Origin of the sequence: Bradyrhizobium sp. JYMT SZCCT0180, assembly GCF_018130165.1 — a bacterium.
In the GTDB taxonomy this organism is placed as follows: Bacteria; Pseudomonadota; Alphaproteobacteria; order Rhizobiales; family Xanthobacteraceae; genus Bradyrhizobium.
Genome location: NZ_JAFCLZ010000011.1, coordinates 222,097 through 271,455, shown reverse-complemented (window position 1 = coordinate 271,455; position 49,359 = coordinate 222,097). Strand labels below are relative to the sequence as shown.

Sequence of the window (49,359 nt, the reverse complement as noted above, 5' to 3'; positions counted from 1 at the left end):
TAGTCCACGCCGTCGTCGAGGCGTAAACCAGCGTCCACCGCAACCCGTCCAACGTCCGTGACGACGGCCGACGCCCTTCTGAGTAGGACGGGATGGCGATAGATGCGCACTGATTTGGGTCGGCCGACAACAGAAATATTTTTGATTTGCAGAAATTTTCTGCTTGACACGATTTCCGTAAATCCGAACTGATTTGCCCGTCGGGTCGTTTTGACGCACTTAACCGTCATTGCGAGCGCAGCGAAGCAATCCATAGCGCGGCTTGGGGCAATGTGGATTGCTTCGCTCCGCTCGCAATGACGCGGAGAGGACGACATCCAAATCAAGCTGTCACTCCCCGATCAACGCCAGCCACTCGTCTTCTGTCAGCACAGCCACCCCAAGCTCGCGCGCCTTAGTGAGCTTCGACCCCGCATCCTCGCCAGCGACGACATAGTCCGTCTTCTTCGACACCGAGCCCGCGACCTTGGCGCCGAGGCGTTCCGCCACGGCCTTGGCCTCGTCGCGGGTGAATTTGGTCAGCGAGCCCGTGAACACCACGGTCTTGTCCGAGACCGGCGAGCTCTTGCGCGGCCGTTCGGCCGCCTTCACCTCGATCTCGCGCAGGAGTTCGCCGAGCGCCTTCACATTGCGCGGTTCGGCGAAGAACTCGACGACGGCGTCGGCGACGATCTCGCCGATGCCGCCGATATTGTTGAGGTCCTGATAGGCCTCGGTGGTATTCTCTTCGTCCTGGCTGCCCTTGGCGGCGGCCAGCATCGTCTCGCGAAAATTATCGATGGTGGCGTAGTGCCGCGCCAGCAGTTTTGCATTGCCTTCACCGACATGGCGAATGCCAAGCCCGTAGATCAGGCGATGCAATTCGATGCTGCGGCGGGCGTCGATCGCGTTGAACAGGTTGCGCACCGAGGTCTCGCCATAGCCCTCGCGTTGCATCAGCTTGCTGGTCGAGCGGGCATCGCGCTTCTGCAGCGTGAAGATGTCGACCGGCGACATCACCAGACCATCCTCGTAGAACTCCTGGATCTGCTTGTCACCGAGCCCATCGATATCGAACGCGAGCCGTGAGACAAAATGCTTCAACCGTTCTGTCGCCTGCGCCGGGCAGATCAAGGCGCCGGTGCAGCGCCGCACCGCCTCGTCTTCCTCGCGCACCGCATGGCTGCCGCACACCGGGCAGGTGTCCGGAAATTTGTACGGCTTTGCGTTCTTCGGCCGCTTGTCCATGACGACGCTGACGACCTGCGGGATCACGTCGCCGGCGCGCTGAACGACGACGGTGTCGCCAATGCGCAGGTCGACGCCGTCGCGGATCGGATTGCCGTCGTTGCCTATGCCCTTGATGTAATCTTCATTGTGCAGCGTCGCGTTGGAAACCACGACGCCGCCGACCGTGACCGGCTCGAGCCGCGCCACCGGCGTCAGCGCCCCGGTGCGGCCGACCTGGATGTCGATGCCGTTGAGGATCGTGGTCGCCTGCTCGGCCGCGAACTTGTGCGCGATCGCCCAGCGCGGGCTGCGCGACACGAAGCCGAGGCGCTCCTGCCAGTCGAGCCGGTCGACCTTGTAGACCACGCCGTCGATGTCATATCCAAGCGCGGCGCGCTCCTCACCGATCTTGCTGTAGAATTTGAGAACGTCATCGACGTTCTTGCAAAGCTCGGTCCGCGGGTTGACGACAAAGCCGGCTTTGTCCATCCACTCCAGCATGCCGTGCTGCGTATCGGCCGGCCGCTCACTCATCTCACCCCAGGTATAGGCAAAGAATTTCAGCGGCCGCGACGCGGTGATCGAAACATCTTTCTGGCGCAGCGAGCCCGCCGCCGAATTGCGCGGATTGGCAAACACCGTATCGTCAGCTTCCGCCTGCTTCTTGTTCAGCTCGAGAAAATCCTTCTTGAGCATGTAGACTTCGCCGCGCATTTCGCAGGCCGCCGGAATGCTGCGGCCCTTCAACGTGTGCGGAATATCCTTGATGGTGCGAACATTGGCGGTGACGTCCTCGCCGGTGAAGCCGTCGCCGCGGGTAGCCGCGCGGACCAGTTCGCCGTCTTCGTAGCGCAGCGACAGCGACAGGCCGTCGATCTTCGGCTCGGCAACCAGCGCCGGAATGTGGTCGACATCGAGCTTGAGAAAGCGCCTGACGCGATCGACGAACTCGGTGACGTCCTCGTCGCTGAAGGCGTTGCCGAGCGACAGCATGGGGACGGCGTGCTGCACTTTTGCGAACCCGCGCGCCGGTGCGGCGCCGACTTTCTGCGACGGCGAATCCGTCGTGACCAGATCGGGATACTTCGCCTCGATCGCCTCCAGCCGCTGACGCAATGCGTCATAGGCGGCATCCGAGACGGTCGGTGCATCCTTCTGATAGTAGCGCTCGTTATGCGCCTCGATTTCCAGTGCCAGCCGCATCAGTTCGACCTTGGCCTGGGCCTTGGTGAGCTTGGCAACGTCGGTGAGGGTTTTTGTCTTTGCTGTCTTGGACATGACCGATCAATACGATGAAGAAGATTTGGAGAAAAGACGGGAAGGAACTCAGGCGTTCCCCGGATGCTGCGCAGCGCGCCGCCCTTGCGGCGTGGTGCGCTGCTGATCCGGGGTCCACAACAACGGTCTCTTGTGGGTCCCCCGATGTGCAATTGCACATCTGAGCTCTGCGGAGCAGCGCGAAGAGCGCTGCACCGCGTCCGGGACACGAGAAAGGTTACGCCGTCGCCGCGCGCAGCAGCCGGTCCGCCGCGGCCCTCGCTTCCGCGGTGATTTCCGCGCCGGCCAGCATGCGGGCGATTTCCTCGCGGCGGTGGTCGGCGGCGAGCGCGTTGACGCGGGTGGCGACGCGTTTGCCCTTGTCCATCGCGTCCTTGGAAATCAGGAGATGATGGTTGGCGCGGGCGGCGACCTGCGGCGCGTGCGTCACCGCCATGACCTGGACCTTGCCGGCAAGCCGCGCCAGCCGGGCGCCGATGGCGTCCGCCACCGCGCCGCCGACGCCGGTATCGATTTCGTCGAACACCAGCGTGGGCGCCGAGCCGCGGTCGGACAGCACCACCTTGAGCGCCAGCAAGAAGCGCGACAGCTCGCCGCCGGAGGCGACCTTCATCATTGGCCCAGGCTTGGTGCCGGGATTGGTCTGGACCCAGAACTCGATGCGATCGATGCCCTGCGGGCCCGGCGATGCGGCGTCGGTTTCGACCTGCGCCGTGAATTTGGCGCGCTCCAGTTTCAGCGGCGCCAGTTCGGCGTTGACGGCCTTGTTGAGCTTTTCCGACGATTTGGTGCGGGCGGCGGAGAGTTTGGTTGCTGCCGCGGCATAGCGCTTGTCGGCTTCATCAGCGGCAGCTTCCAGCTTCTTCAATTGATCCGCGCCGGCATCGATCAGCGCGACGTCGGAGGCATATTTCGCGGCCAGCGCCGCCAGCCCCTCGACCGGCGTCGAATATTTGCGCGAGGCGGCGCGGAGCGCGAACAGGCGCTCCTCGATCCGCTCCAGCTCGGCCGGATCGAAATCGGCGGCAATCAGCGCGGCGCTGAGATGCTGATCGGCCTCCTCCAGCGCGTTGATCGCGATATCGATCGCCTTCACCGCGGGCTCGACCAGCGCAGGCGAATTGGCGGCGCGGCGCTCCAGCCGCCGCACCGCGGCCGCCAGCGCCGGCACCGGCGAATGGTTGCCGCCGACGGCCTCCTGCGCCTCGCGCAGATCGCTGGCGATCTTTTCGCCCTGCATCATGGTGGTGCGGCGTTCGGCGAGCTCGGTTTCCTCGCCTTCCCTGGGCCGCAGCGCTTTCAATTCGTCGGAGGCGTGGCGGAGGTAGTCGGCTTCGCGGGCGGCGCGCTCCATGCCGGCGCGGTGGGCGTCGAGCGCCGTGTTGGCGGTGCGCCTGACATCCCACAGCACCTCCAGCGCGGTCACGTCTTTTTCCAGCCCGGCGAAGGCGTCGAGCAGTTGCCGGTGGGTCGAGGCATCGACCAGCGCGCGTTCGTCGTGCTGGCCGTGGATCTCGACCAGCGCAGCACCAACGGCTTTGAGCGTCTGCACGCTGATCGACTGGTCGTTGATGAAGGCGCGGGTACGCCCGTCGGCGAGCTGCACGCGGCGCAGGATCATTTCCCCGGTATCGTCGAGGCCGTTTTCGGAAAGGATCTTTGCGGCCGGATGGCCCTTGGGCACATCGAAGGTGGCGGTGACCTGTCCCTGCTCCACGCCATGGCGGACCAGCCCGGCGTAGCCGCGGCCGCCGAGCGCCAGCGCGAAAGCATCGAGCAGGATGGATTTGCCCGCGCCGGTCTCCCCGGTCAGCACCGCGAGGCCACGGGAAAACTCGATATCGAGCCGATCGATCAGGACGATGTCACGGATCGACAGACGCGCCAGCATGCCAGGTAAATTCCTAACCGAGACCCATCTTCTTGAAGGCCCTGGAAATATAGGAACCCTGATTCTCGCTCGGCTCGAGACCGCCGGACTTTACTAGATTATAGGCGTCCTTGTACCAGCGGCTGTCAGGAAAATTGTGCCCTAGGACGGCGGCGGCGGTCTGCGCTTCGCCGACGATGCCGATCGCTATGTAGCCCTCGGTGAGGCGAAACAGCGCTTCCTCGACATGGCGGGTGGTCTGATAGCGGGTGACCACGGTCTTGAAGCGGTTGATCGCCGCGGTGTAGTCGCGCTTTTTCATGTAATAGCGGCCGACATCCATTTCCTTGCCGGCAAGCTGGTCACGCCCGCCTTCGAGCTTGGCCTTGGCGCTGGTGGCGTATTCCGAGGTCGGATATTTGCGAATCACCTCTTCGAGCGCGGCGATCGCCTTTTCGGTGCGGCCCTGATCGCGCGAAATATCCGGGATCTGGTCATAGTGCGAGGCGGCGATCAGATATTGCGCATAGGCGGCGTCGGGGCTGCCCGGATGCAGCGTGACGTAACGGGTCGCCGCGCCAATGCAGCCGTCATAGTCGCCGGCTGAGTAGAACGAGTAGGCCGACATCAGCAGCGATTTGCGCGCGTAGTCGGAATAGGGATGCTGGCGGTCGACTTCCTCGAATTTCTTCGTCGCCGCCTTCGCATCCTTGCGCTGGTTCATCAGGTACAAGCCCTCATTATAGAGCTTGTCCGCGGGCTCCTCGACGAAGGTGTCGTCCTTGGCGGTGAACTTGTCCCACAGCGAACCAGTGCCGCATCCGCTCAAGGGGACGGCCAGCGCGATCAGGCCCGCCGCCAGCCGGAGCGACCGGGCAGCCCGATGAAGGCGAGAAATACCCGCTGATTTGCATGGTTCGAGCGTCATACGCTGTGCCGACATGAAATGTGAGACCTGACGCCTTTTACGCAGTTGTAGCTACGCAGTTGATAGCGGTGCGGTTGGTGGTTGAGCCCGTCCATCCATGAACCGCAGTCATGAACGCAATATTCCCCAAGCCCAATATTCCCTGGCCCCATATTCCCAAGCGCACAATATTTGTGGCGTCCTGTATTCGTGGCGCCCTGTCGTGCAACCGCGAGCCTATCTAGCCGAAAAATGGTCCTTAACCAACCGAATACGCAGGCATTTCGCCCGGATTAAGGCGGCAAGACACCATCGTTACTAATTGTGGTTACTACGGAAATTGGAACGGGCGGCCGGAAAGGCGAGCTTCAGGACAACTCAAAACGAAAGTCCGGACAGTTCAAAATCGAAAGTCAGGACATTTCGAAAACGAAAGTCAGGAAACGTCCGGGCCATAGGCCGGGGCGACCATACCGCCGACCATTCCGGCGCCGGCTTCGACGCGGGGGCGGCGTGCCGGTTCGGCTTCGACCACCCGCCAGGCGCTGCGATCGGCCATCAGGGCCGTCAGCACCGCGTGGTTGAGCTTGTGGCCGCCACGGGACGACCGGTAGGCGCCGAGCAGCGGTAGGCCGGCCAGCGCGAGATCGCCAATCACGTCCAGCACCTTGTGGCGGGCGCATTCGTCGCTGTAGCGCAGGCCTTCAGTGTTGAGCAGACGGGTCTCGTCGAACACCACCGAATTCTCAAAGGACGCGCCGAGCGCGAAACCGGCGCTCCAGAGCCGCGCCACGTCATTCATGCAGCCGAAGGTCCGGGCGCGGGAAATCTCGCGGCGGAAGCTTTCGGGGCTCAGATCGAGCGAATAGTTCTGGCGGCCGATCACCGGATTGGCGAAGTCGATCTCGACCTCGGCGCGGAAACCGTTGGCATGGGGGCGCAGTTCGCCGAAGGAATCACCGAGCGAGACCTGCACCGGCTTCAGCACCTGGATGAAGCGGCGCGCGGCGGACTGGGTCACGATGCCTGCCTGATCGATGGCGGCGACGAAGGCAGCCGCGCTGCCGTCCATAATCGGAACTTCCGGGCCGTCGACTTCGATGGTGGCGTTATCGACACCCATGCCCCGCAGCGCAGCAAGCACATGCTCGGCGGTGGAAACGAGCGGGCCCTGGCGGTCGCCGAGTACGGTCGCAAAGTCGGTGGCAATCACGGATTCCGCGATCGCGGGAACTTCACGGTCGGCATCGTCAAGACCGGTGCGGACAAAAATAAAACCTGCGTCGACAGGCGCAGGTCCGATGGTCAGATTAACCGGTATACCAGAATGAACGCCGACACCTGTCACGGTGGCTTGCGACCGAAGCGTTGTCTGACGGCTGAACTTCATTCGATAATCGCCCACTACCCGACTTTACCAAAAGGCAGGAACAGTCCGCTTTCGCGCCGAATCTGCTTCCGGTATCCCCAAGTCACGGCAGACCATAGTCACTGCCCTCAAGCGCACAACTCACGGTTTTTTACCGATTGTTACCCTATCTCTGCCGCATTCACGCCAAGGCTTAACCAAATTCCGGCGCGGCCCGGCCTCGTCCCGGCGGCCGCATCAGATCACGTAATTCATAATTAATCATTTAATATCAGTGACTTGATTACGAAGCTGTGATGCCTCGCACTGCCCAAGAAAAAGGCCCCGGCTGATACCGCCGGGGCCTTTTGGGTTGCCTGAATTGTAACAAAACCTCAGTTGGACTGCCGCCGAAGGAAGGCGGGGATATCAAGATGGTCGTCGCCCTGTGGCGCCGCGGCAACAGGTGCGGGGCGGCCGTGGACATCCAGACCCTGCGGCGCCGGACGGCGGGCATACTCAGATACCGGCTCGTTACCCATCTGCTGGGCGACGGAACGCTGCGGTTTGCGCTCGGGGAGCGGCGGCAGCGGCGCCATCGCCGGACCGGAGGCGCGGGCCGCGATCGGCGGCTCGCTCTCTTCGTCGCGGCGGCCGAGGCCGACATTGGCCAGGCGCTGCAGCAGCGACAGCCGGGTCTTCTGCGGATGCTCTTCCTCCTGCTCGCCGCGGGCCTGCCGGATTTCGGCCTGGGCCGGCATCGGAAGGTCCTCGAACTTCGGCATCCGCGGTCCGCGGGCCGGCGCACGTTCGGCCGCCTGCGGGATGAAGGTCTCCGGCAGCGCAGCCTGCGCTTCCGGCTCGGCGCGGGCCGCCTCGTTATGGTCCGGGAACAGCGTCGGCTTCTGGGCAATCGGGCGAACCGTGACGTCGCCATAGGAGCCGGCCTGCAACGGCGCCTGGGCCTGCGGCACTTCCGGTGCGACGGCGGCGGCAATGGCGGCGAGCGCGGCACGCTCGACGCTGTTGGACGCGCGCTGCTGCGGGGCGGCGGCGGGAACCGGGGGTGGCGAGGCCTGCTGCACGGGCGCGGGAGCCTCGAGCTTCTGGGCGCGGTCGGCAAGGCGCTGGTTGTCAGCACGCAGCCGTGCGGTGAGATCGGCCAGACGGGTGTCCGGCGTCGAGGCGGGCGCGTTGGTCACGACAGCGGGGGGCGCTGCCGCGTTGCGGGCGATCAGCGCCTGTTCGATGCCGGTGGCCACGACGGAGACGCGGATCACGCCGTCGAGGTTTTCGTCGAAGGTCGCGCCGACGATGATGTTGGCGTCCTGGTCGACTTCCTCGCGGATGCGGGTTGCGGCTTCGTCGACTTCGAACAGGGTCAGGTCCTTGCCGCCGGTGATCGAGATCAACAGGCCGCGCGCACCCTTCATCGATGAGTCGTCGATTAGCGGATTGGCGATCGCAGCTTCGGCCGCGGTCAGCGCGCGCTTCTCGCCGGTGGCTTCGCCGGTGCCCATCATCGCCTTGCCCATCTCACGCATCACGGCGCGGACGTCGGCGAAGTCGAGGTTGATCAGGCCTTCCTTGACCATCAGGTCGGTGATGCAGGCGACGCCCGAATAGAGCACCTGGTCAGCCATCGCGAAGGCGTCGGCGAAGGTGGTCTTTTCGTTGGCGACCCGGAACAGGTTCTGGTTCGGGATGATCAGGAGCGTGTCGACCACCTTGTGCAGCTCGGAAATGCCCGATTCGGCGGTGCGCATGCGGCGCTGGCCCTCGAAGTGGAACGGCTTTGTCACCACGCCGACGGTGAGGATGCCCATCTCGCGCGCGGTCTTGGCGATCACGGGGGCTGCACCGGTGCCGGTGCCGCCGCCCATGCCGGCGGTGACGAACACCATGTTGGCGCCGGTGAGATGATCGCGAAGCTCGTCGATGACCTCTTGCGCCGCGGCCGCACCGACATCGGGCTGCGATCCGGCGCCGAGGCCCTGGGTCACTTGCGTGCCCATCTGCACGATGCGCTGGGCCTTGGACATGGTGAGCGCCTGCGCGTCGGTATTGGCGACGACGAAATCGACGCCCTGCAACCCGGCAGTGATCATGTTGTTGACGGCATTGCCGCCTGCTCCACCGACGCCGAAGACGGTGATCCGCGGTTTCAGCTCGCTGATGTCAGGGGGTGTCAGATTGAGTGCCATGGTTGCCTCTCGATTATTACGCGCGCGTTGGTTCGCCCCGGCCGACGGCCGCAGGAGTGGGTGCAGAAGTTGGTGAATGTGAATGTCGTTTGGTATGAAAACCGGTCATCAGAAGCCCTCTCGCAGCCATCGTCCGACCCTTCCGAAATAGCCGTCAGTCCCTGTCCTGAGCTGCCGCGTATGCCGCGGTTCGACGTGTTCGAGGTGTGCGTATTGCGGATAGACCAAGAGGCCCGCGGGCACCGCGAACGAAGCGCTCTTGGCCTCATTGGGCAGCCGGCCGAAGCCGAGCGGGCGACCGATGCGGACCGGCCGGTTGAGAATGCGGGTGGCGAGTTCGACGGTACCGGTGAGCTGGGACGCGCCGCCGCTCAGGACAACCCGCGCCCGCGGCTCTGCCGCAAAGGGGGAATCCGCGAGCCGGTCCCGGACCATTTCAAAGATCTCCTCGGCGCGATGCCGGACGATGTTCGCGATCGTGGCGCGCGAGACGATCTGCGGCGCATCGCGCTCGTCATCGCCTGCGGTCGGTACGGACATCAGCTCGCGCGCGTCTGACCCGCCGGTCAGCACGGTGCCGTATAAGGTCTTGATTCGCTCGGCATCCGCAATGCATGCGCCGACGCCGCGTGCAAGATCCATCGTCATGTGTTGCCCGCCGACCGCAAACCCCGAGGCGTGCACAAAGCGTCCGGCCGAATAGGTCGCGATCGTGGTCGACCCGGCGCCCATCTCGACCACGGCGGCGCCGATGTCGGCTTCGTCGTCGGTGAGGACCGAAAGGCCCGCCACATAAGGACTTGCCGCCATGGCCTCGACGTTGAGATGACAACGCTCGACCACCAGCATCAAATTCTTGGCCACCGTCGCATCGGCCGTCACGACGTTCATGTCGACGCCGAACTGCCGCGCCACCATGCCGCGGGGATCGCGGATGCCCTTGACGCCATCCAGCGTGTAGCTGACCGGCAGCGCGTGCAGCACGGTGCGGCCTTCGCCGGTGGCGTGGCGCATGCCGGTGGACGTCACGCGGGTGACATCATCAGAGGTGACCGAGCCGCCTCTGATATCGGCGGCGGCTTCGACCAGCTGGCCTTGCAGCCGGCCGCCGGAGACCGACAGCAGAACGGATTCGACGCGGACCTTGGCCATGCGTTCGGCCAGCGCCACCGCCTGGCGCACGGCCTGTTCGCATTCGGCAAGATCGACCACCGCGCCTGCCTTGACGCCGCGCGACTGGATCTGGCTGTAACCGATCAGCTCAACCGCGTGGCTGCGGCCGCGCAGTGCTTCGTTCGGCGGCGACGGCTTCAGCCGCGCGATCATGCAGGCGATCTTGCTGGTGCCGATGTCGAGCGAGGCCACCAGCGCGGTGCGCTTCTGCGCCATCGGCCGCGTCTTCGGGGTCTGGTTGCGATCGAGGCCGGTCATGCTGCGTCACCGGCTTTTTTCTTGGTCTTCTTGTCCTTGAACAGTTCCTCGCGGGCCTTCGCCGCATCTTCGGACAACAGCACCGTCAGCCGGTCCGGAAGGCGCATGTCGACCACGACGATGTCGCGGGAGAACAGCCTGTCCTCCTTGTCGAGCTTGCTCAGCAGCGCCAGCGCATTGCCGACGTCGTGTTCCGGCAGGCGGATATCGAGACCGTCCTTGAGGCGCAGGTTCCAGCGCCGCTCGCCGACATAGATCGCAGCCTTGGTCACGCTGCGGACCTGCGGATAGCGATCCAGCAGCGCCAGGAAGTCGCGCGCCTTGTCGGCGGCGCCCTTGCCCACCACCAGCGGCAACGAGATGAAACGCCGCGACATATAGGGTTCGAGCACCGCGCCGTCCTCGGCGATGACGGACAGCCGGCCGTCCTGCTGCCACAGCGCGAACGCGGTACGTTCGACGATGTCGATCTGCAGCCGGCCGGGATAAAGCTTCAGGATCGCGGCGTCCGATATCCAGGGATTGGTCTTGAGCTTGTCGCGCACCGTGGCGGCATCGAGGAACAGCAGCGAGGAGCGGCCGTTGACGCCGCCGATCGCGAGCACTTCATCCTGGCTCAGCTGCTTGCGGCCGTTGATGGCCACCTCGGTGATGCGGAAGCCGGCCGAATTCGCCAGCGCGTTGCGGGTGTCGCTGAGGGCTGCGACGAACTCGTCGACATGGCCGCCCTTGACGACACCAAGCGACACGCTGCCGAGCAGCATCAGCACGGTCAGGGCGACGCCGGCACGGTTCGGCAGGTAACGTTCGAGCAGAAGGATCAGGCGGTTCGGCGGTTCGCGGTCGATCACCCGCTTCGCCCGCACGCGGGCGCGAAGGCCCAGCCGCTCGCGCAACAGCACGACCGCTCCGATAGCGGCGGCTTTCAGGTCAGCTTGGGGCCCCAGCGATCGCAGCGATCGAGCGAGGCGTCCTGCACCATCCATTGCACGAGCTCGTCAAAAAGTTGTTCCCGCAAAAAGGCTTGCGGGCTCTGGCGCACGTGATGTCTCGGTGATGCCGGGATGGGTTAAGACCTCGGTTGTGAGGAGGCCATTTTTCCCTCGATGCGATCGTCGAAGCGGAAATCCGCAACAGCTTACGCCCCGGCAGCCAAGCGCCACATGCGCCGCCAGCGTTAACCTTCGGACTTCCTGGTAAACAAAGGGTAAATCTGGCCGGTCAGAGGCGTGTTTTGAGCAGCCTTGTGAGTAGTTTGCCGGGCATTGGTTAGGATTTTAGTAATATTTCATCCGGGCGGGGCGGGTTCCCTCACCTGACGCATTAACTTGGCGAATCACCCCCGCCTGTCGACGCGCTTTTCGGCCAGCACGACCTGGTCGCGCAGGAAATCGGAAAAATCGATTCCCTGGGCCTTCAGCGCCTTCGGATACAGCGAGGCCGCGGTCAGTCCCGGCAAGGTGTTGGTCTCCAGATAAACCAGCCCCTTGGCCGAGACGATGAAATCGCTCCGGGAATAGCCGCTGCACGAGAGTGCCCGGTGCGCCCGGTGCGCCTGGTCCATCAAATCAGCGGTGATCTCGGGCGAAAACCGGCCCGGACAGATCTCCTGGGTCGATTTGAGCAGATACTTTGCCGTGTAGTCGAACGCACCCTCGCCCGGGATGATCTCGACCGGCGGCAGCGCCATGATGGTGCCGTCGGATCGCTCCAGCACGCCACAGGTGGCCTCGACGCCGGAAACGAACGCCTCGATCAGATATTCCTCCGATTTGGCGGCATTCCGAACCGCGACGAGGTCCTGCTTGGCGTTGACGAAGATCAGGCCGTAGCTCGATCCGTCCCGCGCCGGTTTCGCAATCAGCTTGCCGTATTCGGCAAACGCGGCATCGATATCATCGAGCGCGATGCCTACCGGCGTCTCCACGCCCGCAATCGCCGCAAAGCGCTTGGCCGCGGTCTTGTCGAAGGCCAGATTTGAGGACGCCGAGCCGGAGCCCGTGAACGGAATGCCGCGCATTTCACACATCGCCTGCAGTTCACCGTTCTCCGCCCTGCCCCCGTGCAGGCCGAGCACCAGCACGCGATCTTCGGCTTTCGCTTTATCGAGCGCCGCTTCCAGCGCGACGCCGCGATTGCCGGGCTCAAATACGTCCTCGAACGGCCGCTGGTGATTGAGCAGGGCTTCCGACTTCACGTCGTGCACGGTGTCGGCGACATGCCAGAACCACAGGTCCGCCTCCGGCAAGGCGCGATGCAGCGCCTGCGCGCTCGCCACCGAAACCAGCCGCTCCTTGTTGGTGCCGCCGAAGAGAATGGTAATCCGCATCAGCTTTGTCCGATTCCGATCCGCTTGATTTCCCAGTGTAACTCTATTCCGGAATTTTCCTTAACCCGCGCGCGCACGGTTTCGCCCAGCGTTTCAATGTCATGCCCGGTCGCGTTGCCAGTATTGATCAGGAAGTTGCAGTGCATTTCCGACACCTGTGCGCCGCCGACGCGCAAGCCGCGGCAGCCGGCGGCATCGATCAGCTTCCAGGCGCTGTTGCCGGGCGGGTTCTTGAAGGTCGAACCGCCCGTCTTTTCGCGGATCGGCTGCGCGGTCTCGCGATGGGTCTGCACCTCCTCCATCCGCGCCCGGATGGTTTCGGGCGCGGCAATGGCGCCGCGGAAACGCGCGGAGGTGAAGATGATGGAAGGATCAACGCCGCTGTTGCGATAGACGAACTTCATGTCGGCATTGGTGAAGGTGTGCTTCGTGCCGTCGCGGCCGATGCCGGTGGCCTCGATCAGGACGTCCTTGGTCTCGCTGCCATTGGCGCCGGCATTCATGCGCAGCGCGCCGCCGATCGTGCCGGGAATGCCGAACAGGAATTCCATGCCGCCGATAGCGGCCGATGCCGCGGTTTCCGCCACGCGCTTGTCGAGCGCGGCGGTGCCTGCGCTGACTACATCGCCTTCCGCGCGGGTCTCGCCGAACGCGCGCGGCGACAACCGGATCACGACGCCGAGAATGCCGCCATCGCGCACGATCAAATTGGAGCCGACGCCGACGACATAGACCGGCAATTCGTTCGGCAGGTTCTTCAGGAAGTACGCGAGATCGTCTTCATCCGACGGCGTGAACAGCACCTGCGCCGGACCGCCGACGCGAAACCATGTCAGTTCCGCGAGTGATTGATTCGCCAGCAGCCGCCCGCGCAGGTCGGGCATTGCGGCCTTGAGATCGGGGGCGATGTCGGGGAAGGTCACGAAAGCTCTCTCAACTCGTCATGGCCGGGCTTGTCCCGGCCATCCACGTCTTGCAGACTACCCGCATGGCAGGCGGCTATGTCTACATTCTGACCAATCGTCCGAATGGTATCCTCTATGTCGGCGTGACGAGCGATCTCGTCCGCCGAGTATTCGAGCATCGCTCGGGGTTCGTCGACGGCTTTACCAAGCGATACGGCTTGAAGCGGCTGGTCCATTTCGAACAATTTGACGACATCCGTGACGCCATCCAGCGCGAGCATAATATCAAACACTGGTCGCGTGCCTGGAAGGTTCGGACGATTGTCGCTGCAAATCCAGATTGGGACGATCTCTATCCGACGATCACGCAGTAAAGACGTGGATGGCCGGGACAAGCCCGGCCATGACGGAGTTGGAGGTGATAGGCCCCTCACCCCAACGCCTTCAGTTCGCCGGGCAGCGCGTAGGCCCATTGGGTGATGTTGCCGGCACCGAGGCAAACCACGTAATCGCCATTATCAGCGATGCCGCTGATCACCTCGGCCAGTTCGGAAGAATTTTGCAGCGGAATGACCTCGCGATGGCCGTGCGCGCGCAGGCCGAGCACGAAATGGTCGCGGTCGATGCCTTCGATCGGCGCCTCGCCGGCCGGATAGACTTCGGCGACGACGACCGCATCGGCGTCGTTGAAGCAGGTACAAAATTCCTCGAACAGCGATTGCAGCCGGGTGAAGCGATGCGGCTGCACCACGGCGACGATCTTGCCGTTGGTGGATTCGCGCGCTGCCTTCAGCACCGCTGCGATCTCGACCGGATGATGGCCGTAATCGTCGATGATGGTGACGCCGTTCCATTCGCCGGTCTTGGTAAAGCGCCGCTTGACGCCGCCAAAGCCCGCCATCGCCTTGCGGATCACCTCGCCGGAAATGCCGAGTTCATGCGCCACCGCGATCGCCGCCGTCGCATTCGAGGCGTTGTGGCGTCCCGGCATCGGCAGCATGATGTCGGATATCTCATGCGTAGCGCCGGTCTTGCGGTTGCGGAACACGACCTTGAACTTCGAGCCGCCGCCCATCGGCGTGAGATCGACCAGCCGCACATCGGCCTGCGGGTTCTCGCCATAGGTGATGATGCGGCGATCCTCGATCTTGCCGACGAGGGTCTGCACCACTGGATGATCGGTGCACATCACGGCAAAGCCGTAGAACGGCACGTTCTCGACGAAATTGCGGAATGCATCCTGGATCGCCTCGAAAGTGTTGAAGTGATCGAGATGCTCGGGATCGATGTTGGTGACGATCACGACATCGGACGGCAGCTTCAGGAACGTGCCGTCACTCTCGTCGGCTTCCACCACCATCCAGTCGCCCGCGCCCAATCGCGCATTGGAGCCATAGGCATTGATGATGCCGCCATTGATCACGGTCGGATCGAGGTCGCCGGCGTCGAGCAGCGTCGCGACCATCGTCGTCGTCGTGGTCTTGCCATGGGTGCCGGCGATCGCGACACAGCTTTTCAGCCGCATCAGTTCGGCCAGCATTTCGGCGCGGCGCACCACGGGAATGCGCTGGGCGCGCGCCGCCATCAGTTCGGGATTGTCGCGCTTGATCGCGGTCGAGACCACGACCACGTCGGCGCCGTCGACATTCTCGGCCTTGTGTCCGACCGAGACCGATATGCCCTTGTCGCGCAGCCGCGTGACGTTACCGCTTTCAGAGGCGTCCGAACCCTGCACGGTATAGCCGAGATTGCTCAGGACTTCGGCGATGCCGCTCATGCCAATGCCGCCGATCCCGACGAAGTGGATGGGTCCGATCTCGCGCGGCAGTCTCATGCGTCAATCCTTAGCTGTCATCGCCCGCGAAGGCGGGCGATCCAGTACTCCGCGCCGCCGTTCAGTCCAATCAGCGGCGCAGCGTACTGGATGCCCCGCTTTCGCGGGGCATGACAAGAGCTTTTTCCGCCTAGATTCCGGCAACTTTCTGCACCAGATCGGCCAGCCGCTCGGCAGCGTCCAGCCTGCCCACGGTGCGGGAGGCGGCGGCCATCTCGGTAAGCTTGGCCGGCTCGGCGGCGAATGCGGAGATTTCAGCAGCCAGGCGGTCCGGCGTGAACTCCGCCTGCGCGATGCGCAGCGCGCCGCCGACCTTGGCCAGCACGCCGGCATTGGCGAACTGGTCCTGATCGATCGCGCCGGGCAGCGGCACCAGAATCGAGGGCCGGCCGATCGCGGCGAGTTCGGCCACGGTGCCGGCGCCGGAGCGCGAGACCACCAGATGGCTGGAAGCCAGCCGCGCCGGCAAGTCCGTGAAGAACGGCGCCAGCTCTGCGCTGATCTTGAGCCGGTCATAGACCGCGCGCACCCGCGCCATATCCTCTTCGCGCACCTGTTGCGTCAGGATCAGCCGGCTCCACAGCACCGGCTCCAGCCGTTCGATCGCCGGCGGCACGATGTCGCTCATCACGCGCGCGCCCTGGCTGCCGCCGACCACCAGCAACCGAAGTGGTCCGTTCGCCTCGGGCGAGGCAAAGGGTATCGCGGCGGCGGCCAGGATCGCCGGACGCATCGGCGTGCCCACCGTCGTTGCCTTGCTTGCCAGCGCCGGATCGCGATCGAGCACGCCCGGCAGCGAGGTCGCGATCGCGTTGACTCGGCTTGAGAGAAACCGGTTGGCGCGGCCGAGCACCGCGTTGGCGTCGTGGATGAGGCTGGGCACGCCGAGCAATCGGGCCGCCATCAGCGGCGGCAGCGTCGGATAGCCGCCGAAGCCGATCACGGCCGATGGCTTCAGCCGCCGCACCAGATTGAGCGCTATGAGGCCGCCATAGCCGAGCATGACAGCGGTACGGGCCAGCGAGATCGGATTGCGGCCGCGCACGGTCTCGCTCGGCACCACGTCGATATTGTCATTGGCTTTGGAGAACAGGCCGCTGTAGCGCAGCGCGCGGGCGTCGGTCGCAAGCCGCACGCGAAAACCGCGTTTGATTAGTTCGACGCCGAGCGCCTCGGCCGGAAATAAATGGCCGCCGGTACCGCCGGCCGCGAGCAGGATAAGGGGTGCGTTTTTTTCCATGGGAGGTCTTTTACAGACAACAAACCGTCATTGCGAGCGCAGCGACGAATGCGGTTCTCTTGCCCCGGGCGCAGCGTAGCGCGCCGCCCTTCGCGGCGTGGTGCGCTGCTGAACCGGGGCCCATTGCCGCGACGTTCTGGGTCCCGGATCTTCGCTTCGCTTGTCCGGGACACGAGAGCCTACGCGTAACTCCGCACCGCGTTGGCATTGTTCTGCGACTCGATCTCGGTGCGCGGGCGCTGCCGCGTCAGCGCCAGCATCATGCCGACGCCGTAGGCCAGCGAGATGATGGAAGAGCCGCCATAGGAGATGAACGGCAGCGTCATGCCCTTGGCGGGGATCAGCTGCAGATTGACCGCCATGTTGATCGCGGCCTGCACGCCGAACAGGATGGCGAGGCCGGAAGCGGCAAACCGGGAGAACATGTCCTCGCTGGCATAGGCGCGCAGCAATGTGCGGATCACGACAAAGGCGAACAATGCCACCAGCGCCAGGCACAGGATGATGCCGAACTCTTCCGCCGCCACCGCGAACACGAAATCGGTGTGGCTGTCCGGCAGGCTGCGCTTGGCGATGCCTTCGCCGGGTCCGAGCCCGAACCAGCCGCCGTTCCAGAACGCATCCATCGCCATGTCGAGCTGGAACGTATCGCCCGAGCCGGGATTCATGAATCGTTTGATGCGGTGCGCGACGTGCGGCACCAGGAGATACGCGCCGAACAATCCGGCTGCGGCGGCGCCGGCAAGACCGGCCACCCAGATCATCCGCATGCCCGCGATGAAGAACAGCGCCCCCCACACCATCAGGATCAGCATGGTCTGGCCGAAATCCGGCTCCATCACCAACAGCGACACCAGCAGCAACAGCAGCACCATCGCCATCGAGGTCGCCGGCATCTCCGGACGCTTGGTCGATTCCGCAAACAGCCACGCCGCGATCACGACGAAAGCCGGCTTGGCGGATTCCGAGGCCTGGATGTTGACGCCGAGCAACGTGATCCAGCGCCGCGACCCCTTGACCTCGGGGCCGAACATCAGCGTCGCCACGATCAGCACGATCGAGACCGCAAATACCAGCAGCGCCCCACGGCGGATGTTCTTCGGGGACATGAAGGATACCCCGACCAGCACGATGAAGGACGGCAGCAGGAACAACACGTGCCGGTTGAAGAAGTGGAAGGGATCGAGCCCGATCCGGGTCGCCACCGGCGGGCTCGCCGCCAGCGACAGGATGAGGCCGCCCACGACCAGCGCGATGATCGCCGCGAGCAGCAGTCTATCCACGGTCCACCACCATTCCGAGAACGGGGTGCGTTGGTCACGGGCGAGCATGGGCGTCCCCAAATGGCAGAGGTCTCCCATTGGTGGCGGAGGATGGTTTCCAAGGGGTTAACGAATTGGTTGGCTTTGAAATTTGGGCACAGCCGCGCACCACAAAAGGTCGTCATACCTGCCGCGGCCAGAATGCCGGCTCACCCAACTTCGCGGATGATGGCAACTGAGAGCGGGCGTCTTCGCGGAATCAGACGGGGGTACAGTTCCAATCCGCTGGGCAGCTTCGTGATTACCTCACCGCCGTTCCGCTGGGTCAACGTGAGGATGGTATAGAGGAGGACATGTGCCGGCGCGTCGAGATACGCGACGGAGACGATCATATGATCCGGCAGACGACGGCGTTGAAAGAGAACACCGATCCGGAATGGATTCTGCCAATTCGTGACAGGACCATGAAGCTGCAGGTCGACGGAAAGACCAACAGGTTTAGCGGATCTAACCGATGTCCACAGCACCGACAGGCCGGAGCGACGATCGCGCAAACCGTCGGCGGTGATCTCGAGGACGGGATCGCCACGCGCAGCGTCCCAGAAGCAGGCAAGTGCGGCGCCCATCGCCGCCCCCCCGAAGTACAGCCCGCATGTAAAAGTAAAGAGCAGGATCAGGGATGCGAAGGCTCCTTTCGGAGTTAGGAAATCATCCCACATCCCGTGAACGACAAGCACGGGAAGCATTGCGGCCACCGGAAGAAAAATCACGGCGTTCACAAGGAAGAGAATGCCGAGCCAGGCGTTCTTGACTCCGTGCGGCCACGCTACGATCGGCAGCGGCACAGTCATCGGCGGAGGGACCGGGTTGCTCAATGTAAGCGCGCCGGGTATCTCGACCGTCTCGGTCGTGGTTTCACTCTCGCTCAAGGCCACCCTCGACTTTTCGAAGAGTCCAAAGCCCCTCGTCGGTCTACATGTGGTGCGAACCATGGGTGAATCGAGAACGATATCCATCAATTCCGGTTGAGAGATGATGGATTTCGTGAAGGGTTAATGAGATGGAGACGGGAAGGACACGGCGGCCCCTCGTCATCACTTTTCCCCGAACGGGAGTTGGCGTCAGGCAGCCGGAAATTCTAGGATAATGCCGACTAAGACAAAATTGGGGGAGAAACGCCATGCGCCCGCTGGTCCACTTCATTATCGCGTCGGTGCTCGCCGCATTGCCGCAGGCTGCATCCGCCCGGGATGCCGACAACTGGGTGGTGTCGTGGACGGGTTCGGTCCAGGGCCCCTATCCCGTCGGCAACCCGTCCGCCCAGCCCGACCAGAAATTTGCGTTCCCCGATCCTGCGGCCGGCGCGCGGGATCAGACCTTTCGCCTGATCGTGCGGCCCGATCTGTGGGGAAAACAGGCCCGCATCAGGCTCAGCAACGCATTCGGCACCAAGCCCGTGACGTTCGACGGCGTTTGTGCCGGCCTGCAATTGGGCAGTGCGGCGCTGCTCCGCGGCTCCAACCGCCTGGTGACGTTTGGCGGCAAGATGTCCGTCACCGTCCCACCCGGCGATTCGGTCTGGAGCGATCCTGTCACGCTGCCGTTCGCAGGGCAGCCTGATCAGCTCGCCGGCCGCCGCCTCGCGGTCAGCTTTCACATCGTGGGCGAAAGCGGCCCGATGACCTGGCACGCCAAGGCGCTGACGACGTCTTACGTCACCGCACCCGGTGCGGGATCCAAGGGCACGTTGGAGGACGAGGCGGCATTTCCGTATACGACCGCGTCGTGGTTCTTCCTCGATGCGATCGAGATGACGGCACCGACCGACGCCTTCGCCATCATGGCGTTCGGCGATTCCATCACCGACGGCACGGCGTCCACCATGAATGGCGACGACCGCTGGCCCAACGTGCTCTCGCGCCGCCTCAAGGCAATCCATGGCAACAAGGTCGCGGTGGTGAACGGCGGCATCGGCGGCAACCAGATCGCCGGGCCTGCCGAGTACGGCCCAGGCAAACCGTTCCCCGGCGGTCCTGCTTCGGGCCAGCGGCTCGAGCGCGACGTGCTCTCGCTCTCCGGCATCTCCAGCCTGATCTGGCTGGAAGGCATCAACGACTTCAGCAAGAACGGCAACGCCGAAAGCGACAAGGTCATCGCAGCCATGAAAGACGGCGTCGCCCGGCTGCGCGCGAAATGGCCGCATGTCCGCGTATTCGGCGCGACCGTGACGACAGCGCTCGGCAGTTCGAGCGCCGCCCATGGCTTCCCCGAACAGGACGCCAAACGGAAAGCGCTGAACGACTTCATCCGCACCTCGGGCACATTCGACGGCGTGATCGATTTCGACAAGGCGACCCTCGATCCGCAATCGGGCGGCCTCAAGGTAGAATTCGTCCCCGACAGCACCACCGGCGGCGCCGGCGACAAGCTGCATCCCAATCGCACGGGTTATCTGGCGATGGGTCAGGCGATCGACCTGGACTTGTTCAAACCGGTGCGCGCCGGCCGGAGTGCGAAGAAGCAATAGCCGCTCAAACCACCGGCTTCATACCCGACGTTGACCGCGCCGAGGTCTGGAGCCCCGTTCCGATTGAATCGGAACAGGGCTCCAGATTCCTGATTTGACGCGTTTTCTTGACGCGAACCGGTGTCCACTACGCTGGAAAACGCCCTAAAGGCGAGGGATCCAACCTGGACGGCTCAACAAATATTCGACCATTCGCGGCGGAATGCTCAGGGCTTTGGCTATCTCGCGTTCATCCTTCGGCAATCCCGCGATGATTGATGCTTCATTCCTGCTTCGGACTTTGGAAAGCCACTCCGGATCAACCACCACGGCGCGTCCTACCGCAACCAGATCAGCTCCCATTGCGATCGCCCCTTCAGCATCCTTGCACGTTTTAATCCCACCGCTGGCCATGACTGCGCTGCGGCCCGCTATAACGCGGGCAAATTCCGTGATTGGATTCTCTGCAGGGGCGTAATTCTCCTCGACCGGACCATTATAAACACGGGTCTCTCGCTGAGGTCGGCTCTTCCGATAGTCATCAAGCGAAATGGAGATGTAGTCGAGATCCAGCCTTGCAAGTTCATTACAAAGCAGTTTGGCGTCCTCTAGCGTATAACCGTCCGGCTCGGCCTCGAACGGCGTAACGCGAAACCCTGCAATCAGCTTTGGACCGAGGGCGTCGCGAACGGCCTGCGCGACGGCGAGAGGAAAGTTCATGCGTTTTGAAAGCGTTCCTCCCCAATGATCAACGCGATGATTGGCCCGAGGTGAGAAAAACTGATGAATCGCGTAATGGTTGGCTCCGTGAATCTCGACGCCGTCGAAACCGGCCTTTCGCGCGAGGCAAGCAGCCTCTCGAAAGCTCGCGATCAGGCTTCCAACCTCATCTGATGTCATCGCCCTTGGCGTCTTTGCTCCGGGCCGCAACGATGCAACCGCAGACGGCGCACGCAGACATTGCTCGCCTATCAACTCGGGCTTTGCGATGCGGCCACCGTCATATATCTGGAGGATCGCAAGACCTCCTGCGGCATGCATTGCTTCAGCGAGCCGACGGAGGCCAGGCAGGTGTCCCTCATGTGTCGCGCCTGTTCCCTGCCACGAGCGCCCGTTTTGTTCGACGTAAGTGGCGGAAGAAATGGTCGCGCCGAATCCGCTGGCGGCTCGCCGACGGATAAATTCGAGTTCGTGTTCGGTAGCCGTCCCCTCTTCATGGGAAGAATCGGTCGTCAGCGGAGCAATCGCAAACCGATTTGCCATCGCTTGTCCGCTGTTGAACCTGAAAGGAGACCAAACGATCATCGATCGAACCTCGGTTAATCTTCAAACTGGGCGGCATCGAATGGAAGCCCGTCTAGTGGAAGACGCGTCCGGAGTCGATGACGACAGTTTGGCCGGTCATGGTCTCGGTGCGGCACATGGCGACAACCATGTCGGCGCAGTCGTCCTTGTCGGCCGGCTTCTTCAGGAGCGAGGCCGATGCGGAGCGTTCGACCTGCTCGGGCCGGAGGTTCGCTGTCGCGCGGGTGCCGTCCAACAGACCCGGCGCCACGCAGTTGACAAGCGTCTCGGGCGCCAGCGCCACCGCCATGCAACGCGTCAAGTGAATCAGTCCCGCCTTCGACACGGCATAGGCGATCGAAGAACCGGTTGGGCTGAGCCCCGCCACCGAAGCGATGTTGATGATGCGGCCCTGTCCCTGGGCCTTCATGACAGGAGCTACCGCCTTGATCAGCTGCATCGGCCCCGTCAGATTGGTGGCCATGATCCTGTTCCACACTTCCATCGACAGACTGTCGAGATCGCCGAAGGGGATCGCGAGGTTGTAGGCGGCGTCATTGATCAGGATATCAAGGCGGCCGAAGGCCTGCGTTACCTCGCCGACCAGCCGATCCACGGCCGCGGCGTCGGTGATGTCGCAGGCGAAAGTTCGAGCGTTGATCTGATAACGCGACGTCAGTTCGGCGGCGACGGTTTCCGCCTGTTCGCGGCTGCGCGCGTACATGACAGCCACATGTGCGCCCTCCTGCGCGAGCGCGTGGCAGATGCGCTGCCCCAGTCCGCCATTGCCACCCGTCACCAGTGCAACCATGCCCTTCAGATCCATCGCTTCTCTCCTTCAAATGCGCATGCGCCGGTCCGCGCGGGATTCCAGGGCCCGCGATAGATACATGAGGTCGGCGGCGTGTTGATATCAGGCTCGGCTTTCGCTGGGTACCGCCTCAGCGCTTCACCAACGGGCAAGCGGTCTCGCTCAACGGCCGCGCCGCTTGCTCAGCCGGCACCGTGGCAAGGAGCTTGAGATAATCGAACTGGTATTTGGATTCCGAAGGCTTCTTCACTTGCAGCAGATAATAAGGCCGCATCACACGTCCATCCTCGCGCACCGTGCCCTTGGTGTAGAAGTCGTCGATCGGCAGTTCCTTCATCTTGGCGACGACCTGGGTCGCATCGGTCGTCCCGGCTGCCGCCACCGCCTTGAGGTAATGCAGCGTGGCCCCGTAGGTCCCGGCATGGATCATGCTCGGCGGCTTCCCGGCGTTCCGGGCGATCAGGCGTTTGGTCCAGGCACGGGTCGCGTCGTCGAGGTCCCAGAAGAAAGTCTCGCTCGCGGTCAGGCCCTGCGCCGCTTCGAGGCCAAGGGCGTGGGTGTCCGGAAACTGCAGCAGGAGTGCCGCCACGCGCTGGTCACCTTTGCGGCCGAGGCCGAATTCCCCGGCCTGTTTGATCGCGTTGATGGTGTCGCCGCCGGCGTTCGAGAGCGCGACGATCTTGGCCTTGGAGGCTTGCGCCTGCAGCAGGAAGGACGAGAAGTCGGCGGTATTGAGCGGATGGCGCACGGCCCCCAGCACCTTGCCGCCTGCGGCCGTGACGAACGTCGAGGTGTCTTTTTCGAGGGCATGCCCGAATGCGTAATCAGCGGTGATGAAAAACCAGCTATCGCCGCCTTGCTTCACCAACGCCTGGCCGATCGTCGCCGCAAGACCGTAGGTGTCGAAGCTCCAGTGCACGCCGTGCGCCGAACAGGCTTTTCCGGACAGATCCGACGTCGCGGCGCCGGTGTTGATATCAACGGCGTCGCGCGTGCGCGTTATCTCTCGCACGGCGAGCCCCACGGCCGAATTGGGAACGTCGAGGATGAGTTTGACGCCCTCATTCTCGATCCACTGCCGCGCGATGTTGGCGCCGATGTCGGGCTTGTTCTGGTGGTCGGCGAAGATGACTTCGATTGGCCGGCCCAGCACCTTGCCGCCGAAATCCTCGACCGCCATGCGCGCGGCATGGACCGAGCCCATGCCGGACAGATCCGCGTACAGTCCCGTCTGATCGTTGAGAACACCGAGCTTGACCGGTTGCTGCGCGACCGCGGAGCCGGTCAGCCCCGCTCCCGACAACAGGAGCACGAACGCGGCGATCATATTGCGACGCATGAAGAGCCTCCCCTTTTTCGTGACGACCGCTTGATGCCGGTCGTCTTGACATGATGGTACAGGGGAAGCGCATCGCTGGAAAGCGAAGCGCCGGCTTTTGTTTCCGTGCTGCGCATCGTGTTGCAGGGCAGCGAGGCGCGGTTGAAGATGATGACCGGCGCATCGCCACTCGGCGGCGATAATTTCACACCACCGGCTTGACGCCCGGCATCGCCGTGACGAGATCGCGGAATTTGGCGCCGCGGATTTCGAAGTTGCGGTACTGGTCGAACGAGGCGCAAGCCGGCGACAGCAAGACCACGGGATCAGTGAGGCCCGAGGCTTCGGCGTCGCGCGCGGCGCTGGCGACGGCGACATCGAGCGTCTGCGAAATCTCGTGCGGCACGCGGGTGCCGAGCGTGCCGGCAAATTCCTGCGCAGCTTCGCCGATCAGATAGGCTTTGCGGATGCGCGGGAAATATTCGGTGAGGCTGGTAATGCCGCCGAGTTTCGGCTTGCCGCCGGCGATCCAGAAGATGTCGCCAAAGGACGACAGCGCATGCGCCGCCGCGTCCGCATTGGTCCCCTTGGAATCGTTGACGAACAGCACATTGCCGCGGCGACCGACCTGCTCCATGCGGTGCGCGAGACCGGGAAAACTGCGCAGGCCGTTCTGCAGGATGTCGGGCGCGATGCCCATCGCCAGCGCGCAGGCCGAAGCGCACGCCGCATTCTGCGCGTTGTGCAGGCCGCGCAGTGAGCCGATGCCGCCGAGTTTTGCGATCTCGCTCCGCGCGCCGCCGGAGGCGCGAACAATGGTTTCGCGCTCGACATAGACGCCGTCGGGCAGCGGGTTTTTCACGGAGATGCGCACCACGCGCTTGCCGGCCTGATCAAGCCGGTCGGCAATGTTGCGGCACCAGCCGTCGTCGACGCCGACGATGGAGGTGCCCTGCGGCTGCACGCCGGCAACGAGCCGCGCCTTCACCGCCGCGTAATGCTCCAGCGTGCCGTGGCGATCGATATGGTCTTCGCTGACATTGAGCAAAATGCCGACGGACGGATCGAGCGAGGGCGCCAGATCGATCTGATAGGACGACATCTCGATCACATGCACCCGCCCCATCCGCGGCGGCTCCAGCGACAGGATCGCGGTGCCGATGTTGCCGCCCATCTGGGTATCGTAACCGGCAACCTTCATCAGATGGGCGATCAGCGCCGTGGTGGTGGATTTGCCGTTGGTGCCGGTGATGGCGACGAACGGCGCATCGGGTGCGTGACGCCTTCGTTCCCTGCAGAACAATTCGATATCGCCGATCACCTCGACGCCGGCCTGCCGCGCCATCAGCACCGACCAATGCGGTGCCGGATGGGTCAGCGGCGCGCCGGGCGTCAATATCAGCGCGGCGAAATTATCCCAAGACACGGTACGCAGGTCGGCGGTGATGAAACCTTCCTGCGCCGCCTTGGCGACGTTATCGGCGCTATCGTCGCCGGCAATCACCTCCGCGCCGCCCGCCTTCAGCGCGTGGCAGCTCGCGAGTCCGGAGCCGCCGAGGCCGAACACGGCAACTGTCTTGCCTGCGAAGGAAGTAACCGGAATCAAGTTATCACCGCAGCTTCAGCGTGGAGAGGCCGGCAAGCGCCAGCATCACCGAGATGATCCAGAACCGGATCACGATCTGCGGTTCGGTCCAGCCCTTCTGCTCGAAATGATGATGCAGCGGCGCCATCCGGAACACGCGTTTGCCGGTCAGCTTGAACGACACCACCTGCACGATCACGGAAACCGCTTCCAGCACGAACAGGCCGCCGATCACGGCCAGCACGATCTCGTGTTTGACCGCAACCGCGGTCGCGCCCAGCATGCCGCCGAGCGCGAGCGAGCCGGTGTCGCCCATGAAGATCGAGGCCGGCGGCGCGTTGAACCACAGGAATCCCAATCCGGCGCCGAGCACCGCGCCGCACAGCACCGCAAGTTCGCCGGTGCCGGCGACGTATCTGATCTGCAGATAGTCGGAGAAGACAGCGTTGCCGGTCAGATAGGCGATCATGCCGAAACTGGCGGCGGCGATCATCACGGGGACGATCGCAAGACCGTCGAGACCGTCGGTCAGGTTGACCGCGTTGCCGGCGCCGACGATGACGAAGGCGCCGAAGATCACGAAGAACCAGCCGAAATTGAACACCATGTCCTTCAGGAAGGGAATCGCCAGCGAGGTCGAGGTCACGTCGCGCCCGAGCCGCACCAGCGCGTAACAGGCGATCAGCGCGATCACGCCTTCGATGGCGAGACGAAACTTGCCGGCAAAACCGCTATGGGTCTGTTTCGTCACCTTCAGATAATCGTCGTAAAAGCCGACGAAGCCGAAGCCGAGCGTCACCGCGAGCACGATCCAGACATAGGGATTGAGCGGGTTGGCCCACAGCAGCGTCGAGACGACGAGACCCGACAGGATCATCAGCCCGCCCATCGTCGGCGTGCCCTTCTTGGCGATGATATGCGACGCCGGACCATCGGTGCGGATCGGCTGGCCCTTGCCCTGCCGAAGCCTTAAGTGATCGATGATCCAGGGGCCGAACAGGAACACAAATAGCGCGCCCGTCACCATCGCCCCGCCGGTGCGGAAGGTGATGTAGCGGAAGACGTTGAGGAGGCCGCGCAAAAAGGAGAAAGCGGGGACGGTGTTGGAAAGCTCGATCAGCCAGTAAAACATTCAATATGCCCTATTGCGCGGCACGGAAACCGCTTGCAGCACGAACAACCCGACGATGACAGCGAGCAGCATCTCGTGTTTGACCGCGACTGCGGTGGCGCCCAGCATGCCGCCGAGCGCGAGTGAACCGGTATCGCCCATGAAGGTTGACGCCGGTGGCGCGTTGAACCACAGGAATCCCAATCCGGCGCCGATCACCGCACCGCACAGCACCGCGAGTTCACTGGTGCCGGCGACGTATCTCATCTGCAGATAGTCGGAGAAAACGGCGTTGCCGGTGAGATATGCGATCATGCCAAGGATTACCGCCGCGGTCATCACGAGGACGATCGCAAGGCCGTCGAGACCGTCGGTCAGGTTGACCACGTTGCCGGCGCCGACAATGACAAAGGCGCCGAAGATCACGAAGAACCAGCCGAAATTGACCACCACGTCCTTCAGGAAGGGGACCCCGAGCGAGGTGTACGTCACGTCGCGGCCGAACCGCACCAGCGCGTAACAGGCGATCAGCGCGACCACGCCTTGGATAGCGAGACCAATCCTGCCTGCAAAACCGCTGCGGGTCTGTTTCGTTATCGTCAGATAATCGTTGTAAAAGCCGACAAAGCCGAAGCCGAGCGTCACCGCGAGCACGATCCAGACATAGGGATTGAGCGGGTTGGCCCAGAGCAGCGTCGAGACGACGAGGCCGGACAGGATCATCAGCCCGCTTATCGTCGGCGTGCCTTTCCTGGCGATGATGTGCGACGCCGGACCGCCGGTGCGGATCGGCTGGCCCTTGCCCTGCCGCCGCCTTAAGTGATCGATGATCCAGGGGCCGAACAGGAACACGAACAGCGCGCCCGTCACCATCGCCCCGCCGCTGCGGAAGGTGATGAAACGGGCAAAAGCAGGGACGGTGTTGAAATGCTCGATCAGCCAGTAAAACATTCAGTATGCCCTGTTGCGGCCTGGTTGCGCCGTCTTGCCGGGTAAGCGCATTGGAAGCGCGTTGACAATCGTTTTCATCCTAGAAACCAAGCAAATCTTGGTCACGATCGCGGCGGCGGTTGCGCGAATCACCACGGAAATCACGGGTGGGTCAGCCCGGCCAGTTTACGCTTTTGCCTGCAAGGCAGCCAGCAGCTTGGGCACAAACTTGTTGACCCAGAACATCTTTTTGCTGCCCTTGACCACCACGACGTCACCGCTTTGCAACAATGCGGCGATTTTCTGCGGCTCGAGCGTGGCGGGGTCGTCGTGCCAGCCGAGGGCGCTGTTGGCCGGCAGCAGCTCGTAGAGATGGCGCATCAGCGGGCCGACACAATAGACGCCGTCGATGCCGGGCAGATCCCTGGCCAGCTTGACATGATAGGCTGGCGCGTCGGGGCCGAGCTCCAGCATGTCGCCCATGATGGCGATGCGCCGGCCTGACTTGACCGGCCGCGCCTTCAGGCTGTCGAGCGCCGCGACCATGCTGGCCGGATTGCCGTTAAAGCTGTCGTCGATCACGGTGACGCCGGCGGCGGTCTGCTCCACCCCGCGCCCGGTCATGATGCCGACCTTGCCGAGCTCTTTGGCCAGCGCCGCTTCATCGAGGCCGGCGGCATGGATCGATGCCAGCGCGGCCAGCGCGTTCTGCAGACGATGCGGCGCGCCCGGCGTCAGGTCGAATGCGACCTGTTTGCCGCCGACCTGCGCTGACACGTCCCAGCTTTCGCCATTCGGACTGTGTTTCAACTCATGCACTTCCGAGCCATTGCCGAAGCGGACAAGCTTGCCGTTCCATTCCGGCGCTTCGACGTCGGTCGGCAGCACCAGCACGCCATCTTTTGGCAAGCCTTGCGCGATGCTCACCTTTTCGCGCCGGATCGCCTCCAGGCTGCCGAGCTTTTCCAGATGCACGGGCTGGACGTTCACCACCAGCGCCACGGTCGGCCGCGTCAGCTCGCTGAGCCGCGCGATTTCGCCGGTCTGGTTCATGCCCATTTCCACCACCCACAGCGATGCGCTCGGGCTGGCATTGCACAGCGTCAGAGGCACGCCCCAGAAATTATTGAAACTGCTCGGGCTGGCATAGGCGGCAGGATAGGCGGCGAGATATTCCTTGGTGCTGGTCTTGCCGGCGCTGCCGGTGAGGCCGATCACCGGGCCCTTGAACCGCGCCCGCGCCGCGCGCGCCAATCCCCAGAGACCGTCGATCAGCGTATCCTTGACGATCAGCTGCGGAACGCTGACGCCTTCGATCCTGTGCGGCACGATCATCGCCACCGCGCCGGCGGCTTCCGCCTTGTCGGCGAACTCCCAGCCGTCACGCGCGCTGGCGAAACTGGAAATGAAGCCGCCGCTCGGTGTGCCGCTGAGCGCCACGAACAGGCATCCGGGTTTCACCAATCGGCTGTCCTGCGTGACGAAATCGATCGCGGTGTCCGGAAATGTTCCGGAGAGCCCCAACGCCTTCGCAATCCCGGCAATCGTCCACAATGGCGCAGCGCTCATGCATTCCTCTCCGCGAGTACGGCCGCCACCGCGTCGTGATCACTGAACGGTAGCGTCTTGTCGCCGACGATTTGGCCGGTCTCGTGACCCTTGCCGGCGATCAACAGCGCGTCGCCTGGCTGCAACGCCACAATTCCGGCCTTGATGGCTTCCGCCCGGTCGCCGATATCAGCGGCGCCCTTGGCAGCGTCCAGAATGGCGGCGCGGATTGTTGCCGGATTCTCGCTGCGCGGATTGTCGTCGGTGACGATGACGCCGTCGGCGTTCTCGGCCGCGATCGCGCCCATCAACGGACGCTTGCCGGCGTCGCGGTCGCCGCCGCAGCCGAACACCACGACCAGCTTGCGCTTCGCATAAGGCCGCAGCGCCTGCAGCGCCTTCGCCAGCGCGTCCGGCTTGTGCGCGTAGTCGACGAATACAGGCGCGCCATTATGTTCGCCGACCTGTTCCAGCCGGCCCTTGGCGCCTTCGAGATGTTCGAGGCTGGCGAGCACCGCCGCGGCCTCGCTGCCGGTGCCGATCGCCAGCCCCGCCGCGACCAGCGCGTTCTCGATCTGGAATTCGCCGACCAGCGGCAGCTTGATCATGTGCCGGCGCCCGCGATGTTCGAGCGTCAGCTTCTGCGCAAAACCATCGACGATCGCTTCGACCAGACGGATGCCTTCGCCCATACCGTCCGCGTTGCGGCCGATGGCGATGATCCGCAGTTTCCGTTCCCGCGCGGCGTCGATCACCTGTTGCGAGCAATCATGATCGGCCGAGATCACTGCGGCGCCATCGGCCACGACGAGATCGCGGAACAGCCGCAGCTTGGCGCCGAGGTAATGCGCGACGTCGGGATGATAATCCATGTGGTCGCGCGTCAAATTGGTAAAACCGCCGGCGGCGATGCGCACGCCATCCAGCCTGTATTGGTCGAGCCCGTGCGACGAGGCTTCAAAGGCTAGATGGGTGACGCCGTCACCTGCGATCTCGTCGAGCTGGCGATGCAGGGCGATCGGATCCGGCGTCGTCAGCGAGCCGTAGACGGTGCGCTTCGGCGAAACGAGACCAATGGTGCCGATGCTGGCGGAGGCGTGGCCGAGCCGTTGCCAGATCTGGCGCGTGAACGCCGCCACCGAGGTTTTTCCACTCGTACCGGTGACGGCCGCGATTGTCTGAGGCTGCTTCGGATAAAATCGCGCCGCCGCCAGCGCCAGCGCACGGCGCGGATTTGGCGTCGTGACAGACGGCACGCGGCAATCCTTGGCGGGATGATCGCCTGCGATCGCGACCGCGCCTGCGGCAATGGCTGAATCGACAAAGCGCGAACCATCGGTCTTGCTGCCGGCGAGCGCGAAGAACAAATCACCCGGCTTCACCGCGCGGCTGTCCACCGCCAGGCCCTTCACGTCGATCGCATCTGCCTGCGGCTCGATCGCGGCATCATTGCTGAAGAGGTCGCGAAGTTTCATGGTCGTCCAGTCCGGCCCGGGCGCAGCTTGGCGCGTCGTCCTACGCCTTACTGGGTTGTCCTCGATGTCGCAAGAATGAGGCGATCTGCCGTCGGCAGATCGAAGCGCGGTTCGACGCCCAAAAGCGGTCCGATTCGGGCGATCACCTTGCCGCCGGTCGGCACGGTGTTCCAGCCCGAGGTGATGAAACCATGGGTTTCCGGCAGCGCCTTGGGCTCGTCCAGCATGATCAGCAGCTGATATTGCGGGTTGTCGGCCGGGAAGATTGCGGTGAAGGAATTGAGCACCTGCTTCTTGGAATAGCGGCCGTTGACCACCTTTTCCGAGGTGCCGGTCTTGCCGCCGATGTAATAGCCCTTCACGTCGGCTTTCTTCGCGGTTCCGATCTCCGCATTCAGCCGCATCAGATAGCGCATCTTGTCCGACGTTTCGGTCTTAAGCACCTTCTTGCCGATCGCCCTGGCTTCTTCCTCCGAGCGCTTGAGGAAGGTCGGCGGGATCAGATAGCCGCCGTTGACGACCGCGTTGATGCCCATCACCGCCTGCAGCGGCGCCACCGCAATGCCGTGCCCGAAGGAAATGGTGATGGTGTTGAGCTCACCCCAGCGCTTCGGCACGATCGGTGACGTGCTTTCCGGCAATTCGGTGCGCAGCCGGTCCATCTGGCCGAGCTTTTTCAGGAACGCCTTGTGCGCTTCGACGCCCTGCCCCAGCGCGATCTTGGCCGCACCGACGTTCGAGGAAAACGTGAATACTTCCGACAGCGTGATCGAACGGCCGACGGGATGCGTATCGTGGATGGTGAACTTGCCGTACTTCAGCACACCTCGCCCGTCGTACAGCGTGTTGAGGTTGGCCTTGCCGGAATCCAGCGCCATCGCCAGCGTCAGCGCCTTGAAGGTCGAGCCCATCTCGAAGACGCCGGTGGTCAGGCGGTTGATGCGGTCGGGGTCGTGCGCCTCTTTCGGGTTGTTCGGGTCGAAATCCGGCAACGACACCAGCGCGACGATCTCGCCGGTCCTGACGTTGGAGACGAGGCCGGAGGCGGCCTTGGCCTTGTATTTCTCCTTGGCCTTCAACAATTCGTCGCGCAGCGCGTGCTCGACGCGCAGGTCGATCGACAGCTCCACCGGCCGCTGCAGCCGATCGGTGGCGAAGCCGGCGCGGTGCAAATCGGCCAGCCCGTTATTGTCGAGCCACTTCTCCATCCCGGCGATGCCCTGGTTGTCGATGTTGACCAGACCGATCAGATGGGCGACCGACGCACCGGTCGGATAGACGCGCTTGTTCTCGCGCAGGAAACCGATGCCGGGAATGCCGAGGCGATGAATGGCCTGCTGCTGCTTCGAGGTGATCTCGCGCTTCAGCCACACAAAGCCCTTGCGCGACGACAACCGCTCGCGCACCTCGGTCGTGTCGAGATCAGGCAATGTCGCGGTCAGAAGCTCGATCGCCTCGTCCTTGTCGATGATGCGGCGCGGTTCGCCGAACAGGCTCGGCGACTTGACGTCGGTCGCCAGCACCTCGCCGTTGCGATCGACGATGTCGGGCCGCGCGGTCGCGATCGCGTCCCGCGAGCCGGTGCGGGCTGCATTGTGGCTGTCGGCGCCGATCGCAAACATGACGAGGCGTCCGGCAATGATGGCGTACACCAATGCGAACGCCAGCACCGCGAATCCGACACGGGCCCGCGCCTTCGCCGCGCGATCGACATTGCGCCCGTAGAGCAGGCTGCGGATCAACCGCTGCCGCCAGGGCTCGGCGGGCTTTGCAGGTCTGGTGGTGGCAAGCGCCTGATCGGTCATCGCTGATCTCCCGGCGCGGGCACCGAGCCGGTCACAGTCGGCGCATCGGTGGCAGCCTCGATGGTATTGATCATCGCGCCGATCGGATCGGGGGCGCCTGGCCTGGCAAAGCTGGGCGGCCGTTCCGGCAGGTTCTTCAACTGGTCATATTGCGTCGCGACCAGCGACTTCAGCGGAAGGTGCCGGTCGGCAAGGCCCTGCAGTCGCAGCGGCGCGTCGAGCTTGGCCCATTCGGCGCGGAGCGCGGCAATGGCGTCGCGCTGCTCGCGGATTTCCGCATTGAGCCGCAGCACGCGCTCGGTGCGCGAGGTCGATTCCATCTTGATCCGGTAGACATAGGAGGCGGCGAACACCAGCATGCCGATCACGAGGAGGTGGAGGATGCGCATTATCAGCCTCCCCTCATGACGCTGTCGATGGTCGGCCATGCCGGCAGTGCGTCGGCGGCATGCGCCGGCGCCGCGGTCCGCTCGGCGGCGCGCAGTTTGGCGGACCGTGCCCGCGGATTGGCCGAAACCTCCGCCTCGCCGGGCGTGACCGGACGCTTGGTCAGGATCTGATAACTCGGAACGGCCTGCGCGATCTCGGGCAGATGCCGCGATCCGCCGCCGGACTTGCCGCGCTGGTTGAGGAAATCCTTGACGATGCGGTCTTCCAGCGAATGAAACGACACCACGACCAGCCGACCGCCCGGCTTCAGCACGCGTTCCGCCGCCGACAGCGCCAGATGCAGCTCGTCGAGCTCCGCGTTGACGAAAATCCGCAAGCCCTGGAACGTCCGCGTCGCCGGATGAATTTCGTTCGGCTTGGAGCGGACCACCTTGCCGACGATATCGGCGAGCGCCTTCGTGGTCGTGATCGGCGCTTCCTTGCGAGCAGCGACGATGGCGCGCGCGACGCCGCGGGAGTGACGCTCCTCGCCGAAGATGTAGATGATGTTGGCGAGATCGGCTTCGGAGGCTTTCGCGACCACGTCCGCCGCGGTCGGGCCGTCATGCCCCATCCGCATGTCGAGCGGCCCACCGAGCCGGAACGAAAAGCCGCGCTCGGCCTGGTCGAGCTGCATCGAGGAGACCCCGACGTCCATCACGACCCCGTCGACGGCATCAACGCCCTGCGCGGTACAGACCTCGGCGAGATTGGAAAACCGGTCCTCGACCAGCGTCAGCCGGCCATCCGCCTGGTCGACCAGATCGAACCCGCCAGTGATCGCCGACCGGTCGCGGTCGATACCGATCACCCGGGTTCCCTTGGTTTCCAGGATCATGCGGCTGTAGCCGCCGGCGCCGAAGGTGGCATCGACATAGATGCCGCCGTCGCGGGGGCTGAGCATCTCGACCGCCTCGCGGCCGAGAACGGAGATATGGCGGGAGGCAGCCGGGGTCATCCGCCGGCCTTCAGCGTATTCCAAGGTACGATACGAAAACTGGACGCCAACGGGCCCATTGCGCCTCAAATCCCTGCGCTTTGCCGGGCTGTTCCGGCCAGAAAACCGCTGCGAGGCGCGATGGCTGTTTCCCGCCCCCGCCCGCAAACCCTGTTTTCCGGACGGAATTTGCTGGGCTGCCATGGCTTTTCGAGCGTGAAAGAGGGCCTCGGCCGTCCCCAAAACCGGTTCGGCTCATCACCACTTAGTAACGGCACTTAGCGTTAAGAAAGCGTTGATGATCGGCCGCGGCTTTTACGCGCTTTCTAAAGCAATTTCCCATTTCGCCTGAGCCAGCGCGCTCTTCTTCTCCCCTCCCCCCGCGAAGCGGTGGGGAGGGGTCGGGGTGGGGGGTCTATCGGCAAGAACCGCTATTTCGGTGAATGCCGCGCTACCCCCCACCCCCGACCCCTCCCCACCACGCGCAAGGGCGCGTGGAGGGAGGGGAGAAGAGCGTCGCCAAGTGGACGCGGTTCTAGGATGGAGCATTCGAAGTGGAAAATACTTCAGTCACCTGGCGAAGCCGGTGATGCCCGCCGCACACACTCGGTCAAAATGCGAAACCGGGCGCGGCTGCCGGATTGCGCGGACGACTTGGTAAAGGAATAGTAAAGATCGTTATTTTGTAAAATTTGCGGGTTGTCGTTCTCCTGCCCGGTTTGAGCTCATATAATGGCTGCTGGTTCGTTCACGTCTGCTGGTATTGATTCGAAGCGTCAACGCGCCCTTCCCGTTCCCAGGGCCATCGCGGACATGAAGACCTTTACCCCGGATTCCTCGATTGCCTCCGACGTGATTCCGTCGGCGAACTATGGCGACCGCAACAAGGGCCGCCTGCCCGACATGATCCTGCTGCACTACACAGGCATGCCGGACGTGGAAGGCGCGATCGCCCAGCTCTGCACCGCGGGAACCGACGTATCGGCGCATTACATCGTGCTGGAAGACGGCCGCATCGTGCAATCCGTGCCCGAGAGCAAGCGCGCCTGGCATGCCGGCGTATCGTTCTGGGCCGGCGAAGAAGACATCAACTCCTGTTCGATCGGGGTCGAGATCATCAATCGCGGCCACGACTGGGGCTATCCGGATTTTCCGCTGCGCCAGGTCGCCGCCGTGATCGCGCTGTGCCGCGGCATCATGCTTCGCCGCAACGTGCCGCCGCATCGCGTGCTCGCGCATTCCGACGTCGCGCCTGCGCGCAAAAAGGATCCCGGCGAGAAATTCCCGTGGCATTCGCTGGCCAATTCCGGCGTCGGCCATTGGGTGCAGCCGGCGCCGATCGTGCGCGGTGAAACGCTCAAGCTCGGCAGCATCAGCGACGATGTCGCCGGCCTGCAGACTGCCCTGGCGCGCTACGGCTACCAAGTGCCGAACCACGGCAAGTACGACGGCCCGACCATGGAAGTGGTCACCGCGTTCCAGCGCCACTTCCGCCCGGCCCGCGTCGATGGCATCGCCGATCATTCGACCATGAGCACGCTGCACGCGCTGCTGGCCACTTTGCCGGCCGATGCGACGCCGACGCAGGTCGCGGCGCAGTAGATAAAGCCAAAGCATTCGACCGTCATTGCGAGGAGCGAAGCGACGAAGCAATCCATGCTTCGGCTTGGCGAGCTATGGATTGCTTCGCTGCGCTCGCAATGACGGCTAGAGTTCGCCCAGCTCTTCCATCCGCCGTGCGTAAAGCCGCCGCAACGGCTCCAGTTGCGTCGCTTCTGAGGCCGCCTGATAGGCTTCGCGCGCCGCATCGCGCCGGCCGAGGCGGCGGAGCAGATCGGCGCGGACGGCCGGCAGCAACTCATACCCTTTCAACCCGCCGCGCGCTTCGAGCGCATCGATCAGGTCGAGCGCCCGCGCCGGTCCATCGACCATCGACAGCGCGGCGGCGTGATTGAGTTCGATCACCGGCGACGGGCTGATCCGCAGCAGCACCTCGTAGAGGCCGGCGATCTGCGGCCAGTCAGTGTCGTTATAGTTCGGCGCACGCGCGTGCAGCGCCGCGATCGCGGCCTGCACCGCATAGGATTGCGGCCGTCCCGGCATCCGCAACGCCTCCTCCACCAGCTTCAAGCCCTCCGCGATCTGGGCCTGATCCCACAGCGACCGGTCCTGCTCTTCCAGGAGCACGATGTCGCCGCCCGCGGTCTCGCGGCCGGCGCGGCGGGAATCATGCAGCAACATCAGCGCCAGCAATCCCTTGATCTCGCCGCGGCCGGGCATCAGCGCGTCGAGCAGCCGCGCCAGCCGGATCGCTTCGCGCGCCAGATCAGGCCGCATCAGATCTTCGCCCGAGGTCGCGACATAGCCTTCGGTGAAGACCAGATAGATCACCGCGAGCACGCCGCGCAGCCGCGGCTCCAGCGCTTCGCGTTCCGGCACTTCGTAGGCGATGCCGGCGAGGCGGATCTTCTGCTTGGCGCGCACCAGCCGCTGCGCCATCGCGTCTTCGCTCGCGAGAAACGCCCGCGCCACCTGTGCTGTGGAGAGACCGCACACGGTGCGCAGCGTCAGCGCCACCTGCACTTCCATTGCAAAGGACGGATGGCAGCAGGTGAAGATCAACCGCAGCATGTCGTCGTCGAGCACATTGTCGGCGGCCTCGTCAGCCGCCGACGCATTGAGCAGGATTTCGCGCGTCAGTTCCTGCTGCTTGCCGCGAAACGCGACGTTGCGGCGAATCCGATCGATCGCCTTGTTGCGCCCGACATTGACCAGCCAGGCGCGGGGGTTTGCCGGCAAAGCGGCGACCGACCAGCGCTCCAGCGCCACCGCGAACGCGTCCTGCAGCGCATCCTCGGCGAGATCGAAATCGCCGACGAGACGGATCAGGGTCGCCAGCGCCCTGCCCGCCTCGTCGCGGAAGATTTTTTCGATCTCAAGCGGCGTCATCCGCGTACTTGCCGTCAATTATAAACCATGACCGGCCGCACCTCGATCGAACCGTTCCTGGCCTCGGGAATGCGCGCGGCGATGGCGAGCGCGGTGTCGAGATCCTTGGCCTCGACCAGATAATAGCCGGCGAGTTGTTCGCGCGTTTCCGCGAACGGACCGTCGGTCGTGAGCGTCTTGCCGTCGCGGACGCGCACGGTGGTCGCCGTCGTCGTTGGCTGCAAACCGTCGCCGGCCTTGAAGTGGCCGCTCTGGATGATGGATTGCGTGAACGCGCCATATTCCCCCGACATTTCTTTGCGCGCCGCCGCATCCATTTTGCCGAACTCGGTTTCGCTCCGATAGATCATCAACAGATACTGCATCGCTCTACTCCTCTTGATCGGCTGGATCGCCGATATCAGGTCGAACGGGCCGGACGCGAAACGACATCTTCAGGATAGTTTATTTTGCTCCGTTTCGTGGCTTGACGCCACGCCGCCCAGCCCCCATGCGTAAGGGGTCAGTCGGCCGGACGGCCGCTCCCGCTACGGCCGAAAGGCTGCGGGAGAGGAAAGTCCGGGCTCCATCGACATACGGTGCCGGATAACGTCCGGCGGGGGTGACCCCAGGGAAAGTGCCACAGAGAACGAACCGCCTTCTCCTTAGGAGGAGGCAAGGGTGAAAAGGTGCGGTAAGAGCGCACCGCGGGTCCGGCAACGGAACCGGCATGGCAAACCACACCGGGAGCAAAACCGAATAGGGACGGCACCGCGGGCAGTTCGCGAAAGCGAAAACGCCGCAGGGCAATGTCAGGCTCGCCGTCCGGGTAGGTTGCTCGAGGCCATGTGCAAACATGGTCCCAGAGGAATGGCCGTCACGTATCGTCAGCGAAAGCGAGCGGTGCCCTACAAAACCCGGCTTACAGGCCGGCTGATGTTCTAAAATGAGGGGTTCGGCGTAACACGCCGGACCCCTCGCCATTTTTCGCACCGATGCGCGCGCGTGATCGGGAAGTTCAGTCGCGCGCCGCTTCCTCGATCGCCTGTGCGAGCCGCGCCGGGTTGCTGAAGAACATCTCATGGCTGCCATCGCACTCGACGAGGCGAAACAGGCCGAGGCGCTCCGACAATCGTGGATGCCACGGCAGGCTGTGCGGCAAGGCAATGTCCTGCCGGCAGTTGACGTAGGACTTGCCGACCGGCAGCTCCGCCAGCGGACGCTTCAGCGCGATCTTGTCGGTGAACGTCTTGTAAGGATGCGGGTTGAGTTTGGCGTATGCGGACTTTGCCAGATCGATATCGGCGTCGTTGATGAAGGCATCGCGCCAGATTTCAAACGGCAGCATGACCGCGTTCTTGTTGGCAGCCGCCACCGCATCGAACAGCCCGACATAATGCGGCGGCACCATGTCGTTGAGACACTGCCCGTCCAGCGGGACGAAGGCATTGACATAGACGAGACGCTTGATGCGATCCGTCAGCCGGTCCGCGACGCCCGAAATCAGCATTCCCCCATAGCTGTGGCCCACCAGCCAGATATCCCGCAGATTATTGGTTTCGATGTAGCTGGCAACCGACGCGATCGCCTGTTCCAGCCCGATCTTGTCGCGATCGTCGCCCGCGTTGTTGCCGGCGACCGTCGGGCAATGCACGGCATGGCCGTATTTGCGCAAGTGTCCGGCGACCGCATCCATTTCGGCACCGGTGTGCCACGCGCCGTGTACAAGGACGTAAAGGCCTGCCATTTCCGTCTCCCCCGTTTATGGAAGTGGATTTGATAGGCCTGGCAGATTATGCCGGATGGCCGGATCAAGCCACCGTCATCGCCGATTTACGCCAGGGGCTCTGCCGGAACGGGTCAGCGCTGTCGCCTGAATGCGGCCGGTGTCATGCCGAGATATCTGCGGCATTGGCGAATGAAATGGGACGGATCGGACAGGCCGACGCGCAATCCTATGCCGCCGACACCGATGTGATCGAATCGCGCTTCACTCAGCATCCTGCGCGCGACCGCCATCCTGCAGTCGTTCAGCACGCCGCTAAAGGTCAGGCCTGACTTGTTGAGGCAGCGATGCACCGTCCGCTCCGAAACCCGCAGATGCTCCGCGACGTCAGCGGCCGTCAGGCCCGGTTCGGCGTAGAGCAACCGGATGGCGCGGCCGATCTGATCCAGCAGGTTGCCCGCCTCGCGCTGCTCCGACGGCGTCGCCGGGACCTCGCTTCCGAATGCAAGAGCCAGCAGCGCCCCGAGCTGGTCGGTCAGAACCCGCGCCGGCAGAGGCCGGTCGATGGCCAGTTGAGGCGTCAACTGGCAAGCAAAGGCGCTGAGCGCAGCACCCCAGCCGGCTCGCCCGTCGATACGCTGTCCGATGCGACGCTCGGGATCGGTGACCCACGAATCGACCCACGCGATCGGCAACTCCAGCGACAGCGTGTTCGCGGTCACCGGAAAATTGAATTCATAGCAGCGCCGGGAGTCCAGCAGCACGAGATCGGTGGGCTGCAGCCGCGACGCGTGGCCGTTTTGCATGACCGTCCAGTCGTTGTCTGTCTTGCAAAGCAGGTAGTAGAAGTTCGACGCGCTGCGCCCGAGGCTGGCTTTCCTGCGGTAGACGTGCTGCGCCGAGCCCTCGACGCGATTGATGCCGATGGTGTCGAGTTGCCCGCGCTGGACCGAGCAGTCGAAGCCCGACCGGACCGGCGTCGTGATATCCATCTCCAGAAAGCATTCGCAGACGGCGCCTATCCAGTAGTCCAGACGCCGTTCCGGCTCGACCAGGCCGGTCGACCATTTCTCGATCACTGCCGCCGTCCTGGCCGCCATGGCTCCGCCTCCCCAAGTTTTACGCCACTATCTTCTCCAACAGCGCCATCAGCGCCTGCGGCGCGGTGACGTTCGGCGAGTGGCTGGCGTCGATCTCGAAATAGCGCCATGCCGGATCACTCTTGGTCTTCCTCGCAAACGGACCGAACGTATCGGCCGGCGGGAAGCGGGTGGCGTAGATGTAACTGCGTGGCAGCGTCAGTGTGCCGCCTTGCAGCTTGAGCCTGGTCTCGAAGCATTTGACCGGCATCGGGGCGCGGCGTGCGGCCAGCCATTCGACGTCTTCAGCCGCGGTGTCCGGCGGCGACGTCATCGGCGGGATGCGCCAGCCGTCCCCCTTCTTCGCGCCATCCAACATCGGCTGCCGGCCCGGCTCGTTGATGTCGAACAGCGACTGGCCATCGTCAGGCACGAAGGCGTCGACGTAGATCAGCTGCGTAACGCGATCCCTGGCGCGATCGGCGACGCCGGTCGCGACCATGCCGCCATAGCTGTGGCCGACCAGCACGATGTCGCGCAGATCCTCGTATTTGATGACATTGAGCATGTCCTCGATGTGGGTTTCGAGATCGATCGAAGGGTTTGCCAGGTGCGCGCGTTCGCCAAGCCCGGTGTAGCTCGGCGTTACCAGCCGATGCCCGGCCGCCTGCATCAGCGGGTGCATCTTCTTCCACGCCCAGCCGGCCGACCACGCGCCGTGACAGACAAGGATGGTCTTTGCAGAGGTTGAGCTCATCGGGGGCGTTTCCGTGAAGTTATTGTTGAAGGCTTGAATTGCGATAGTACCCGCTGGGGCGGTCGTGTAAACATTCGCGCCCAAACACAGCCGTCATTCCGGGATGCGCCTCTTGGCGCAGGCCCGGAATCCATAACCACGATCGTGAGTATGGATTCCGGGCTCGTCCTACGGACGCCCTCAGATGCGCAATTGCGCATCGGGGAATAACGAAGGAGAGAACAAAAAATTGGAAACGTCCACCTACGCGCTGTTGCTTTTTGGCGCGCTTGCCGGGGGCTTCGTGTCCGGCCTTGCCGGTTTCGGAACGGCGCTGATGGCGCTGGGGATCTGGCTTTATGTGCTGCCGCCGTCGCTGGCCGTACCCCTGGTGCTGATCTGTTCGGTCAGCTCGCAGATCTCGACGCTGCCGACGATGTGGAAGGTTCTCGACTTCAAACTGGCCGCGCCGTTCGTCATCGGCGGGCTCGCCGGCATGCCGATCGGCGCGCTGCTGGTCGCGCAGGCCGAGCCGCAAATATTCAAATTGAGCGTCGGGGTGATGCTCCTGGTGTTTCCGGCCGCGCTGTTTTTCGTCCGCAAGCCGATGGCGTTCGCCTTCGGCGGCCGGCCGGCGGACGCCGCCGTTGGATTTGCCGGCGGCATCCTGGGCGGCCTCGCCGGGCTGTCCGGGCCGCTGCCGACCCTGTGGGCCAGCGTGCGCGGCTGGACCAAGGATCAGCGTCGCGGCGTATTCCAGATCTTCAACGGCAGCGTGCTCGGCGCCGCCCTGCTGCTGCAAATCATCAGCGGCTTCGTCAAATGGGAAGTGTTCTGGCTCGCGCTGCTGGCGCTGCCGGGCACCTTGATCGGCGCATGGATCGGCGCACGGACTTATCGGGCCCTCAGCGACCGCAATTTCTACGACATCGTGCTGGCGCTTTTGTTTCTGTCCGGGCTCGCACTGGTGTGGAGCAGCATTGCTCCGAGGTAGCGGCGCATGGCCGCCATGTGCTCCGAGTAGATTGCTGTACGCTGATCTGCAAAACAGTTATCCATTCGCATCATGACCTCTCCAACTTTTTCACGCGCACGTCTCGGTCTGTTGCTGGGTTTTGTCGGCGTGCTGATTTTTGGCGGCACGCTGCCGGCGACGCGGCTCGCAGTCTCGGCAATTGATCCGATTGCACTGACCTCGCAGCGCACACTGATCGCCGGAATATGCTCGCTGATATTGCTGGTCGTGCTGCGTCGCCCGCTGCCGCCGCGCGCGCTGTGGCCGCAACTGGTCATCATTATGATCTGCGTCGCCATCCTGTTTCCGTTCCTGATGTCAGTGGGGGTGCAGAGCGTCGATGCCTCGCATGGCGGCGTGGTGTTCGGGATCATGCCGATCGCGACCGCCCTGGTCGCGGTCATGATCACCCATGAACGTCCGCGGCCGCTGTTCTGGATCGCCTCATTCGCCGGCGCAGCATTGGTGATTACGTTTGCGCTGCGGCAAGGCGGCGGTGAACTGTCGGTCGGTGACCTCTTCCTGCTTGCGGCGGTGGTCGTGTCGGGTATCGGCTACGCCTTCTCCGGCCGGCTCACCGCGCAGATGCCGGGCTGGGAAGTCATCAGCTGGGTGCTGGTGATCGCATTGCCGCTCTCGATCCCGGCCACCGCGCTGACGATGCCGGCTGATCTCACCAGCATCCCCTTAAAACCGTGGCTCGGGCTGCTCTACGTCGCGCTGTTCTCGCAATGGATCGGCTTCTTTGCCTGGAACGCCGGCATGGCGATGGGCGGCATCGCGCGGGTGTCGCAGGTGCAGCTGCTGCAGCCCTTCGTGGTGTTTGCGCTCGCAGCCGTATTCAACGACGAGACCATCACGCCGCAGATCGTGCTGTTCGCCGCCGGCGTGGTCGCAACCGTCGCGATCTCGACGCGCACGCGCGGGAGCAAGGCACCCGATCGTTCGGAGCTGGCATCCGTTTCAGGAGTCACGCCGCCGGCAACGCCGACTTGAGCGGCGCCAGGCGTTTCCTGAACTCCCGATGCAGCAACCACAAGCTCAATGCGGCCTGCAGCGTCGTCGACAGGTTCGACAGGTACCACACGTATTCGATACGAAACCCTGGCCTTGCAGACAGCCAGAGAACGGGCAACGCGTAGCTGATCAGGCGTACGGCGGAGCTCAGCAGCACCGGCTTGGTGTCGCCCAATCCCTGGAACATGCTGGAGCACACAAAGGTAAATCCCTGCGCCACGAGATTCAGCGAGACCATCTGAAAGAACATGATGGCGACCGCTACCGTCTCACGATCGCTGGCAAAACCACCGAGCAGCAGGCCGGGCCAGCATTGCGCCAATATAGTGAAAACGATCATCACCACCGTGCTGATCATGGCCGCCTTGACGAAGGTTTCTTTCACGCGTGCAGCGTTGCCGGCGCCGAAATTCTGCCCGGCGATCGGCCCCGCGGCGAGCGCGATGGCCAGCGCCGGCATCTGGATCAGGCCGAGCACGCGCGTGCCGATCCCGAAGCCGGCCTGCGCCGCCGCCCCGAAATCGCGCAAGGCGTAATAGATGACGCCCATCCAGATGAAGATGATCGCGAACTCGCCGCCGGCCGGCAGGCCGACATTGAGGATGCGCTGCCACTGCCGGGCCTGCGGCCGCAGCTGCGCGAGATTGAGGCCGACGTAGCGCTCCAGTCTTCGAAAATACATCCACAGCATCAGCGCGCCGATCAGCACCGCAATTGAACTCGCAAGGCCAGCGCCCGCGACGCCGAGCGCAATGCCGGTGCCCCAGCCTGAGATCAGGACCGGCGCCAGCGCGATATTGATGATCACCGCAAGCGCCTGCACGATCATGGTCGGCCGCACTATACCGGTACCGCGCAACGCGGCTCCCATCACCTGCGTGGCGAATTGCAGCACAAGCGCGGGCATGAACCAAAGCAGATACGTCGTGCCGGCCTCGACGGTGGCCTCGTCGGCGGCGACCATGCGCATGTAACCGCCGGCGAATGCGGATCCTGCCACCCATGTCAGCACTCCGCACGCGGCCGCCAGGCCGAGCGCCTGGTTGAACACCAGATTGGCGTCGGCCTGATCCTTGCGTCCCACGGCATGCGCAATCAGCGCGACGGTGCCGACGCCTAGCACCTGCATCAGGCCGTTGATGAGAAATGCTGCGTTGCCGGCCGCCGCCACGCCCGCGACGGCGGCATCACCAAGCCCCGCCACGAAATACAGATCGACGAGCTGGCAGATCATGATCGTGATCATGCCGGCGACGATCGGTGGCGCCATGCTCAGGATGTGGCTCACGATCGAGCCTTGCGTAAGGTCTTTCATTTCAAATCCACATCTTCAAATCTGTCTCTGGCGCGCGACCTTGGAACATCCCAAGGCCGCGCGCCGCAATGTCATTTACTCGGCCGCGGTAATGCGGCCGAACTCCGTCGCCTGCCGCTCGAACAACCCGCGATAGATGCCCCCTGCGCGCGCCGTCAGCGTCGCGTGGGTGCCCTGCTCAACGATCTTGCCGCGGTCGAACACCAGGATCCGGTCGAGGCTGCGCACCGTCGACAGCCGGTGCGCGATCACGATCGAGGTGCGGCCCTTCATCAGCCGCTCCATCGCCTGCTGGATCAGGCCTTCGGACTCCGAGTCGAGGCTGGAAGTCGCCTCGTCCAGGATCAGCACCGGCGCATCGGCAAGGAACGCGCGCGCCAGCGCGACGCGCTGCCGCTCGCCGCCCGACAGCTTGACGCCGCGTTCACCGACCAGCGTGCCGTAACCTTTCGGCAGCCGCAGGATGAACTCGTGCGCATTCGCCAGCCGCGCCGCCTGCTCGACCGCCGCCATGCTGGCGCCGGGCCTGCCATAGGCGATGTTCTCGGCCAATGATCGGTGAAACAGGATCGGCTCCTGCTGCACGATCGCGATCTGGCTGCGCAGCGAATGCTGCGTCGCCTTGGCGATGTCCTGGCCGTCGATCAGGATCTTGCCGCCGCCGATGTCGTAGAGCCGCTGCACCAGCTTGACGAACGTCGTCTTGCCCGAGCCGGAGCGACCGACCAGGCCGACACGCTCGCCTGCGCGGATGTCCACCGACAGGCCGTCATAGAGCGGATCGCGATGGCCGCCGTAATGGAACGTCACGGCGTCGAACACGATGCGGCCACCCTGGATGTCGATCGGCCTTGCGTCGGGCGCATCCGCGATGCCGATCGGCTCGGCGTGGATCGCGACCAGTTCCTCCATGTCGTTCACCGAACGCTGCAGGTTGTTGATGTGCATGCCGACGTCGCGCAGATACGCATGGATGATGTAGTAGCTGGTCAAGACATAGGTGACGTCGCCCGGCGTGGCGCGGCCCGCGATCCACAGCAGGATCGCGCCGCCGATCACGGACGTGCGAAAGCACAACAGCACCATCAGCTGCGCCGTCGAGGTGTAGTTGTAGCGTATCCAGGTCCGCCGCACGCGCCGGCCCCAGCGGCCGATGACGCCAGCCAGCCGCCCGTCCTCGCGCGCTTCCGCGCCAAAGGATTTCACCACCGCGTTACACGTCAGCGCATCCGCCAGCGTGCCGCCGACCTTGGTATCCCAGGCGTTGGAGACGCGCGCAGCGGGAGCGATGTAATTCATCGAGAACGCGATCGTCATCGAGACATAGACCACCGTGCCGACCGCAATGACCGCCCCGAGCGAGGGCCAGTGCAGCCCGAGCAGGATCATCGAGCCCAACAGCACCGTCAGCGACGGCGCCAGCGCCATCAGGATGGTGTCGTTGAGCAGATCGAGCGCCCACATGCCGCGGGTGATCTTGCGCACGGTGGAGCCGGCAAACGAGTTGGCGTGCCAGTCGGTCGAGAAGCGCTGCACCCGCATGAAGGCGTCGCGCGACACGTCGGACATGATCTTCAACGTGAACGGCACGATCGCCTGCAGCCCGATCAGCCGCAGCACCATCGACAGCGCGCCCAGCGCCACGATGCCGCCAAAGGCGATCATCGCCGCGCGGCGCGCGGCGGGATCGGAGGCGCCTTGCGTCAGCGCATCGACCAGATGGCCGGAGAACAGCGGCATGAACAGGTCGGCTGCGGTCGCACCCAGCAAACCGCCGGCAACGACGCTGGCGCGGCCGGGCTGTTCGAGCCAGTGGCGGAACACGAACGGGAGCACCACGCGGATCGCCGTGGGACGCTTGTTGGTTTGAACGGTCATGGCCTCATCCGGCACCGCTTGCGCGCACGCCGGCTCCATTTGAAAGGACGCGCGGGACGGCACAGGACCGAACGCAAGCGTCGTTGAAAAAATCGGTAACTCGTTGAGAAGTTTTGAAGATCGGGGAAGCTTGGGATGATCGGGACGTCAGGCCCGATCAGCGCTGGCGAAAAGTGGCCTCAAAGGCCCGGTACAGCGTCCAGCATAGGCATCGAACGCGAGCGGGCGGTCTGCGAATTAGACGAAATCATGCAAATCCTCCCCGGTTCGAGAGACAATGCGTTGCTTATAAATGCATCACGGGTGATTTGCAACATGACAACCGCGTGAGCGCGAAGGATTCCAGCGATCGTAGCCCGGATGAGCGCAGCGATATCCGGGGAAATCGTCCGCCACGTTAGACCGCCACTTTAATGCCCTGGGCCGCCACCCGCCGCCAGCGCCGGCGGCTTGTTCAGCAGCACGACCAGAAGGCTGAGGCCGACATAAAACACGGCCAGCATGAAGAAGGCGTCGCCGAACCCCATCACGACAGCCTGGCGGTGGACGATCTGCGATAGTTGCTTCATCGCCATCCGCGCGGCGTCGCCCATGCCCTGCATGCGCTGGGTGAACATGTTGAGCGTCTCCACGGCTGTGGCGTTGCCCCAGTTCATGCGGTCGTGCAGGCGGGAGATGTGCAGGTCGGTGCGCTCGTTCAGCACCTGGTTGATCAGCGCGAGCCCCACCGCGCCGCCGAGATTGCGCGTCAGGTTGAACAGGCCGGAGGCGTTCTTGACCCGCTCCGGCGCCAGCGTGCCGAGCGCGATGGTGTTGGTCGGCACCATCGCGAACATCATGCCGACGCCGCGCAGGATCTGCGGAACCAGCAATTCATAGAAATCATATTCGCGGGTGATCCAGGTCATCAAATAAGAGCCGAGCGCGAAGCTGCATAGCCCGAAGGCGATCAGGTAACGCATGTCGACCTTGGTCATCAGCCGTCCGACGATCGGCGCGGTGAGGAACATGGCGACCCCGGAGACGAACATGGTCTCGCCGATCATCAGCGCGCTGTAGCCGCGCACTTCGGCGAGATAACGCGGATAAACATAGGTCAGGCCATACAGCCCGATGCCGACGCAGAACGAGATCAGGCAGCCGATGGCGAAATTGCGGTCGCCGAACGTCCGGATGTCGACGATCGGCTCATGCGCTGTCAGCACGCGCCAGAAAAACGCGATTCCCGACACCAGACAGACGGCAGCACAGGCCGCGACCGACGTATCCTGCAGCCACTGATATTGCGGGCCTTCCTCAAGCACATATTCGAGCGAGCCGAGGAAGCCCGCCATGAACAGCAGGCCCCACCAGTCGAAATGTTCGAGCAGCTTGAAGTTCGGCTCGTCGAAATCGACCAGGATCAGCACACCGATGGTGATGCCGATGCCCGGAATGATGTTGATGAAGAACAGCCAGTGCCACGACATCAGGTCGGTGATGTAGCCGCCGACGGTGGGACCAATCGTCGGCGCCAGCGTCGCGACGAGGCCGATGATCGGACCGACGATGTAGAATTTCGAGCGCGGAAACACCGTATAGGCGGAGGCGAACACGGTGGGGATCATGCCGGCGCCGAGAAATCCCTGCAGCGCGCGCCACACGATCATCTGCTCGATCGTCGACGCAAAGCCGCAGAAGAAGCTCGCGATGGTGAAGCCGGAGGCGGAGATCGCAAACAGCAGGCGGGTGCCGAGCGCACGCGACAGGAACCCGGACAGCGGGATCGCGATCACCTCGGCGATCAGATATGAAGTCTGCACCCACGACACTTCGCTCGAGCTTGCCGAAAGCCCGGCCTGGATCTCGTTCAGCGATGCCGAGACGATCTGGATGTCCAGGATCGACATGAACATCCCGAACACCATGATGAGGAACGCAAACAGCCGCCGCGGCGGGATGCGCTCGTCCGGCACGCCTGCGGCTGGTATCATCGACGGCGATGCGGTGGTGGCGTCTGCCATGATCTGCTCAGGACGCGCGCGGGGCTAACCCCGGCGCTGAAAAAATTACTTCGGATGAAGCATCGGCGACGCGTCGAGGTCGGCCTCGTTGTCCGCATCGGCCGCGCCGTCACGGGTGTTGACGGTGGTGTAGACCGACATGCCTGCGCGCAGCAGGTTTTGCTTCGCGACATCCTTCGGCACCCGTATCCGCACCGGCAGCCGCTGCACGATCTTGGTGAAATTGCCGGTGGCGTTATCGGGCGGCAGCAGCGTGAACACCGAGCCCGCCGCGGGCGAGATGCTGTCGACCACGGCGGCGAACTTGCGATGGCCGTAGGCATCCACGGAAATCGTCACGGGCTGGCCGGGGCGGATCCGCTTGAGCTGGGTTTCCTTGTAATTGGCGTCGATGAAGACGTCGTTGAGCGGCACCACATTGCCGAGCCGCTGGCCGGCCTGGATGTAGTCGCCGGTGTTGACGATGCGGTTGGAGAAGGTGCCGTCGACCGGCGCACGCACCGCGGTGAAGGCGAGATCGCGCTCGGCCTTGGCCAGCGTGGTCTGCAATTCCGCCAGCTGGGCGCGGGCTTCGTTCTGCTGCGCCCGGGTCACCTCGACATTGTCGCGCGCGGCATCAAAGGCCGCCTGCGCCGATTTTACCTGCGCGACACCCTGATCGCGGCCGGCTTCGGAAACTTCGAACGTGGCGCGCGAGGCAAAGCCCTTGGTGCTCAGCGCCTGCTGGCGGTCGAAGTCGAGACCTGCGCGCTTCAGCGCCGCTTCCGCGGAGACGAGTTGCGCCTTGGCCTGCTCGACCGCGCTTTCCATCGCCGCCACCTGACGGCCGATACGGTCGATGGTGGCCTGCTGGGTCGCGATCTTGGTGCGCGCGGCTTCCACGGCGATGCGGTAATCGCCGTCATCGATCCTGTAGATGACGTCGCCGGCGCGAACGATTGAATTGTCTGCTGGAATGATCGAAGCGATATGGCCCGCGACCCGCGCACCCAGCGTGGTGTTGTTGGCACGCACATAGGCGTCGTCGGTCGAGATGTAAAAGCGTCCGATGAACGTGTAGTAGACGCCGTAGCTGACGGCCGCGAGTGCCAGCAACGCGAACACGCCCATCATCACGAATTTGCGCTTGCCGGATTTCGGCGCGGCGGGTTGTGCGGCATCGGCGGGCGGTGCGGCCGGCCTGTCGGTCGCCGGCGCGCCCGGAGCGGTTGCCGGCTGGCGCCTGGTTTCTTCCGCAACGTGAGTTCGAAGCTGGTCCGCCAACTGGGCGGGGTCGCGCGCGGCTTCGTCTTCGGCCGTTGCCGCCTCCGGCTCCTGACGAGCCGACGCCTCCGGCTGTTGCCGAACGACGCGTGCGGCCTGGTCTCTCGCTGCGGCCATACTCCGGCCTCCCCATTACTCGTGCACGGCGCAGACGCAGCCGAAACCCGGCCGTGAAGGCATCGTCATTCCCAGAATTAACATTGACCGAACCGTTCGGTCAAGATACATTTGCGTGAAGGACCATAGATCGAAAGCACCTTCCCGTGCATATGTCCGGTTGAAATCTTTCCCGAGAAGATAAACCAATGGTTGCAGATACGTCGCATACGCTTGATGTCGTCGCCGACGAGGATTCCTCGAAGCGCCGCCAGATCCTCGACGGCGCGCGAAAGGTGTTCCTCGATCTCGGGTTCGACGGCGCCAGCATGGGCGAGATCGCGCGCTCCGCCGGCGTCTCCAAGGGAACGCTCTACGTCTATTTCGCCGACAAGCACCGCCTGTTCGAAGCCATCGTCGAGGAAGAATCGATCGAACAGGGCAAGACCGCATTCAATTTCGATCCCGACCGCGACGTCGACATCACGCTGCCGGAATTCGGCCGGGCCTACATCCAGGTGCTTTGTCGGCCCGGCGGCGGCTCGGCGATCCGCACCGTGATGTCGATTGCGGAGCGGATGCCGGACGTCGGCCGCAGATTTTATGACAATGTGCTGGCCCGCACCGTCAACCGCTTCGCCGCTTATCTCGAGGCGCGGGGACGGCTCGGCGAACTCGCGATCGACGATTACGAACTGGCGGCCTGGCAGTTCATGCAGATGTGCCAGGCGACGCTGTTTCAGGCTT

The 49,359-nt window shown here is 63.9% G+C and carries 39 protein-coding genes, 1 other RNA gene and 2 pseudogenes (1 of these 42 only partly in view); 7 read left to right on the top strand and 35 right to left on the bottom strand.

Features of this window, described 5'->3' with window-relative positions; translation table 11 throughout:
* The 11 genes and pseudogenes from JQ641_RS18420 to murB form a co-directional block, all read right to left on the bottom strand.
* On the bottom strand, positions 1-326 hold a 326-nt coding region (locus JQ641_RS18420; RefSeq protein WP_211997386.1), incomplete at its 3' end, for a hypothetical protein.
* A 4-nt stretch (positions 327-330) separates the two neighbouring features.
* Positions 331-2,487 (bottom strand): NAD-dependent DNA ligase LigA, encoded by a 2,157-nt coding sequence (gene ligA, locus JQ641_RS18415; protein WP_211997385.1) that lies wholly within the window; start codon positions 2,485-2,487, stop codon positions 331-333.
* Positions 2,488-2,704: 217 nt separating this feature from the next.
* Positions 2,705-4,378, bottom strand: a complete 1,674-nt coding sequence (recN, locus tag JQ641_RS18410; RefSeq protein ID WP_211997384.1) for a DNA repair protein RecN — start codon at positions 4,376-4,378, stop codon at positions 2,705-2,707.
* A 13-nt stretch (positions 4,379-4,391) separates the two neighbouring features.
* Positions 4,392-5,300, bottom strand: coding sequence for an outer membrane protein assembly factor BamD (locus JQ641_RS18405; RefSeq protein ID WP_211997383.1), 909 nt, complete (start codon positions 5,298-5,300; stop codon positions 4,392-4,394).
* A 400-nt stretch (positions 5,301-5,700) separates the two neighbouring features.
* On the bottom strand, positions 5,701-6,654 hold the full coding sequence (lpxC, locus tag JQ641_RS18400; RefSeq protein WP_211997382.1) for a UDP-3-O-acyl-N-acetylglucosamine deacetylase: 954 nt from the start codon (positions 6,652-6,654) through the stop codon (positions 5,701-5,703).
* A gap of 353 nt (positions 6,655-7,007) precedes the next feature.
* Entirely contained in the window at positions 7,008-8,816 is a 1,809-nt protein-coding gene (gene ftsZ / locus JQ641_RS18395) for a cell division protein FtsZ (RefSeq protein WP_211997381.1), read from the bottom strand.
* Between the two features lie 108 nt (positions 8,817-8,924).
* Positions 8,925-10,247: a cell division protein FtsA gene (gene ftsA / locus JQ641_RS18390; RefSeq protein ID WP_211997380.1), complete on the bottom strand. Its 1,323-nt coding sequence runs from the start codon at positions 10,245-10,247 to the stop codon at positions 8,925-8,927.
* Positions 10,244-11,233, bottom strand: a complete 990-nt coding sequence (locus JQ641_RS18385; RefSeq protein ID WP_211997379.1) for a cell division protein FtsQ/DivIB — start codon at positions 11,231-11,233, stop codon at positions 10,244-10,246. Before JQ641_RS18385 ends, ftsA begins: the two co-directional genes overlap by 4 nt.
* A pseudogene (locus JQ641_RS37990) lies at positions 11,173-11,506 on the bottom strand (D-alanine--D-alanine ligase); the annotation flags it as partial. The gene JQ641_RS18385 and the pseudogene JQ641_RS37990, both read right to left, overlap by 61 nt.
* A 77-nt stretch (positions 11,507-11,583) precedes the next feature.
* A complete protein-coding gene (locus tag JQ641_RS18380) occupies positions 11,584-12,576 on the bottom strand; it encodes a D-alanine--D-alanine ligase family protein (protein ID WP_211997378.1) in 993 nt (330 codons plus the stop codon).
* Positions 12,576-13,499 (bottom strand): UDP-N-acetylmuramate dehydrogenase, encoded by a 924-nt coding sequence (gene murB / locus JQ641_RS18375; protein WP_211997377.1) that lies wholly within the window; start codon positions 13,497-13,499, stop codon positions 12,576-12,578. Before murB ends, JQ641_RS18380 begins: the two co-directional genes overlap by 1 nt.
* A 20-nt stretch (positions 13,500-13,519) precedes the next feature.
* On the opposite strand from murB, the gene JQ641_RS18370 reads away from it, so the two are divergent.
* Positions 13,520-13,855: a GIY-YIG nuclease family protein gene (locus JQ641_RS18370; protein WP_211997376.1), complete on the top strand. Its 336-nt coding sequence runs from the start codon at positions 13,520-13,522 to the stop codon at positions 13,853-13,855.
* A gap of 56 nt (positions 13,856-13,911) precedes the next feature.
* Here JQ641_RS18370 and murC read toward each other — a convergent pair whose 3' ends face one another.
* From murC to JQ641_RS18350, 4 genes are all read right to left on the bottom strand, one after another.
* Positions 13,912-15,315: a UDP-N-acetylmuramate--L-alanine ligase gene (gene murC, locus JQ641_RS18365; protein ID WP_211997375.1), complete on the bottom strand. Its 1,404-nt coding sequence runs from the start codon at positions 15,313-15,315 to the stop codon at positions 13,912-13,914.
* Positions 15,316-15,445: 130 nt separating this feature from the next.
* Complete coding sequence (gene murG, locus JQ641_RS18360; RefSeq protein WP_211997374.1) at positions 15,446-16,555, bottom strand: undecaprenyldiphospho-muramoylpentapeptide beta-N-acetylglucosaminyltransferase; 1,110 nt, start codon at positions 16,553-16,555, stop codon at positions 15,446-15,448.
* Positions 16,556-16,734: 179 nt separating this feature from the next.
* Entirely contained in the window at positions 16,735-17,886 is a 1,152-nt protein-coding gene (gene ftsW, locus JQ641_RS18355; RefSeq protein WP_211997373.1) for a putative lipid II flippase FtsW, read from the bottom strand.
* A gap of 140 nt (positions 17,887-18,026) precedes the next feature.
* The gene (locus JQ641_RS18350; RefSeq protein WP_211997372.1) at positions 18,027-18,746 is read right to left on the bottom strand and encodes a hypothetical protein; all 720 of its coding nucleotides are present in this window, start codon (positions 18,744-18,746) and stop codon (positions 18,027-18,029) included.
* Between the two features lie 251 nt (positions 18,747-18,997).
* On the opposite strand from JQ641_RS18350, the gene JQ641_RS18345 reads away from it, so the two are divergent.
* Positions 18,998-20,344 carry a GDSL-type esterase/lipase family protein gene (locus tag JQ641_RS18345; protein ID WP_211997371.1) on the top strand — a complete coding sequence of 449 codons (1,347 nt, stop codon included), beginning with the start codon at positions 18,998-19,000 and terminating at the stop codon, positions 20,342-20,344.
* A gap of 144 nt (positions 20,345-20,488) precedes the next feature.
* On the opposite strand, the gene JQ641_RS18340 is transcribed toward JQ641_RS18345, so the two are convergent.
* From JQ641_RS18340 to rsmH, 11 genes and pseudogenes are all read right to left on the bottom strand, one after another.
* Positions 20,489-21,628, bottom strand: a complete 1,140-nt coding sequence (locus JQ641_RS18340) for an oxidoreductase (RefSeq protein ID WP_283815205.1) — start codon at positions 21,626-21,628, stop codon at positions 20,489-20,491.
* A gap of 52 nt (positions 21,629-21,680) precedes the next feature.
* A complete protein-coding gene (locus JQ641_RS18335) occupies positions 21,681-22,433 on the bottom strand; it encodes an SDR family NAD(P)-dependent oxidoreductase (protein ID WP_211997369.1) in 753 nt (250 codons plus the stop codon).
* A 115-nt stretch (positions 22,434-22,548) separates the two neighbouring features.
* Complete coding sequence (locus tag JQ641_RS18330; RefSeq protein WP_211997368.1) at positions 22,549-23,757, bottom strand: ABC transporter substrate-binding protein; 1,209 nt, start codon at positions 23,755-23,757, stop codon at positions 22,549-22,551.
* Positions 23,758-23,941: 184 nt separating this feature from the next.
* Positions 23,942-25,342, bottom strand: coding sequence for a UDP-N-acetylmuramoyl-L-alanine--D-glutamate ligase (murD, locus tag JQ641_RS18325; protein WP_211997367.1), 1,401 nt, complete (start codon positions 25,340-25,342; stop codon positions 23,942-23,944).
* A 4-nt stretch (positions 25,343-25,346) separates the two neighbouring features.
* The gene (gene mraY, locus JQ641_RS18320; RefSeq protein WP_192738075.1) at positions 25,347-26,453 is read right to left on the bottom strand and encodes a phospho-N-acetylmuramoyl-pentapeptide-transferase; all 1,107 of its coding nucleotides are present in this window, start codon (positions 26,451-26,453) and stop codon (positions 25,347-25,349) included.
* Positions 26,454-26,474: 21 nt separating this feature from the next.
* Positions 26,475-27,383: pseudogene (mraY, locus tag JQ641_RS18315) on the bottom strand (phospho-N-acetylmuramoyl-pentapeptide-transferase); the annotation flags it as partial.
* Positions 27,384-27,548: 165 nt separating this feature from the next.
* Positions 27,549-28,931 (bottom strand): UDP-N-acetylmuramoyl-tripeptide--D-alanyl-D-alanine ligase, encoded by a 1,383-nt coding sequence (locus tag JQ641_RS18310; protein ID WP_211997365.1) that lies wholly within the window; start codon positions 28,929-28,931, stop codon positions 27,549-27,551.
* A complete protein-coding gene (locus JQ641_RS18305; RefSeq protein ID WP_211997364.1) occupies positions 28,928-30,385 on the bottom strand; it encodes a UDP-N-acetylmuramoyl-L-alanyl-D-glutamate--2,6-diaminopimelate ligase in 1,458 nt (485 codons plus the stop codon). The genes JQ641_RS18310 and JQ641_RS18305 overlap by 4 nt, the downstream gene beginning before the upstream one ends.
* Before the next feature lie 47 nt (positions 30,386-30,432).
* A complete protein-coding gene (locus JQ641_RS18300; protein ID WP_211997363.1) occupies positions 30,433-32,190 on the bottom strand; it encodes a peptidoglycan D,D-transpeptidase FtsI family protein in 1,758 nt (585 codons plus the stop codon).
* Complete coding sequence (gene ftsL, locus JQ641_RS18295) at positions 32,187-32,579, bottom strand: cell division protein FtsL (protein WP_211997362.1); 393 nt, start codon at positions 32,577-32,579, stop codon at positions 32,187-32,189. Before ftsL ends, JQ641_RS18300 begins: the two co-directional genes overlap by 4 nt.
* 2 nt (positions 32,580-32,581) lie before the next feature.
* Complete coding sequence (gene rsmH, locus JQ641_RS18290) at positions 32,582-33,577, bottom strand: 16S rRNA (cytosine(1402)-N(4))-methyltransferase RsmH (protein ID WP_211997361.1); 996 nt, start codon at positions 33,575-33,577, stop codon at positions 32,582-32,584.
* A 711-nt stretch (positions 33,578-34,288) separates the two neighbouring features.
* On the opposite strand from rsmH, the gene JQ641_RS18285 reads away from it, so the two are divergent.
* A complete protein-coding gene (locus JQ641_RS18285) occupies positions 34,289-35,158 on the top strand; it encodes an N-acetylmuramoyl-L-alanine amidase (protein ID WP_211997360.1) in 870 nt (289 codons plus the stop codon).
* A gap of 105 nt (positions 35,159-35,263) precedes the next feature.
* Here the strand turns inward: JQ641_RS18285 and JQ641_RS18280 are convergent, their stop codons facing one another.
* Together JQ641_RS18280 and JQ641_RS18275 are read right to left on the bottom strand one after the other, a co-directional pair.
* Positions 35,264-36,505: an RNA polymerase sigma factor gene (locus JQ641_RS18280; protein WP_211997359.1), complete on the bottom strand. Its 1,242-nt coding sequence runs from the start codon at positions 36,503-36,505 to the stop codon at positions 35,264-35,266.
* A 14-nt stretch (positions 36,506-36,519) separates the two neighbouring features.
* Positions 36,520-36,870, bottom strand: coding sequence for a YciI family protein (locus JQ641_RS18275; RefSeq protein WP_211997358.1), 351 nt, complete (start codon positions 36,868-36,870; stop codon positions 36,520-36,522).
* 137 nt (positions 36,871-37,007) lie between these two features.
* On the opposite strand from JQ641_RS18275, the gene rnpB reads away from it, so the two are divergent.
* Positions 37,008-37,425, top strand: an RNA gene (rnpB, locus tag JQ641_RS18270) — RNase P RNA component class A.
* A gap of 77 nt (positions 37,426-37,502) precedes the next feature.
* On the opposite strand, the gene JQ641_RS18265 is transcribed toward rnpB, so the two are convergent.
* The 3 genes from JQ641_RS18265 to JQ641_RS18255 form a co-directional block, all read right to left on the bottom strand.
* Positions 37,503-38,231, bottom strand: coding sequence for an alpha/beta hydrolase (locus JQ641_RS18265; RefSeq protein ID WP_211997357.1), 729 nt, complete (start codon positions 38,229-38,231; stop codon positions 37,503-37,505).
* A gap of 113 nt (positions 38,232-38,344) precedes the next feature.
* Positions 38,345-39,310 carry a helix-turn-helix transcriptional regulator gene (locus JQ641_RS18260; protein WP_211997356.1) on the bottom strand — a complete coding sequence of 322 codons (966 nt, stop codon included), beginning with the start codon at positions 39,308-39,310 and terminating at the stop codon, positions 38,345-38,347.
* Positions 39,311-39,329: 19 nt separating this feature from the next.
* The gene (locus tag JQ641_RS18255; RefSeq protein WP_211997355.1) at positions 39,330-40,046 is read right to left on the bottom strand and encodes an alpha/beta fold hydrolase; all 717 of its coding nucleotides are present in this window, start codon (positions 40,044-40,046) and stop codon (positions 39,330-39,332) included.
* Positions 40,047-40,275: 229 nt separating this feature from the next.
* On the opposite strand from JQ641_RS18255, the gene JQ641_RS18250 reads away from it, so the two are divergent.
* Together JQ641_RS18250 and JQ641_RS18245 are read left to right on the top strand one after the other, a co-directional pair.
* Complete coding sequence (locus JQ641_RS18250; protein ID WP_211997354.1) at positions 40,276-41,019, top strand: sulfite exporter TauE/SafE family protein; 744 nt, start codon at positions 40,276-40,278, stop codon at positions 41,017-41,019.
* Positions 41,020-41,091: 72 nt separating this feature from the next.
* Positions 41,092-42,036, top strand: a complete 945-nt coding sequence (locus tag JQ641_RS18245) for a DMT family transporter (protein ID WP_211997353.1) — start codon at positions 41,092-41,094, stop codon at positions 42,034-42,036.
* On the opposite strand, the gene JQ641_RS18240 is transcribed toward JQ641_RS18245, so the two are convergent.
* From JQ641_RS18240 to JQ641_RS18225, 4 genes are all read right to left on the bottom strand, one after another.
* Positions 42,011-43,372: an MATE family efflux transporter gene (locus JQ641_RS18240; protein ID WP_211997352.1), complete on the bottom strand. Its 1,362-nt coding sequence runs from the start codon at positions 43,370-43,372 to the stop codon at positions 42,011-42,013. The two genes, JQ641_RS18245 and JQ641_RS18240, sit on opposite strands and share 26 nt — an antisense overlap.
* Before the next feature lie 75 nt (positions 43,373-43,447).
* On the bottom strand, positions 43,448-45,250 hold the full coding sequence (locus JQ641_RS18235) for an ABC transporter ATP-binding protein (RefSeq protein WP_211997351.1): 1,803 nt from the start codon (positions 45,248-45,250) through the stop codon (positions 43,448-43,450).
* Positions 45,251-45,660: 410 nt separating this feature from the next.
* Positions 45,661-47,253: a DHA2 family efflux MFS transporter permease subunit gene (locus tag JQ641_RS18230; protein ID WP_211997350.1), complete on the bottom strand. Its 1,593-nt coding sequence runs from the start codon at positions 47,251-47,253 to the stop codon at positions 45,661-45,663.
* Between the two features lie 45 nt (positions 47,254-47,298).
* Positions 47,299-48,633, bottom strand: a complete 1,335-nt coding sequence (locus JQ641_RS18225; protein WP_211997349.1) for an HlyD family secretion protein — start codon at positions 48,631-48,633, stop codon at positions 47,299-47,301.
* Between the two features lie 188 nt (positions 48,634-48,821).
* Between JQ641_RS18225 and JQ641_RS18220 the strand changes: the two genes are divergently transcribed.
* Positions 48,822-49,359: the 5' portion of a TetR/AcrR family transcriptional regulator gene (locus JQ641_RS18220; protein ID WP_211997348.1), read on the top strand. It continues 104 nt past the right edge of the window; 538 of the gene's 642 nt are visible here — the first part of the coding sequence; the start codon lies at positions 48,822-48,824; its stop codon lies off the right edge, out of view.

Bases quoted from the DNA above. Each gene is read 5' to 3' on its own strand.
- rsmH (WP_211997361.1), bottom strand. From the start codon at position 33,577: ATGACCCCGGCTGCCTCCCGCCATATCTCCGTTCTCGGCCGCGAGGCG.
- JQ641_RS18275 (WP_211997358.1), bottom strand. From the start codon at position 36,870: ATGCAGTATCTGTTGATGATCTATCGGAGCGAAACCGAGTTCGGCAAA.
- JQ641_RS18285 (WP_211997360.1), top strand. From the start codon at position 34,289: ATGGCTGCTGGTTCGTTCACGTCTGCTGGTATTGATTCGAAGCGTCAA.
- ftsL (WP_211997362.1), bottom strand. From the start codon at position 32,579: ATGCGCATCCTCCACCTCCTCGTGATCGGCATGCTGGTGTTCGCCGCC.
- JQ641_RS18235 (WP_211997351.1), bottom strand. From the start codon at position 45,250: ATGACCGTTCAAACCAACAAGCGTCCCACGGCGATCCGCGTGGTGCTC.
- murC (WP_211997375.1), bottom strand. From the start codon at position 15,315: ATGAGACTGCCGCGCGAGATCGGACCCATCCACTTCGTCGGGATCGGC.
- JQ641_RS18255 (WP_211997355.1), bottom strand. From the start codon at position 40,046: ATGAGCTCAACCTCTGCAAAGACCATCCTTGTCTGTCACGGCGCGTGG.
- JQ641_RS18245 (WP_211997353.1), top strand. From the start codon at position 41,092: ATGACCTCTCCAACTTTTTCACGCGCACGTCTCGGTCTGTTGCTGGGT.
- JQ641_RS18345 (WP_211997371.1), top strand. From the start codon at position 18,998: ATGCGCCCGCTGGTCCACTTCATTATCGCGTCGGTGCTCGCCGCATTG.
- JQ641_RS18340 (WP_283815205.1), bottom strand. From the start codon at position 21,628: ATGATCGTTTGGTCTCCTTTCAGGTTCAACAGCGGACAAGCGATGGCA.
- JQ641_RS18380 (WP_211997378.1), bottom strand. From the start codon at position 12,576: ATGCGGATTACCATTCTCTTCGGCGGCACCAACAAGGAGCGGCTGGTT.
- JQ641_RS18370 (WP_211997376.1), top strand. From the start codon at position 13,520: ATGGCCGGGCTTGTCCCGGCCATCCACGTCTTGCAGACTACCCGCATG.
- mraY (WP_192738075.1), bottom strand. From the start codon at position 26,453: ATGTTTTACTGGCTGATCGAGCTTTCCAACACCGTCCCCGCTTTCTCC.
- ligA (WP_211997385.1), bottom strand. From the start codon at position 2,487: ATGTCCAAGACAGCAAAGACAAAAACCCTCACCGACGTTGCCAAGCTC.
- JQ641_RS18300 (WP_211997363.1), bottom strand. From the start codon at position 32,190: ATGACCGATCAGGCGCTTGCCACCACCAGACCTGCAAAGCCCGCCGAG.
- JQ641_RS18280 (WP_211997359.1), bottom strand. From the start codon at position 36,505: ATGACGCCGCTTGAGATCGAAAAAATCTTCCGCGACGAGGCGGGCAGG.
- JQ641_RS18335 (WP_211997369.1), bottom strand. From the start codon at position 22,433: ATGGATCTGAAGGGCATGGTTGCACTGGTGACGGGTGGCAATGGCGGA.
- JQ641_RS18225 (WP_211997349.1), bottom strand. From the start codon at position 48,633: ATGGCCGCAGCGAGAGACCAGGCCGCACGCGTCGTTCGGCAACAGCCG.
- JQ641_RS18310 (WP_211997365.1), bottom strand. From the start codon at position 28,931: ATGAGCGCTGCGCCATTGTGGACGATTGCCGGGATTGCGAAGGCGTTG.
- JQ641_RS18385 (WP_211997379.1), bottom strand. From the start codon at position 11,233: ATGGATGGTGCAGGACGCCTCGCTCGATCGCTGCGATCGCTGGGGCCC.
- recN (WP_211997384.1), bottom strand. From the start codon at position 4,378: ATGCTGGCGCGTCTGTCGATCCGTGACATCGTCCTGATCGATCGGCTC.
- JQ641_RS18230 (WP_211997350.1), bottom strand. From the start codon at position 47,253: ATGGCAGACGCCACCACCGCATCGCCGTCGATGATACCAGCCGCAGGC.
- ftsA (WP_211997380.1), bottom strand. From the start codon at position 10,247: ATGACCGGCCTCGATCGCAACCAGACCCCGAAGACGCGGCCGATGGCG.
- JQ641_RS18240 (WP_211997352.1), bottom strand. From the start codon at position 43,372: ATGAAAGACCTTACGCAAGGCTCGATCGTGAGCCACATCCTGAGCATG.
- ftsW (WP_211997373.1), bottom strand. From the start codon at position 17,886: ATGCTCGCCCGTGACCAACGCACCCCGTTCTCGGAATGGTGGTGGACC.
- JQ641_RS18405 (WP_211997383.1), bottom strand. From the start codon at position 5,300: ATGTCGGCACAGCGTATGACGCTCGAACCATGCAAATCAGCGGGTATT.
- JQ641_RS18265 (WP_211997357.1), bottom strand. From the start codon at position 38,231: ATGGCAGGCCTTTACGTCCTTGTACACGGCGCGTGGCACACCGGTGCC.
- JQ641_RS18330 (WP_211997368.1), bottom strand. From the start codon at position 23,757: ATGCGTCGCAATATGATCGCCGCGTTCGTGCTCCTGTTGTCGGGAGCG.
- ftsZ (WP_211997381.1), bottom strand. From the start codon at position 8,816: ATGGCACTCAATCTGACACCCCCTGACATCAGCGAGCTGAAACCGCGG.
- JQ641_RS18305 (WP_211997364.1), bottom strand. From the start codon at position 30,385: ATGAAACTTCGCGACCTCTTCAGCAATGATGCCGCGATCGAGCCGCAG.
- JQ641_RS18260 (WP_211997356.1), bottom strand. From the start codon at position 39,310: ATGGCGGCCAGGACGGCGGCAGTGATCGAGAAATGGTCGACCGGCCTG.
- lpxC (WP_211997382.1), bottom strand. From the start codon at position 6,654: ATGAAGTTCAGCCGTCAGACAACGCTTCGGTCGCAAGCCACCGTGACA.
- murG (WP_211997374.1), bottom strand. From the start codon at position 16,555: ATGGAAAAAAACGCACCCCTTATCCTGCTCGCGGCCGGCGGTACCGGC.